This is a genomic window from Chryseobacterium candidae (assembly GCF_004916905.1).
Lineage (GTDB): Bacteria > Bacteroidota > Bacteroidia > Flavobacteriales > Weeksellaceae > Chryseobacterium > Chryseobacterium candidae.
Map to the genome: position 1 here is coordinate 57,672 of NZ_SDLV01000030.1, position 51,472 is coordinate 109,143.

The 51,472-nt window shown below is 36.0% G+C and carries 31 protein-coding genes (1 of these 31 running past the window's edge); 23 read left to right on the plus strand and 8 right to left on the minus strand.

Annotation, left to right across the window (positions count from 1 at the left end):
* From EK417_RS14865 to EK417_RS14875, 3 genes are all read left to right on the plus strand, one after another.
* Positions 1 to 1,139: the 3' portion of an aldehyde dehydrogenase family protein gene (locus EK417_RS14865; RefSeq protein WP_136522586.1), read on the plus strand. It extends 391 nt beyond the left edge of the window; 1,139 of the gene's 1,530 nt are visible here — the last part of the coding sequence; the start codon falls outside the window, past its left edge; its stop codon occupies positions 1,137 to 1,139.
* A gap of 209 nt (positions 1,140 to 1,348) precedes the next feature.
* Positions 1,349 to 2,383, plus strand: coding sequence for an alcohol dehydrogenase AdhP (adhP, locus tag EK417_RS14870; protein WP_136522587.1), 1,035 nt, complete (start codon positions 1,349 to 1,351; stop codon positions 2,381 to 2,383).
* A gap of 89 nt (positions 2,384 to 2,472) precedes the next feature.
* On the plus strand, positions 2,473 to 2,856 hold the full coding sequence (locus EK417_RS14875) for a DUF779 domain-containing protein (RefSeq protein WP_136522588.1): 384 nt from the start codon (positions 2,473 to 2,475) through the stop codon (positions 2,854 to 2,856).
* Between the two features lie 21 nt (positions 2,857 to 2,877).
* Here EK417_RS14875 and EK417_RS14880 read toward each other — a convergent pair whose 3' ends face one another.
* Entirely contained in the window at positions 2,878 to 4,077 is a 1,200-nt protein-coding gene (locus tag EK417_RS14880) for a dicarboxylate/amino acid:cation symporter (RefSeq protein ID WP_136522589.1), read from the minus strand.
* 93 nt (positions 4,078 to 4,170) lie between these two features.
* Here EK417_RS14880 and EK417_RS14885 point away from each other — a divergent pair, with 93 nt between their 5' ends.
* The 3 genes from EK417_RS14885 to EK417_RS14895 are packed head-to-tail and all read left to right on the plus strand — an operon-like array spanning position 4,171 to position 5,962.
* Complete coding sequence (locus tag EK417_RS14885; protein WP_136522590.1) at positions 4,171 to 5,085, plus strand: DnaJ C-terminal domain-containing protein; 915 nt, start codon at positions 4,171 to 4,173, stop codon at positions 5,083 to 5,085.
* 3 nt (positions 5,086 to 5,088) lie between these two features.
* Positions 5,089 to 5,391, plus strand: a complete 303-nt coding sequence (locus tag EK417_RS14890; protein WP_076596096.1) for a chaperone modulator CbpM — start codon at positions 5,089 to 5,091, stop codon at positions 5,389 to 5,391.
* Positions 5,392 to 5,428: 37 nt separating this feature from the next.
* On the plus strand, positions 5,429 to 5,962 hold the full coding sequence (locus tag EK417_RS14895; RefSeq protein WP_076596095.1) for a hypothetical protein: 534 nt from the start codon (positions 5,429 to 5,431) through the stop codon (positions 5,960 to 5,962).
* 56 nt (positions 5,963 to 6,018) lie between these two features.
* Here the strand turns inward: EK417_RS14895 and EK417_RS14900 are convergent, their stop codons facing one another.
* Both EK417_RS14900 and EK417_RS14905 read right to left on the minus strand, forming a co-directional pair.
* Positions 6,019 to 7,011 (minus strand): PLP-dependent cysteine synthase family protein, encoded by a 993-nt coding sequence (locus EK417_RS14900; RefSeq protein WP_136522591.1) that lies wholly within the window; start codon positions 7,009 to 7,011, stop codon positions 6,019 to 6,021.
* A 146-nt stretch (positions 7,012 to 7,157) separates the two neighbouring features.
* A complete protein-coding gene (locus EK417_RS14905) occupies positions 7,158 to 8,387 on the minus strand; it encodes an ABC transporter permease (protein WP_136522593.1) in 1,230 nt (409 codons plus the stop codon).
* A gap of 4 nt (positions 8,388 to 8,391) precedes the next feature.
* On the opposite strand from EK417_RS14905, the gene EK417_RS14910 reads away from it, so the two are divergent.
* Entirely contained in the window at positions 8,392 to 9,603 is a 1,212-nt protein-coding gene (locus tag EK417_RS14910) for an exo-beta-N-acetylmuramidase NamZ family protein (protein ID WP_076596160.1), read from the plus strand.
* Here the strand turns inward: EK417_RS14910 and EK417_RS14915 are convergent, their stop codons facing one another.
* Genes EK417_RS14915 through EK417_RS14925 form a run of 3 tightly spaced genes read right to left on the minus strand, consistent with a single transcriptional unit; the run spans position 9,604 to position 11,636 of the window.
* A complete protein-coding gene (locus EK417_RS14915; protein WP_076596092.1) occupies positions 9,604 to 9,810 on the minus strand; it encodes a hypothetical protein in 207 nt (68 codons plus the stop codon). It abuts the gene before it with no gap.
* Positions 9,811 to 9,814: 4 nt separating this feature from the next.
* Complete coding sequence (locus EK417_RS14920) at positions 9,815 to 10,447, minus strand: DUF3575 domain-containing protein (RefSeq protein WP_076596091.1); 633 nt, start codon at positions 10,445 to 10,447, stop codon at positions 9,815 to 9,817.
* 13 nt (positions 10,448 to 10,460) lie between these two features.
* The gene (locus EK417_RS14925) at positions 10,461 to 11,636 is read right to left on the minus strand and encodes a thioredoxin family protein (protein ID WP_136522594.1); all 1,176 of its coding nucleotides are present in this window, start codon (positions 11,634 to 11,636) and stop codon (positions 10,461 to 10,463) included.
* 295 nt (positions 11,637 to 11,931) lie between these two features.
* Here EK417_RS14925 and EK417_RS14930 point away from each other — a divergent pair, with 295 nt between their 5' ends.
* From EK417_RS14930 to EK417_RS14950, 5 genes are all read left to right on the plus strand, one after another.
* Positions 11,932 to 13,515, plus strand: a complete 1,584-nt coding sequence (locus tag EK417_RS14930; protein ID WP_110366760.1) for a sensor histidine kinase — start codon at positions 11,932 to 11,934, stop codon at positions 13,513 to 13,515.
* Between the two features lie 130 nt (positions 13,516 to 13,645).
* Entirely contained in the window at positions 13,646 to 16,219 is a 2,574-nt protein-coding gene (locus EK417_RS14935) for a zinc-dependent metalloprotease (protein ID WP_228402527.1), read from the plus strand.
* A 6-nt stretch (positions 16,220 to 16,225) separates the two neighbouring features.
* On the plus strand, positions 16,226 to 19,555 hold the full coding sequence (locus EK417_RS14940) for a SusC/RagA family TonB-linked outer membrane protein (RefSeq protein ID WP_136522595.1): 3,330 nt from the start codon (positions 16,226 to 16,228) through the stop codon (positions 19,553 to 19,555).
* A gap of 12 nt (positions 19,556 to 19,567) precedes the next feature.
* The gene (locus tag EK417_RS14945) at positions 19,568 to 20,887 is read left to right on the plus strand and encodes a RagB/SusD family nutrient uptake outer membrane protein (protein ID WP_136522596.1); all 1,320 of its coding nucleotides are present in this window, start codon (positions 19,568 to 19,570) and stop codon (positions 20,885 to 20,887) included.
* A gap of 79 nt (positions 20,888 to 20,966) precedes the next feature.
* Entirely contained in the window at positions 20,967 to 21,728 is a 762-nt protein-coding gene (locus EK417_RS14950; RefSeq protein WP_076596085.1) for a LytR/AlgR family response regulator transcription factor, read from the plus strand.
* Positions 21,729 to 21,924: 196 nt separating this feature from the next.
* On the opposite strand, the gene EK417_RS14955 is transcribed toward EK417_RS14950, so the two are convergent.
* Complete coding sequence (locus EK417_RS14955; RefSeq protein ID WP_136522597.1) at positions 21,925 to 25,044, minus strand: M60 family metallopeptidase; 3,120 nt, start codon at positions 25,042 to 25,044, stop codon at positions 21,925 to 21,927.
* Positions 25,045 to 26,096: 1,052 nt separating this feature from the next.
* On the opposite strand from EK417_RS14955, the gene EK417_RS14960 reads away from it, so the two are divergent.
* The 6 genes from EK417_RS14960 (at position 26,097) to EK417_RS14985 (ending at position 42,151) form a co-directional block, all read left to right on the plus strand.
* Positions 26,097 to 27,011 carry a nucleotidyltransferase family protein gene (locus EK417_RS14960; protein WP_136522598.1) on the plus strand — a complete coding sequence of 305 codons (915 nt, stop codon included), beginning with the start codon at positions 26,097 to 26,099 and terminating at the stop codon, positions 27,009 to 27,011.
* A 93-nt stretch (positions 27,012 to 27,104) separates the two neighbouring features.
* Positions 27,105 to 29,033 (plus strand): glucosamine-6-phosphate deaminase, encoded by a 1,929-nt coding sequence (nagB, locus tag EK417_RS14965; RefSeq protein ID WP_136522600.1) that lies wholly within the window; start codon positions 27,105 to 27,107, stop codon positions 29,031 to 29,033.
* Positions 29,034 to 30,042: 1,009 nt separating this feature from the next.
* Positions 30,043 to 32,934, plus strand: coding sequence for a SusC/RagA family TonB-linked outer membrane protein (locus EK417_RS14970; protein WP_083688848.1), 2,892 nt, complete (start codon positions 30,043 to 30,045; stop codon positions 32,932 to 32,934).
* 19 nt (positions 32,935 to 32,953) lie between these two features.
* Positions 32,954 to 34,606, plus strand: a complete 1,653-nt coding sequence (locus EK417_RS14975) for a RagB/SusD family nutrient uptake outer membrane protein (RefSeq protein ID WP_076596081.1) — start codon at positions 32,954 to 32,956, stop codon at positions 34,604 to 34,606.
* 428 nt (positions 34,607 to 35,034) lie between these two features.
* Positions 35,035 to 38,091: a M60 family metallopeptidase gene (locus EK417_RS14980; RefSeq protein ID WP_168802002.1), complete on the plus strand. Its 3,057-nt coding sequence runs from the start codon at positions 35,035 to 35,037 to the stop codon at positions 38,089 to 38,091.
* 250 nt (positions 38,092 to 38,341) lie between these two features.
* A complete protein-coding gene (locus EK417_RS14985; RefSeq protein ID WP_136522602.1) occupies positions 38,342 to 42,151 on the plus strand; it encodes a TIM-barrel domain-containing protein in 3,810 nt (1,269 codons plus the stop codon).
* 210 nt (positions 42,152 to 42,361) lie between these two features.
* Here the strand turns inward: EK417_RS14985 and EK417_RS14990 are convergent, their stop codons facing one another.
* Positions 42,362 to 43,360, minus strand: coding sequence for a GntR family transcriptional regulator (locus tag EK417_RS14990; RefSeq protein ID WP_076596078.1), 999 nt, complete (start codon positions 43,358 to 43,360; stop codon positions 42,362 to 42,364).
* A gap of 243 nt (positions 43,361 to 43,603) precedes the next feature.
* Between EK417_RS14990 and EK417_RS14995 the strand changes: the two genes are divergently transcribed.
* The 5 genes from EK417_RS14995 (at position 43,604) to EK417_RS15015 (ending at position 51,459) form a co-directional block, all read left to right on the plus strand.
* Entirely contained in the window at positions 43,604 to 45,331 is a 1,728-nt protein-coding gene (locus EK417_RS14995) for a sodium:solute symporter family transporter (RefSeq protein WP_136522603.1), read from the plus strand.
* A gap of 226 nt (positions 45,332 to 45,557) precedes the next feature.
* Positions 45,558 to 47,441 (plus strand): beta-galactosidase, encoded by a 1,884-nt coding sequence (locus EK417_RS15000; RefSeq protein ID WP_136522604.1) that lies wholly within the window; start codon positions 45,558 to 45,560, stop codon positions 47,439 to 47,441.
* Positions 47,442 to 47,459: 18 nt separating this feature from the next.
* Entirely contained in the window at positions 47,460 to 48,509 is a 1,050-nt protein-coding gene (locus EK417_RS15005; protein WP_136522605.1) for a UDP-glucose--hexose-1-phosphate uridylyltransferase, read from the plus strand.
* 564 nt (positions 48,510 to 49,073) lie between these two features.
* A complete protein-coding gene (locus tag EK417_RS15010; protein ID WP_136522606.1) occupies positions 49,074 to 50,357 on the plus strand; it encodes a galactokinase in 1,284 nt (427 codons plus the stop codon).
* A gap of 4 nt (positions 50,358 to 50,361) precedes the next feature.
* Positions 50,362 to 51,459 carry an aldose epimerase family protein gene (locus EK417_RS15015; protein ID WP_136522607.1) on the plus strand — a complete coding sequence of 366 codons (1,098 nt, stop codon included), beginning with the start codon at positions 50,362 to 50,364 and terminating at the stop codon, positions 51,457 to 51,459.
* Positions 51,460 to 51,472 lie beyond the last annotated feature (13 nt).

Here is a 51,472-nt window from a genome sequence, read left to right on the forward strand (position 1 = left end):
TCGCCTCAGTGATCCGTGCTGATGAAGGATCGCATAACGAATTAGATAAAGATACTGTTTCCTTAATCGTTCACGAACCTCTTGGAGTCATTGCACAGATCATTCCATGGAACTTCCCGATCCTGATGGCAGTATGGAAACTGGCTCCCGCGTTGGCAGCAGGAAACTGCGTCGTTTTGAAACCGGCAGAAAGCACTCCTGTTTCCATTATGGTTTTAATGGAATTGATTGGTGACCTTTTACCGGCAGGAGTTATTAATATTGTCAACGGATTCGGGGCAGAGCTGGGAAGAGCTTTGGTAACCAATCCGAAAGTAGCAAAAGCAGCATTTACCGGTTCTACCGCTACAGGAAGACTGGTTATGCAGTATGCCACAGAAAATATTATTCCGGTAACATTGGAACTGGGAGGAAAATCCCCGAACGTTTTCTTCAATTCTGTAATGGACGCAGATGATGAATTCTTAGACAAAGCAATTGAAGGTGCGGTTCTTTTTGCCCTGAATCAGGGAGAGATATGTACATGTCCTTCAAGGCTCCTTGTTCAGGAAGATATTGCAGATGCCTTTATCGAAAGAGTCATCGAAAGAGTAAAAGCCATCAAAGTAGGAAATCCACTGGATAAAACCGTGATGATGGGAGCGCAGGCTTCACAGATTCAGAAAGATAAAATCCTCTCTTACATTCAGTTGGGAATAGAAGAAGGAGCAGAAGTGCTTGTAGGAGGAGCTGTAAACAACCTGGGTGAAGATCTTGAAGGCGGATACTACATCCAGCCTACGATTTTCAAAGGAAACAACAAAATGAGAATCTTCCAGGAAGAGATTTTCGGCCCGGTGCTGGCATTTACCACTTTCAAAGATGAAGAAGAAGCTGTAAAAATTGCCAATGATACCATCTACGGTCTTGGAGCCGGAGTCTGGACCAGAGATGCTCACCAGTTGTACAATATTCCACGCCAGATTGAAGCAGGAAGAGTATGGGTAAACCAATATCACTCTTATCCGGCCGGAGCACCTTTCGGGGGTTATAAACAATCAGGAATTGGAAGAGAAAACCATAAAATGATGCTCGATCACTACCGTCAAACCAAAAACATGCTGATTTCTTATAACAAGAATAAGCTAGGTTTCTTTTAATATTATTTAGGACGTGCCCGATTGCCTTGGCTTTACCCAGGGCAACACGGTCGGGCTATCCAGGGCTGCACTTCGTTTCGGTGCTTCATTGCATTCCGCACCGGCTCGTTCCTCGCCGCCCTTCCTATCCCTCACGCAAAGAACTTATCTGTTCAGAAATGAAGATAAAAAACTAATCAATCAAAATAACTCAATTCCAAAAATAAAATATGATTCCAAAAACAATGAAAGCGGCAGTAGTTCAGGGCTACGGTCAACCTTTGAAAATAGAAGAAGTACCTGTAAGAAAACCCGGAAGATATGAAGTGCTTGTCAAGGTTATCGCCTGCGGAGTTTGCCACACAGATTTACACGCGGTAGATGGTGACTGGCCTGCAAAGCCCAAAATGCCTCTTATTCCGGGACATGAAGGAGTAGGTATTGTAGTAGCCTGCGGACCGGAAGCTTTTGTAAAAGAAGGAGATGCAGTAGGAGTTCCATGGCTGTACAGTGCATGTGGATGCTGCGATTATTGTATCACAGGATGGGAAACCCTTTGTGAAGCACAGAAAAACGGAGGATACAGTGTAGATGGAGGATTTGCAGAATACGTTATTGCAGATTCAAGATATGTGGGGCATTTGAAATCTGATGTCAATTTTCTGGAGATTGCCCCAATTTTATGTGCCGGAGTAACTGTTTACAAAGGATTGAAAGAAACAGAAACAAAACCCGGAGAATGGGTGGCCATTTCAGGAATCGGAGGACTGGGACATGTAGCCGTTCAGTATGCTAAAGCAATGGGAATGCATGTAGCCGCTATTGATGTAGCCGACGATAAGCTTGAGCTGGCGAAAAAATTAGGAGCAGACCTTGTGGTCAATGCAAAAAATACAGATCCCGGAGAATATTTACATAAAGAAGTCGGCGGAATGCATGGTGCGTTGATTACAGCAGTTTCACCAATTGCTTTCAAGCAGGGAATAGATGTGTTGAGAAGAAAAGGAACGATTGCTCTCAATGGACTCCCTCCCGGATCTTTCGAACTTCCTATTTTTGAAACGGTTTTAAAAAGAATCACAGTAAGAGGTTCCATTGTAGGAACCAGAAAAGATTTGCAGGAAGCATTGGATTTTGCCAATGAAGGATTGGTAAAAGCTACAGTTACTGCGGCAAAGCTGGAAGACATCAATGATGTTTTTGATAAAATGAAAAAAGGACAAATTGACGGCAGAATCGTTTTGGATATTGCCGGCTCAAATTAATTTGATGATGTGTTGCTGATCCCGGTTAGAATGTATTTTACCGGGATCTTTTATCAATATAAGGTTTGGATTAAACCAAAATAAAAACAATGGAAACAAAAATATCAAGACTTTCCGCAACGGAACAGGCACTTGAAGTAATTGACAAGCTGGAAGAGCAATATGGCCCTTTGATGTTTTATCAGGCAGGAGGATGCTGTGAAGGAACCCAGCCGCAATGCTTTGAAAAAGGAGGCTTTTTTCCCAGAATGAACGATGCCATGATCGGTACTATTAATGGACATGAGTTCTGGATAGACCGCGACCTTTTTGAATACTGGAAATATTCACATTTTACACTCGACGTTACGGATGGTTTCGGACCTGGAGGTTTCTCGCTGGAAACTCCTTTGGGAAAGACATTTAAGGTTCACTACAGACTTTTCACTCCGGAAGAATATGAAAACCTGGAATCGGTAAAACGCAGTGAATAGTGGGGTGTAACAAAAAACAATTCAGACTTTTACAAACCGGTTGACAAACATAGCAGCAACGATATCTCCTACAGCATTCAGAACAGTAGCTAACGGATCTACTAAAGTTCCGATGATAATCACCGCAGGAATCGCTTCCTGAGGGAGTTTATAAACAGAGATCATCAGCATCTCACCAATATATCCACCGTTAGGAATTCCACCCGCTACAATACTCACAAAAACAGTAATTCCTAATGCCAAAAGAAGGTTGGCAGGATCAAAGAAATCTCTTCCAATAATTAAAAATGCCACATAGATCTTAATAATAGAGGACATAGAAGATCCGTTTTTATGCAGCGTAGTCCCGATAGGAATCACCAGATTGGCAATAGAATTCGGTATCCCGATTTTGGAAGCAGCTTGTAAATTAGCAGGCATTGTTGCAAAACTGCTGCATGTACTTATGGCTGTTAAAGTTGGGTAAATGGCATTCGTCCAGAAACTTTTGACTCCTTTTTGCCCATTCGCCATAAAAGCATAGATAGAAAAGAAGACAAGAAAATAAATAACTCCTGCAACATAATAAAGACCCAGTGGTTTTGCATAAAATCCAAAAAGCTGAGGTCCTAAAGTGGAGACCTGATAAGCAAAGTAAGCGCCTAAACCTATAGGAGCAAGTTTCATCACCAATAGAAGAAGTTCTTTCATCACTTCATATCCCGAAGCAATAAAAACCCTGAAAGGCTGCCCTTTTTCCCCCGTTTTTCTGGCTGCAAATCCTGTAAGAAAAGCAAATACCAGAAGAGCCAGCATATTTCTTCTTGAGAAAAGCTCCGTGAATTCTCCCACGGTAAAGAAACTTACAATTCTGTTACCCCATGTATCCTCATTGGCTGCTTCTGTAATCATCTCAGAACTTCCTGAAACCCCGGAAACCGGGAAAAGATATACTGCACAGATGGTAAAAATAGCAGCAATAAGAATAAAGAATAAAAAAGTAAAGGCCATTACAAGAATGATTCTTCCGAATTTAGACTGTTGCTCCAAAGAAGCAATAGAATTGGAAACAGCAAAAAATACCAATGGTACTACACTCACAAAAAGAAGATTAAGGAAAATATCTCCCAAAGGTTTAATGTATTCCACAATACCGGGAGCAACAATTCCAATGATGCTTCCAATAGTGATTCCCAAAAGTAAAAATATGATTCCGGAGTAGTTTTTCAATACATCTTTCATGTATGGCTTTTTATCAAAGATAGGTTTATTTTTAACATTCTGTTATACAATTTTCAGACCTAAAATTCATAAATTTGAGTAAACTACATTTCTATGGCTTATATAGATTACTATAAAATTTTAGGCGTAGATAAAAACGCAACACAGGATGATATCAAAAAAGCCTACCGGAAACAGGCCCGAAAACATCATCCCGATCTCAATCCCGGAGACAAAGAAGCAGAAAAGAAATTCAAAGAACTGAATGAAGCTAATGAAGTGCTGAGTAATCCGGAAAACAGGTCAAAATATGACAAATACGGCGAACACTGGAAACACGGCGAAGAATACGAAAAAGCCCAGCAACAGCAGCAAAGACAGTATCAACAGCAGAGTTACAACGGAGGATATTCCGGAGCAGACTTTGGTGAAGGGGAAGATTTTTCAGATTTCTTCCAGAATATGTTTGGCGGAGCAGGCGGCGGATTTGGTAAAAGTTCGAGAGGAAGGGCTTCCGGTAAATTCAAAGGACAGGATATAACCGCCGAATTGAATCTCAATTTAAGAGATGCTGCAACCACTCATCCGCAAACTTTTGAAATCAATGGTAAAAAAGTAAGAATCACTATTCCTGCAGGGGTGTATGACGGGCAGCAGATCAAGTTAAAAGGGCATGGAAATCCCGGTATAAATGGCGGTCCAAACGGAGATTTGTACATCACCTTCAATATTCCGGCAGATCCGGATTTTGAAAGAATCGGTGATGATCTGAAAACCAAAGTCAATATTGATCTGTATACAGCGGTTCTGGGCGGAGAAGTAAAAGTACATACTCTCAATGGAAGTGTGAACCTTAAAGTGAAACCGGAAACCCAAACCGGAATGACGGTGAGACTCAAAGGAAAAGGTTTTCCTGTCTATAAAAAAGAAGGAGAACATGGCGATCTTTTTGTAACCTATGAAGTAAAACTGCCAACCAACCTTACCGAGAAGCAGAAAGAACTTTTTGAACAACTAAAAAATTCATAAGCTATGAGTGAAAGAATATCACGGGAAGAACTCGTAAAAATCTATAATATAGAAATCACTTTTTTTGATGAGCTTGTAGATTATGGTTTGCTGAATATTCAGATTGAAAACAATATTCACTATCTGATGTATGAAGACTTACCCAATCTGGAAAAATTTGCCAACTGGCATTATGATCTTGAAATAAATCTGCCTGGTCTTGAAGTGATTCATAATATGCTGAAAAAACTGGATGCTCTGAACCGAAGAAACAGAGAACTGATGAATAAACTTTCTGCCATAAGTGATCAATATGAAGATATTTAGTTTAGTTTTGTAGCTTTTTAAAGCCAACTCTATAATTATGAATGAAGAAAAGGTTATTACACTAAAACCGGACAGAAAAATTTTTGAAGATATTTATTTTAGCGGTAATCAGGGAAGTCTGCTTTTTTCACCCACTACAAAAGGTAAAACTATTGCCACCATTGCAGCAGCGGTAATTGTTTTCGTTGTTTTTCTTTTCAAAGATCTTTTAAGTAAAGAAAGTGTGGGAATTTTATACTTTTTAAGCTTTATATTTTTGCTTTGTGCTGTTTTTTTGTCTGTAAGCGTTAATAAAGTGTCAAGATGGAAAAAGCAGGTGAATCATTATCTGAGTACGCTTGAAAGATGTAAACTATACGAAATAAGATTTGATAATAACTTTTTCACAGTGAATATTGATGGCGAAAAAGAAACCAGCGAATGGAAAGATTTTGAATATACTGAAAGCAATAACGAGTTTATTTCTCTTGAAGGAAAATACAGCTATATGTTTCCCAGAAAGGCGATGAGTGAAAAAGAGTACAGTTTTCTCAAGAATACACTAAAAGATAAAGTGAAAATCGATCAATAAAAACCAAAAACGGAGCAAAATTATTTTGCTCCGTTTTTGGTTATTGATAAGTTAGCTTATTTGCTTTCTTCCAGCCATCCCATTTCCTTCATCCACTCATCATTGTAGATTTTTCCTACATATCTTGAACCGTGGTCATGAAGTAAAACAACAATGACATCATCTTTGGTGAACTGATCTTTCATCTGAACCAGTGAAGCAATAGCACTTCCCGCAGAATATCCGCATAAAATACCTTCTTCTTTAGCCAGTTTTCTGGCATAGACAGCTCCGTCTTTATCGGTTACTTTTTCAAAATGATCAATCACAGACATGTCATAGTTTTCAGGAATGATGTCTTCCCCGATTCCTTCTGTAATGTATGTATAAGCGTGGTCGTAATGCAGTTCACCTGTTTCGTGGAATTCTTTCAGAATAGAACCGTAAGTATCCACTCCGATTACTTTGATGGCTGAATTTTTTTCTTTGAAAAATGTTCCACATCCCGTAATTGTACCTCCTGTTCCGGCTCCTGCCACAAAATGAGTCAGCTTTCCTTCTGTCTGTTCCCAGATTTCCGGAGCGGTAGACTCATAATGAGCTGCTCTGTTGGATAAGTTGTCGTATTGGTTCACATACCATCCGTTTTCTGTTTCTTTTGCCAGTCTTTTGGAAACTGAATAATAAGAACGTGGATCAGTAGGTTTTACGTCAGTAGGACAAACAATTACTTCAGCCCCTACAGCACGAAGAATATCACATTTTTCTTTAGACTGTTTTGAATTGGTTACAAAGATACATTTGTACCCTTTGATGATGGCAGCCAGTGCCAGTCCCATTCCTGTATTTCCGGAAGTTCCTTCGATAATAGTTCCTCCAGGTTTTAGTCTGCCGTCTTTTTCAGCATCTTCTATCATTTTAAGAGCCATTCTGTCCTTTACTGAGTTTCCGGGATTGAAGGTCTCTACTTTTGCTAATACTAATGCCGGAAAATCTTCACCTAATACTTTGTTAAGCTTTACCAGCGGTGTGTTACCTATCGTTTCAAGGATATTTTTTGCGTATTTCATAAATGTTTTATAAGCGGCGTAAAGATAAGGCTTTTAAAATTATCTGCGCTGTGGATAACATGTGGATAAGTTGTGGATAACACTGAAATCAATTGAAATACAACCAATAACTTTCAATTATCAATTATCAATTATCAATTATAATGTTAGTTGTACTTAATTGCTTTCACCGGAGAAATCTTACTGATCAGGTAGCTCGGAATAATCAAAGCCAATCCAGAGATGATAAGAATTCCTACTGAGATGGAGATAATGGCAATCGGATTAAGATCTACCGGAACTGTACTTACATAGTAATTTTCAGGATTAAGTTTAATGATTCCAAAGAATTTCTGGATTAAAATCAATCCCAATCCTATGGCATTTCCATACAAAAGTCCCGGAATCATAATAATCAGGGTATAATTGATGAAAGTTGCCCTTATCTGTGAATTGCTTGCTCCCAATGTTTTAAGAAGACCAATAGAATTGGTTCTTTCAATAATAAGGATCAGAAGAACCATAATGATATTGATAACCACTACAATCAGCATGATGATGATGATTAAAGCAATATTGGTATCAAAAATACTGATCCAGTCTGTAATCTGCGGGAATTTTTCAGTCGCTTTTTCTGCATAGTTTTTATAACCGATCAGTTTTTCAATATCAGGAAAATCTTTGTCAATATCATTCACGTTTTTCAGGAAAATATCAATTCCGCCAATTTCATCAGGTTTCATATCCTGAATTTTTCTGGCATGGTTAATTCCTCCTATGACAAATTGTTCGTCAATGAGCTTGATATCAGTTCTGTAAATACCGATCACTCTGAATTTACGGTAAAGCGGTTTCTGATCAGCTTTTAAAAATACGGTTACAATGCTGTCATTCAATTTAAGATGCAGGTCGTTGGCTACTTTCTGCGAAATGGCTACATCACTATTGAATCCTTTTTCCGTTACCTTTGGAGTAGTTCCGGCTATAAGGAATTTTTTAAATCTTAAACTGTCAAAATCTTTTCCTATTCCTTTAAATATAATTCCGGCAAAATTATGCTCATTACGCATAATTCCGGTAACTGTAACATATTTTTGAGTGCTTTCCACATCGGGAAGCTCTTTTATTTTGGCAATATTCAGTCCCTGATTATCCAGTACAGAAGTATTGTATGAAGAATTCGAACGGGTGGATCTTACGGTAATATGTCCGCTGAAATCAGCCAGTCTCTCTTTGATCGCTTTTTTGGAACCAAAACCGGTGGCTACGGTAATTAAGGAAACAATTATTCCTAACGCTACGGAAAGCCTGCCAATGAAGATGATAACCCTTGAAAGGTTATTTTTGTTATCTTTGGAAAATGCTATTTTTCTGGAGAAATATAAAGGAAACTTCAAGCTTATGAATTTAGATTTCAAAATTAAAAATTTACTTCTGATTTGCCTAATTTTTTTAGGAGTATTCAATCAATATTATTCTCAGACTCAAGTTCAACCGGATTTTAAAACGGGTGCCGACCAGCCTGAAATCTACCTGCCACTTTTAAAAAATAAAACAATCGGAGTGGTGACCAATCAGACAGGTTTAATGAGTGATAAAACCCACCTGGTTGATTTTCTGGTAAAAAACGGGATTAAAATCAAGTCTATTTTTGCTCCGGAACATGGTTTCAGAGGAGATGCTGATGCAGGTGCAAAGGTAAAAAACGGAGTAGATGTGAAAACAGGAATTCCTATTGTTTCTCTATATGGAAATAATAAAAAGCCAAAACCGGAACAACTATCCGGAATTGACATTGTTGTTTTTGATATTCAGGATGTCGGCGTGAGGTTCTACACTTATATTTCCACTTTGTCTTACCTGATGGAAGCAGGTGCTGAAAATAATGTGGAGATCATGGTTTTGGATCGTCCCAATCCCCATGACGGATATACTGACGGACCTGTATTGAGAAAAAAATGGACCAGTTTTGTTGGACTACACGAAGTTCCTGTAGTCTATGGGCTGACAATAGGAGAGTACGGAAAGATGGTTAATGGTGAAAAATGGCTGAAAAATGGAGTTCAGGCTCAATATACGCTTGTTCCGATGAAAAATTATCATAAAAAGCAGCGTTATCCTATGCTTGATAAACCTTCACCTAATTTACCCAATGATAAAGCCATCAATTTATATCCAAGCCTTTGTTTTTTTGAAGGCACTCAGGTTTCTGTAGGAAGAGGAACAGATTTTCCTTTTCAGATTTATGGGTCTCCATGGACGGAAAATTTGCCTTATCAGTTTACTCCAAAACCGAGTTATGGGGCTAAAGATCCCTTTCTGAACGGCAAGCTGTGTTATGGTGAAAACCTTTCCAGTTATCCTAAAGATCTACGAGAATTGAATCTTGAGTGGGTCATCAAAGCGTATCAGAATTATAAAAATTCTGAACTAGACTTTTTCCTAAAGCCTGCTTCCGGGAAAAATTTTTGGTTTGATACTTTATCCGGAACTGATGAATTGAGAAAACAGATCATCGCAGGAAAATCAATTCAGGAAATTAAAGTTTCATGGAAAAAAGATCTGGAAAGTTTCGAAAAGATCAGAACCCGATATGTGATATATGAAAATTAATTAATCAAAATTCTGGGGCGGATTTTTATCATTTCTGCCCTTATTTAATATAAAAAGTCCCACAGTAAGCCCGACAACTCCGGCAAAGGCAGTCATTAATGCTCTTTGTAATTTATCAGGAAGATCATTCCCGATATAATTCATTAAAAAAAGAATCACAAAAGTGATCACTGAAATGATAATATGATTTTTTCCGAATAGCTTCATTGTATTATTTTAATTTATAGGAAATCATGACACCTCCTCTGTACGGAATAATTTCACCACTTTTATTAAATTTCTCAGCAGAATCATAGCGTCTTCCCGTAGACTTGTCATACCCTTTATAAAATCCTTGCGAGGTTCCTACAGTGGCATACAGATCAAGATTCCATCGTTCAGACAATTGGAACTGATATCCTGCTGTAACACCCAACATTACAGAGAATCCTTTTTGGTAAAGATTGGAATTAACAAGAATTTCGCCGTTCCAGTTTTCACTTGTATCGTCATTCCAATAGTTCCATTTTGAGGCATTGTAAGCTGCAAAAGCTACGTTTGCACCTATATACCAATGTTTGAAAGCTTCAGTAAAGTAGTATCTTCCTTCTGCAGATACTGAGTAAAACTGTAGTTTATGTCCTGCGAAAGACTTCCATGGTGAAATAAAAACATCTCCCTGAAGGGTATATTTTGGACTGATCTGTTTTTCTATTCCCAGATTTAAAATACCTATCGGAGCAAATAAAGCATTCCCTTTTATGTATAAACCGTTCTCCTGTCCTCCTTGTTCCTGTTCCTGAGCACTCAATGTACCCAACGACAGGAAAGCTAAAATGCCTGCTGCTAATAATTTATATTTCATCTATATGTAATGTTTATTTTATTTGCTTTAATAATTCATCTGCCAGTTGAGAATCCTTATTGCTCTGAACAGCCATGTTTTTAGACATTTCAGCATAGTTTTTTGCCATTTCTTTGTTTCCTGTAAGGTGATAGAGCCTGGCAAGAATATAAGTGTTTTCTGAAGTTTCACTTCTCATAACCGATTTTTCTGCCCACTCGGTAGCTTTCTTTAAGGAAGATGGGGTTTTCACATGATCGGCGAAGATCCAGGCTGCTCTCAGGAGCTCATTCGGATCAAAGGCATCAGAATTTTTATAATATTCTAAAGCTGCTTTTTCGTATTCAGGAAAATTACTGTTCTGTTCATAATAGCTGAGCTTCGTCTGATTCAGTTTTTTAACAGCAGCTTCTTTTCCTACCAATGGTTCGGCAGCTTTCATGAAATAGTCATCGTTGATTTTTTTATTTTTATCATCAATAGACTGTTCTACTATTTTCCCCAATTTCAGCTGGGCGTCAAATTCGTTGTATGTTTCTTCAGGAAGGAACTTAATAATCTCTGCCTTTCTGGATGAAAAAACAGGGTAATTGGCATCTTCCGATGATTTTACGAAGTAAAGAAGAAATCCAATTTCATCTTTTGTCAGTTCTTCGGTTTTCTTTTTGTTCTGGAAGTATCTTTCTGAAGCTTTTTTTGCAAATTCATAATCTGAGTTGGCATTAAGCTTCATGATGTTGATCAGAAATTCCGGATCTTTTTCACCACCGGCAAAACGATCTTTCAGCGATCCTTTTTTATTTCCGGGTGAGTTGATGTCCTGGGCCATAGCGACAAACAGGCTTTCTTCCATGTAACCTGTATTTCTGGAAACAAGCTCTCCTTCCCCATTCAGGAAAAGATAAGTAGGATAGGAGCGTACACCGAATTTCGAAGCGATGTCTCTGCCTTCTCCTTTTTCCATGTCAAATCTTGCATTAATGAAGTTGGTGTTGTAATAATCACTCACTGCTTTCTGAGTGAAAACATTTTTTTCCATCATTTTACATGGGCCACACCAGGAAGCATAGGCATCAATAAAAACCAATTTCTTTTCTTTCTTGGCTTTTGCAATAATATCTTTGTATGGAAGCTCCTGAAACTGGATGGCTTCCTGAGCAGAGGCCGCGATAGCACAAAAAATAGATATCCCGGAGATGATCTTCTTCATTTTCAAATAAGATTTGTAGGCGAAGATAATTAATTTTCAAAATATAGCATGCTGAATCTGTGGTCTGAATGACGATATTAACGAACTTTAAGACTTCAGCTTATCTGGGTTTTTGTTTTTTAGTTTAAAAATATAAAAGTACTCAGACGCTTTTATTATTGATTTATTTCCCATGTAAAGCATCTGGTTTTAAAAAATTGAAATCTAAATTTAATTCACTTTCCAGTCCTGAGATCTTTGTTATATCTTTGCAAACGAATAATTTATATGTTGAGGAACCTATAATTTTGAAAATTTGATTATTAACTTTAAGCACGCTTTATCCAAAAAGTCCATTTATATTACTGCTTTGTCTGCCTGCCTGATTGCCGTGGCAGCATTTGCTGTTCTGAGTCTTCTGATTACAGAAGACAGCCGTAAAAATACCGATGATTTTGCAAAGAAGACATTTTTCCGAAAGTATGAATCAATAGAACATGAATTCAGAAATATTGAGGATTATCAGTATCTGCTTCGTGCCCTGATTCAGAAAGACGGTCTGAAGAATTACAAGGATTATTCTTTGGTTTTAAATGACTTAAATAAGAAAAGAAACCTGCTGCCTTACAGCTGGTATTATTATGAAAACACCAGTTCAGGGAAATCTGAGAGCAATAATCCTTTATCCGGTATTTTCACGAAGACAGATCGTAAAGAGAATTCTATTGTGATAAAAAACAACGGTCCGGGGCATTTCAAAGATGTTTTGATTGCTAAAAAAGACAGTATGTACTGGATGAGCTATGATTCTCTGGTACTGCCTGATAAAAACAAATTATACTACGGCTCTACGGTAAGTCTGGATGATCTTCATCAATATTTTATCAATGTTGACAAAAGCTCCAATACCTATGCTTATGTCTTTACCAAAGAAGGAATTTGCATCACCCATCCTGAAAAAAAATATATCGGAAAAAATATCTTCGGTTTTACAGATATTAAACCGAATGACACGTTAACCAGCAAAACCGAAACGGGATATACCAAAGGGACAGCGGTTTCAGAATATCTTGGAGTTGAAGTAACCCGCTTCATAAAACCGTTGAAGACCGATAATTTTGATGGCTATACAGTGGTGAATCATGTGAATTTTATTATTGATGAGAATATCAGTAAAATAAAAACTTATACTGTTTATATTTTTCTGGCAGCATTGTTTCTTATTGTAACGGTATTTATATTGTTTCAGAGAGCCACCAGCCTGGCTTATCAGGAAAAAGAGAAAATACAGTCTGAGAAGAATTTACTGTTGATAGAGAATGAAAAGATGCACAAAGCAGAAGTGATCAACCAGCTTCAGCAGCTTAAAAATAATATCAATCCACATTTTCTTTTCAATTCATTGAACTCCCTTTATATGCTGATCGGGATTAACAAAGAAAATGCACAGAAGTTTACCATGAATCTTTCCAGGATTTACAGATATCTGATAGTGCCTCCAAAAGATAATATTGTTCCGGTTTCGCAGGAAATTAAATTTATACAGCAATATATGGAACTTCTGAAAAGCAGGTTTGATGAAGAATTGAAATTTGAACTGATTATAAATGCTCCTGAAAGTCTGAAAAAAAGAATTCCCTATTTATCCCTTCAGATTGTCACTGAAAATGCAACCAAACACAATATTGCAACGATAGATCAGCCTCTGGAAATCATCATTACCGTTGATAAGGATGGGATCACGGTAAAGAACACCTGGCAGCCTAAAACTGAACCGGTGCAGGGAGAGAAATTCGGGATTGAATATTTGAATCAGGTTTATGGGTATTTTAAGAATAATCTTCTTCATATTTCTGTAGATGGTGAATATTTCATATGTTTTTTGCCATTATTGAAGTAAAAATAAAAATCCATTCACTCCCAAAATATCACCATTCACTCCCTAATATTATATATATGATTCACGATACCTATAGCTTTGCTTACTGAAACTAAGATATTTACTATTTGGAATGAATCGGACTATTTTAATGAAGAATTACAGGCTGGCACTGTATCTCGGTCTTGCTATGGCTTCACCAATGGCAATAGCACAGAAAAAAGATAAAGATACGGTAAAGGTCAACAAAGAAAAAACGGATAAGACAGAGACATCCTCGTCAAAAAAAACAAAAAAAATTGAAGACCTGATCAAAAAAGGAACTTATAAAAAGGGACTTTTTAATACCATTCAGGTAAAAACGGATATTTATTTTGAGATTCCTGACAGCTTAATGGGACGTCAGTTTTTGGTGGTGAACAAACTTTCTCAGGTACCCATGCAGGTTAATGAGGCAGGTTTGAACAAAGGAATGAACTATGAAAATAAGGTCATCTCTTTTCACCGCGATCCTGTAGCTAAAAAAGTATGGGTAAAAACGGTGGTTCCTAAAGTGTCATCCCCAAAGAATGATGCCATTACAAAATCTGTGAAAGATAACTTCTCAGAATCTGTAATTGAGGTCTTTGATATTGAGGCACAAAACAGTGATTCTACAGCTGTGGCAATTAAAGTCAACAAAGTTTTTGACGGAAACCAAAAGAGCTTTAATGACGTGTTGGCCAATGTAGGATTGGGAGGATCTGTGAAATCAAGTCTTTCTTATATAGAAGGAGTGAAGACATTTCCTAAGAACCTTGTGGTGAAGTCTCAATTGTCTACTTCTGTCAATGAAGGTGGAGTAGATCTGCCGGTAACATTAGGCGTTACTACCAATCTGGTTTTACTTTCCAAAATACCGATGAAACCAAGAGTAGCGGATTCAAGAGTAGGATTTTTCTCCGAAAAACACTGGTCGTTTAATGACAATCAGCAGAAAATGGATGAAAAATTCTTCATTACCAAATGGAATCTTGAACCTAAAGATGAAGATAAAGAAAAATATTTAAGAGGAGAGCTGGTAGAGCCTAAGAAACCGATTGTTTATTATATCGATCCGGCAACTCCAAAACAATGGCGTGAGAAAATCATTGCCGGAGTACATGACTGGCAGGCGGCGTTTGAGCAGGCAGGATTCAAAAATGCAGTGATTGCGAAAATGCCGGATGAAAAAGATGAAGATTTTGATATTGATGATGTAAGATATTCTGTGATTACTTACGCCGCTTCGCCAAAGTCAAATGCAATGGGACCATCCGTAGTAGATCCGAGAAGTGGTGAAATTATCGAAGCAGATATCATCTGGTGGCATAATGTAATGACTTCTCTTCATGACTGGATGAGAATTCAGACGGGACCTATTGATCCTAAAGCAAGAGGAAATAGATTCAGTGATGAACATATGGGTGAAGCCATCCGTTTTGTTTCATCTCATGAAGTAGGACACACTTTCGGACTGAAGCACAATATGGGAGCATCCTTTGCATTCCCTGTAGAGTCGCTTCGTTCCAAAGAATTTACGGATAAAATGGGCGGTACAGCACCTTCCATTATGGATTATGCACGTTACAATTACGTAGCTCAGCCGGAAGATGGCGTTACAGCAATTACTCCGAAAATTGGTCTTTACGATAAATATGCCATAGAGTGGGGTTACCGTTGGTATCCGGATGAATTCGTAGAGAAAAAAGCGCTGAAAAATTTAATTGAAAAGCACGAAGATGACCCGATGTATTTCTATGGTGAGCAGCAAAGCTATCTGGAAACCATTGATCCGCGTTCGCAGTCTGAAGATTTAGGTGATGATGCGATGAAAGCCAGCGAGTACGGAATGAAAAACCTGAAAGTTGTGATCAATAATCTCCTGAAATGGACGTATGAAGACGGTAAAGAATACACCGATGCCGGAAAACTTTATCTGGGAGTGATCGGGCAATGGGATCTGTATACAGGTCACGTAATGGCAAATGTTGGAGGAATCTACCTGAACAATACTGTTTTTGGAAATAAGAAAAAAGCTTACGAGGCTGTTCCGGCAGAAATTCAGAGGAGAGCAGTTGATTATCTTGTTAAAAATGCGATCAACCTTCCGGAATGGTTATTCTTTAATCCGATTACAGAAAAAACCTATCCTGTTAAAAACTCGCCGATGGGACCATTCGAGCAGACACCATACACTATGGCAAGAGGAATGCAGTACGCAAATATCTATTCTCTGTTGATGGACGACCGTTTGTTGAGGTTACTTGAAAATGAGTTAAAACATCAGGTTTCAGGATCAAAAGAAGAAATCTACACTGTAGAGAACTTATTTGAGCAGTTAAGAACCGCTATTTTCAGTAAGAAAGGAAGCCTTACGATGCTTGAGAAAATGACTCAGAAAAATTATGTGGATGCTTTGATTGTCTCTGTGAACAAATTGTTTGAAAAAACAGCAGTAAAAGGATTGAAAGCAGATAACACGCTGAATATCCCAACCATCTGTAATTTTCATGAAGATGATCACGGCTTGAGAAACATTAATTATTCTTCCATGAAAAGAGTATCTGAAGTCACTACCTACAAGAGAGCAGAACTTCAGAAGGTTCTGGACTTACTGAACAGAACAAGATACAGAGGTGATGATGCTTCCAGAGCACATTACACAGATTTAATTATTCGTATTCAAGAGGCTTTAAACAAATAAACGGCAATGAAAAAAACTCTAATACTTTTACCTCTTTTGGCTGCTAATATAGCAATGGCCCAGCAAAAGAAAACCATCACCGGAAAAATAGAAGACGGAAATACTTCTCACGTTATTACGGGGGCATCTATAAAAATCGAGACACAGTCTGTCTCTACAAAAACGGAATTAGAAGGAATTATCGAAAGTGTGTCAGTAGGTACGGTAACTGATAAGGACGGAAAATTCATCCTGGAAATCCCTGCCGATACAAAAACAGTCTTGGTAAGTTATCCTGGTTATGAATCCAGAGTGATTCAGTTGAATGAAGGACAGACCAACTATACCATCCGACTGACTTCTGAGGTTTCAGACAAAAATAAAATCCAGGAAGTTATCATCACCGGATATCAGAAAATTGAAAAACGTAAACAGACCTCAGCGGTTTCTACCGTAAAAATGGACAACATCAGCCAGGCTGGTGTGGCCAGTGTAGACCAGATGCTGGCAGGACAGATTGCCGGTGTGGCAGTAACTCCTGAAACGGGTGCTCCGGGAAGCCCGGCGAAGATCAGAATCAGAGGGACAGCTTCTCTTTCCGGTCCTCAGGATCCGCTATGGGTAATTGACGGATTGCCGTTAGAAGGAAATGATGTTCCGAATTTTACGGATAAAGATAATATTGATCAGCTTCAGAACTTCTCTATTGCAGGATTGAATCCTAATGATATTGAAGATATCACCATCCTTAAAGATGCCGCTGCAACCGCTATTTACGGAGCAAGAGCAGCAAACGGAGTGATCTCCATTACCACCAAAAAAGGAAAAAAAGGAAGTCTGAAACTGAACTTTTCAGCAGATACTTTTGTAACATCACGTCCTGATTTTGATAAACTGAACCTTTTAAATGCTTCTGAAAAAGTAGACCTGGAACTCATGCTTGCCAAGCGTGCAGATCTTACTTACCGTGCAGATAAAGGAGAAGTGATGAGAATTCTGACTCAGAACAACCAGCTTGATGCTTTCAGAAACGGAGGTTTTGATGCGTTGAACTCATTCACACGCCAACAGATTAACGGTTTAAGAAATAACAACACAGACTGGGGTAAACTGTTATACAGAAATGCTATCAACAAACAATACGGATTAAGTGTTTCCGGAGGAAGTGACCGTGCAGACTACTATTTCTCCCTGGGATACTATGATGAAGAAGGAACAACTATCGGGACAGGTTTTAAACGTTATAACCTGACTTTAAAAAACAATTATAAATTAAGCGATAAGTTAAATGCAGGAATCTCTATTTTCGGAACGCAAAGTGAACGCGAATCTTTTGTAACGGATGCTGATGCCTCAATCAACCCTGTGAATTATTCAAGAAATGCCAATCCTTACATGAAGCCTTTCAATGCAGATGGAAGCTATAATTATGATAGAGATATGGATGGTTTTGAAGACCGTTATATTCCTTTCAACTTCCTTGAAGAAAGAGAAAATACCAACTATTCACTGAAAAATAACTCTTTGAAAGCGATTTTAGATTTAGAATATAAAGCTTCAAAAAGTTTAAGATTTACTTCTCAGTTGGGACTTCAGTATGATGCTAATAAAACAGAAAAATTTGCAGCAGAGAATACCTACTTCACCAGAAAAATGAGAGAAAATACCCGTTACTACAAAGACGGTAAATACAATTACTTTCTACCGGCTGGTGCGGTAAAGCAAAACTGGGATAATGATTTCTTCCAGTACAACTGGAAATTGCAGGCAGCGTACAGCACAAAGATCAATAAGCATGAGATTGATTTGATGGCCGGTACGGAAATCCGTAAAACAGAAGATAATACTACTATCACAAGAGCTTTCGGGTATGATCCAAAAACAAGAAGAGCTACGGCTATTGTTTTCCCGAATTCGAGTTTTGCAGCTGATAAAAGATATGAAACATATCGTGAAGCAGCTCCTATAGAGAATGCTTATGCTTCCATGTTTGCAACAGCATCATATACCTATGATCAGAAATATACATTCTTCGGAAGTGTGAGATATGACGGAACCAACCTGTTTGGGGTCAATAAAAAATATAAATACCTTCCCATCTGGGCAGTTTCAGGATCATGGCTGGTAACAAAGGAAGACTTTATGAAAAATATTTCTGCCATATCCAACCTTAGACTGAGAGCATCTTACGGTCTTCAGGGAAATATAGACAGAAATACATCGCCTTTCTTTATCGGTGAATATAACGATGCAACGATTCTTCCGGGAGGAAAAGAACCCATCATCAATGTTATCAGCCCTCCGAACGATAAACTGAGATGGGAAAAAACAACCAATACTAATTTCGGTCTTGATTTAGGATTGTTCAATAACCGTGTAAGCCTTACCGCTGATGTTTACAGCAGAAAAGGGACTGACATGATCAGTATGAAAGAAACTCCTCTTGAAACAGGATTCGAATATACAATGATGAACTGGGGAAGCCTTACCAACAAAGGTTTTGAATTGGCAATATCCACCAGAAACATCAATCATGATAATTTCAAATGGACCACTACCATCAACTTTGCTCATAACAAGAGTAGAGTATTGAGCGAGCAGCCACGTGATAATGCATTGCTTCCATCAAGAGAAGGACTTCCGGTAAATGCTGTATTTGCTTTGAAAACTGCAGGAATGGATGAACAGGGAAACCCATTATTCTGGAAAGGCGATCAGAAGATTTCAGCAGCAGAATTCTTTAAGTTATATGATGTATATGCAGATTTCTTACCAGGACAGCTTGTAGATACCAAGCTTTCGAATGCTGAGCTGAGAAGCCTGTTTACCTATGTGGGAGACAGAGACCCTAAGTTTACAGGAGGTATTATCAACACCTTTAAAGTAAGTAATTTTGACCTTACCATCTCTGCAACATTCAACCTGAAGCAGACGGTAATGAGAACACCTTCTTACCGAGGTATGGAGCTGGACAGAGGAAGAAACTATACAAGAGACATCTACGAAGCAGGAGGTTCGCTTCCGGGAATTACAAGTCCTGATATGGAAGCTAACCCGGACGGATGGATGGCGAATAAATGGTTTACCGGAAACCGTTCAAATGCATACAGTTTACTGGATGTATGGGCAAAAGAAATCAGCTATATCAGAATCAGCAGTATCCGTTTGGGGTATACACTTCCTAAAGAATTTACAAATCCGATGGGGATTTCGAGTCTGAGACTAAGTGTTGAAGGGCGTAACCTGTTTGTATTCAGTAACGGATATAAAGGATATTTTGATCCGGAAACGTATGGTAATATTTATGCACAGCCTATCACTAAATCAGTGACCGTAGGATTTAATGTTTCTTTTTAAAACTTGAGAAAAATGAGAAAAATTACAGCAATCATAGCACTTGCAGCAATCAGCTTTAGCAGTATCGGATGCGACAGATTTTTAGATATTCAGCCTGAAGGAAAAGTTATTCCTACTACTACTGAAGATTACAGGAAAGTACTTACATCCGCCTATTCAAAATATCCTGTTCACAAATCACTGGTGGCTCTTCGTACAGATGAGGTGAATATTGATGATAATTCTACAGATTTCATTTCCTACCGTGAAATGGCAATGTGGAAAGATGCTAACAATGATCCGGCATCTACAGAATTTCCATGGGTAAGTTTTTATTCTGTGAACTTCTACCTGAATCAGATCATTAATGAAGGAAGCAAAACCATGCAGGATTCTCCGGAGAAAAATCAGATTTTAGCAGAAGCCTATGCGCTTCGTGCGTATTTGTATTTTGACATGGTAAATCTGTACGGAAAACCCTACAACAGTGCTACCGCTTCTGGTGACAGAGGAGTTCCAATCAATCTTGAAATTGATCTTGAACAGGTACTGAAACCATCTTCTGTACAGGAAGTGTACAATCAGGTTCATGCAGATCTTAAAAAAGCAGAAGATCTTATGGTTGAGCCAAAACAGGCGTTAGGAGTTAACTACAGGTTCTCAAAAACAGCATTGCTGGCTTTTGAAGCAAGAACAGCCCTATATGAAGGAGACTGGACCAAAGCATTAAGCTATGCAGATCAGGTACTGGCGGTAAAAGGTGATTTAAGTAATCTGAATACTGTAAATACGCCACCCAACCATTACGCATCCCCGGAATCTATCATGGCCCTGGACAATACATGGGATAATTCTATAAAGAACTTATCTTTTGCATCTCCGGAACTTATTTCTTCCTATAATAATACTGCAGATAAAAGGTTTGGCATGTATTTTGAGAAAAATGGTAGTAAGTATAAAATCACCAAAGGAGGAAGTTTAGAATTCAAAGTGTCTTTCAGAACAGCAGAACAGTACTTTATAAAATCTGAAGCATTGTTAAAGTTGAATAAACTTACTGAAGCCAAAGAAACACTTCTGAAAGTCTTAAAAAACAGATATACTCCGGACGGATATACTTCAGTACAAAATGCGGTGAACTCAATGGATTCTACAGCATTTATGAACTTTATTCTGGATGAGAGATTCAGAGAATTTGCTTTAGAAGGACAAAGATGGTTCGACTTAAGAAGAGCAAATCAGAAAAAAATAAGCCACACCATCAGTGGCAAAGAGTATATTCTTCAGCAGAATGATCCGCGATATACCATTGAATATCCAATGAGTGCGAAGAAGAATAACCCTAATCTATAGAACTTCATATCAAATTCAATACAGAGGAAACCGCTTGAACTTAATTGTTTCAGCGGTTTTTTTGTACTTTTGCATCGTTATGAAAATTGCCATTATAGAAGATGAGCTGCTGGCTGTGAATTATCTGAAAAATCTTTTGGATACACAGAGCATAGTCCCTGTTACAGAGACTGTTATTCTTCGTTCCAAAAAACAGGCAATTGACTTCTTTGAAAAAGATTCAGCAGATCTTATTTTTATGGATATTCATCTTGGCGATGGAATGAGCCTGGAAATTTTCGAGCAGGTAGAACTTTTTACCCCCATTATTTTCATTACTGCATTTGATGAATATGCCATGAGGGTTTTCAGGCATTTTACCATTGATTATCTTCTGAAGCCCTTTGAAGAAGAAGATCTGCATAAAGCGTTACAGAAATTTATCTCCATAAGAAACAATTTTGATCCTGAACCGGTTCTTAAATCCATTTCATCACTGCGCCAGGCAGAGGAAGAGATCATGAAACGATTTATGGTAAGAGAAGGAAATAAACTTAAATCAATAGATGAACATAACACGGCTTATTTTTTTGCCTCAGGAAAATATCTTTTCCTTACTACAAAAGATCATCAGACCTATATTTATGATGATACCATTAAAGATATTATTCAGAAGCTTAACCCTGAGATCTTCTTTAAAATAAACCGTAAGTTTATCATTAATAAAGAAGCTGTTTCTGAGATTATCAAACACTCCAGTCAGAAAGTAGAACTTAGGCTCTCGCCCGAACCCGAAGTGAATGCAGAAATTTTTATCAGTAAAATGCAGATTGCCGAATGCCTGAACTGGCTGAACAGCTGATTACGTCTTAAAAATATTCATTTAAATTTTTTCTAATTATATCAAGCAAAGATTATTTTTAATCATTGTATTGAAAAATAGCGTGAAATTAAAAATAAACAAAAAATCAGAATAGGAATTTTCCTATTCTGATATAAATATATTTGAATGATTAAACTAGTCAGCCTTTTTCGGGACTGTAACACTTATACAGGTATTATTCTTTAATAATCTTAGATTGATAGGTATTGGTTCCTTTATTTATTGAAATAACATAAATTCCGGTTTTCAAATCTTGGATTTTATTATTAATTTCTTTATTAATATCATTTAAAGAGCCTTTTGCTGAAATAAATAACTTTCCTGTCATATCATATAATTCCGCTTTTAAATTTTCTCTTGAATTTTTAATATCAATAACTAATTTTTGTCCATTTTTTAAAGGATTCGGATATATACTAAATTCATTGTTATTTATTTTAATATGATCAGTGGCTAACGTAAATGCTGGATAAACCAGTATTTTTTGTCCATTATATCCCACAGCATACACGTTTAGAGCACTGGCAGGATAATCTACATAAGTATTTGCCAGTGTAGTATCTCCTGTTCCTACAATAGAAACACTGATTAGCTGATTACTTGCATTATAGGTTTCAAAGGCAACAGCATTATTCCATTTAGAATTATCAACCAATAAAAACTGTCCTTGCGCATTGGTTGTAATCTGTGCACCCACACCCGTAACCCCGGAAACCTGCTGCATATTCCTGAATGCATTTACACTATTCGCTGAAAGATAATTGATCACCGGAGATACAGGTTTGGCATATCCTTTTGCAAGGACGTAGCTTTTCACATCATCAATCATGCTTTGCGTAATTGTCATTTGATTATTGGTATAATCTGATATTGTTGCATTGATTGGCTTTAAAAAACCGGTGCTTGTGAAGAAATCTGTAAGGTCTTCCTGCACGGCATCACAGGTGTTTTTTACAAAATTCATCAGCAATTGTCCTTGTGTGAGCTGCGTTTCATTTGTATTTCTTACTTTCTCAGCTACTGTAGCAAACCAATGTGCATAATCTACTCCTGGAACTGCAGGGGTAACCACAGGGGTGTCTTCATCAGACATATCTGAATCAAATGCAAGGGGTGAAGCATTTTTTGAAGCTCCCGCCAACTGATAATATAATTCTAATTGCCAAAACGGAATAAGGCTTCTGAAATTCGCGTCAGCAGGATTCACATAATCAGTTCTGAACTGATCCATAATACTCTTCCCGTTAATTTGTGTCTGAATAATAATTTCTCCAAATCTGTTTCCTGCCACTTTAGGAAATACCGTTTTATCGGCAATTTCACCTTCCAGCCTCGTAAACCTGTTGCTGCCTGTTGGTGAGTACATATTATAATAGGCCCATAATGAGTATAAATTGTTAGTGATTTCTGTTGTTTCAACCCAATTTAATCCTGGTCTTACCTGATTGATATGACCTAATTCATGTGCCACACCCCAGATATCCAGCCCTGGTGCTGAGGTTGAATTGGACAGTCCCCAGGTAAGGTCTAAATGAACTCCCAAACCTCCTGCAAACCATCCTCCTGTAGATTCCATATAAACAAGCTGCCTGTTTTTAAAGTTTTTATTGAATTTAAAGAAGCCCATCATTTCTCTCTCAGACTTGGCAATTGCATCGTACTTATCTATCAGAGGCTGAGCGGTGGTGAAATGGAAATTGCTTACCGCAGACTTATTGGTAACCAGTTTTGTATAATAACCCTCTATATCAATTTTCGGATAGACATCATTCGTAAGCATTTCTGCCCATTCTGCAGACGTTGTACCTTTTTTATAAATACCATTTACAATACCTGCTGTAATATTTACAGTTACAGGTGCAGCGTTTACATCATCAGTGTAATATGAAATATACCCTAACCCTGCATTGTTAACAGCAATGATATTTATTCCATTTTTTAGTTCATATGTTTTTTCAGGAGATGACCCTTCAGTAGCAAAATCTCTTATTTTTAAGTAAACTTTGTTTGCTGCCGTAATATCTTTAGCAAAAACAATAGCAGTGGTATTAGGCTGAAATGCTATTCCTGTTGGGTTTTCATATCCGTTATAATTCCCTGTTTTATATTGGGTGTTTATAGATTCAGTTGTTTTATATGGCGTGAAAGTCTGAACTCTGTATTTTCTGTTGTAGGTATTATTAAATAAACACTGAGCTAATCCTTTCATGAAAGGTGAGGAAATGGCATCAATATCCTGCTGGGTTACAGTTGGTTTTAAGGTGCTGAGAATAGGATCATTAAAAATGTTTGAATAAGCTGATGGATTAAAAATATTGGAACTGGTCTGAAAAAATTCCATTTCGGCACAGCTCGCAAAGTTATTTTTACCATCAAGAATTTCAATTTTTATATTTAAAGGTGTAATTGCGGAGGGGAAGTTTACGGTTTTTATGGCAGAGGTCTGCCCGAAATTCTGAGTAGAAATAGTAACGTAAGCAGGATTAGAAATGGTATTATAACTTATTTTTATGTTTCCGAAAAGTCCGTTTGGCCCACCATCCTGTCTTGGTATATACCTTAAATAATTCATAGCTGTCTGCCCATCAAACTTATAAATCAGAGAAATAGGAAAAGTGGCTGCGGTAGCATTCCAATCACAATGATATAACGTACTTACGTCGCCATCAAAGGAATTTTCAATATTTTCTCCCGGTTGAAAACTTGAAGCCGAAGATCCTGCCACCTGAGGCAATACCGGGATATCTGCATAAGCTGAAAACTCATTGGTTGGCAGTGTACATTCTGTCTGTACAGGATCCACCTGCTCTGTAGAATAAAACTCCATCTCGGCACAACTTGAAAAATTATTTTGAGCACTCAGAACATCAACCCTGATAACACCCGGATGAACAATTGCTGTGGGCAAGTCTATTGTTTTAGCGGTATTATCCGCTGCCCAGGAAATAACTCCGGTTGCTGTTGTAAAGACTGTAGGATTGGATTGTGTAGAATAAGAAATTTTCACACTCGTCCAGATTCCGTTAGGACCTGTTGTTCTAGGCTTGTATACTAACCTTTTTACACTTTTTACCCGGTTGGAAAATCTGAAATTTAACTGGTCCGGAAGTGCTGTGCTCAAATTATACTGAGAATGATAAAGTGTATTCACATTATTATCAATACTCTGTCCGGCTTCCTGTCCGGCTTGTGCAGGCTGTAAAGAATTTGCATAAGCTACAGGCATCTTATATTGCTGTGCATAAACTGTCTGTAAGAAGAACAGAAATAAAAGAATAAAATAATTGTTTTTCATTTGGTGTAAATTTTTGATTAAAAAAATAATAAAATGACAAGGTATGAATAGGTTACAGGAGTATAGCTGCCATTTAAATCTCCACTGGATGCATCCAGCTTTGACTTGTTTTTGGATAATAGTTGTATTCAATCATCTTCCCGAACATTACTTGTATACTATTTACGGTAATGGTAAAAAATACTTTAATAGCTCAAAACTTTATCCTCAAAAAGGCTTTTTTACAGGCAATACTCTCATTGCATTCCTGTTTTTAGTTTGTGGTACATTTATATTGAAAGCCTTCTTTCAAAATTAAGAATTTAAGTAATTTAACAAACTAATCCCTACCTGTTTTTAAATATTCACTACCAGTTGACTTGTCTGGAAATAGCTTTGTTAATAAAATAGAAATGACAAAAAAATTAAAAGAAATTTAAAAATAAACCCTGTAAGAAAGGCGATTTCAATAGGAACACATTATATTTTTGGATTGCCAAACAATCCCGGATTCAAAATCGAATAATTCTCCGGAATCAGAAGCCAAAGGACCTTTACAGTCTTCTCAGGAAAGCTAAAAAAAATTGAAGAAATACTTCTAGCGTCTGATCCGGAGAAGTTATTTTCGTCCCGATTGGATAAGATTTTTTATCCGTAATTTTTTTAAAAGCATTACCCAGATCATTAATGATCTTTTGTCCGGTAGCGGAACTAAGCGAAACATTGATTTTTTAGTCGTTTAATAAATCTATTTCAGGACAAAACAAATCAACTGGTAGTGAACATTCAGAAACAGGTAGGTACAGGTTTGTACAGTTGTTTTAATTCTTAATTTTGACAAAAGAAGGGTTTCCGGTAAAGATGTCTAAATACTTGAGAAAGCTGTAATAGAAAGTGGAAGAGTACACAATCTTCCAACCCCAAAATGAGAATTTCTGCTTTCGTTCTATATTCAATCGTTTTGATATAAAAATATCGGGCTTGTAAAGGTTTCAATTACACTGTTTTTAAGGTAATACCTGCGAAGGAATTTTATAAAAACTAAGAAATTTTAAATAACATCATTAAAAAAAATGAATACAAATCACCAACCTACACTAATAGTTTTAGCAGCCGGAATGGGCAGTAGATACGGAAGTCTCAAACAGATAGACACATTTACTCCACAGGGAGATACTATTATAGATTTTTCTTTATATGATGCATTGCAAGCAGGTTTTAAGAAATTTGTTTTCATTATTCGTAAGAATTTTGAACAGGAATTTAAAGAGATGTTTGAGAAAAAAATGAAAAGTAAAGCCGAAATAGAATATGTATTTCAGGAAATAGATACTGTTCCAGAAAAATACCTTAATAAAGAACGTACCAAACCATGGGGTACTGGGCAGGCATTATTACTTACTAAAGATGTGGTGCACGAAAATTTTGCCATTATTAATGCCGATGATTTTTATGGAAGAGATGCCTTTATGACGATGTATGATTTTCTAAAAGAAACAGATATCAATTCTTATAATTTTAGTATGATAGGTTATTTATTGAAAAATACGGTTTCAGACCATGGCTATGTCTCCCGAGGAATATGTGATGTAGATTTTAATGGAAACTTATTAAACGTCACAGAAAGAACACATATCGAGAAAAATGAAAACGGATTAAGGTATAAAGAAGAAGATGAGAGCTTTACAGCAATTGAAGAGGATGTAACCGTATCAATGAATTTTTGGGGATTTACACCAAAATGTTTTGAATTTGGCAGTGATTCTTTTAAGCGTTTTTTGGAAGAAAACAAGCAGAGTTTAAAAGCAGAATATTATTTACCAACTTTGGTTGCCGACAGTATAGCATCTGGAAAAGTTAACGTAAGATTACTGAAATCTAACAACAAGTGGTTTGGAGTTACCTATCCTGAAGATAAAAAAATTATACAAAAAAATATTTCAGAATTAAGAATGAAGAAGCTTTATCCAGAGAATTTATGGGAATAATCTAATTTTTTAACTGAAAAAGTTAATTAACAATTTAGAAATATAAATTCTATATATAAATTTAATTTTAGCACTATCCAAAACCAAACTAATATGTTAAAAAGCACAATAGATTCCTCTACAGGATTTGAGAAAAGATTTGAAAAAATAGAAACAGTTATTTTCACGGATTCGCTTTCAGCTTCAAAATCTGTGGCAAAAGAGATCTCAGATCTTATACGGGTAAAGCAGTCTCAAAAACAACCTTGTATTATAGGGCTGGCAACAGGTTCCTCTCCCAAGAGTTTATATGCCGAATTGGTACGTATGCACAGAGAGGAAGGCTTGAGCTTCAAAAATGTAGTTACTTTCAACCTTGATGAATATTATCCTATGGAACCGGATTCTATACATAGTTATGTCCGCTTTATGAAAGAATTATTGTTTGATAAAGTAGATATTCTGCCTGAAAACTGTCACATTCCTGACGGAACATTATCCAAAGAAGAAATAGCAGGCTATTGTACTGAATATGAACTTAAAATAGAAGCTTTAGGCGGGATAGATCTGCAGATTTTAGGCATTGGCGGTAATGGTCATATCGGGTTTAATGAATCAGGCTCCTTACAAAACTCCAAAACCCGTCTTGTAGCATTAGATCATATCACAAGAGTAGCTGCAAGCAATGAGTTTTTAGGACTGTCAAATACTCCCAGAACAGCTATTACATTGGGAGTAAAGAAAATAATGGAAGCGAAAAGAGTCATACTATTAGCATGGGGTGAATCTAAATCAAATATTATAAAAGAGTCTGTAGAAGGGCCTGTTACCAACCTGGTGCCGGCTTCCTATCTGCAGGAACATAAAAACGCTGCTTTTGTACTGGATCAGGGAGCAGCTCATAAACTTACCCGGATTAATACTCCATGGCTGGTAGAAAAAATAGAATGGACGGAGGCATTGACCCGAAAAGCCGTTTTAGGACTAGCCCAGAAAATAAAAAAACCTATATTAAAGCTCACCGATTCTGATTATATAGAAAACGGAATGAGCGATTTGCTTGCAGACAAAGGACCTGCCTACGATATCAATATCCAAATTTTTAATAAATTACAACATACCATAACTGGCTGGCCTGGAGGTAAGCCAGGAGCAGATGATACTAATAGACCGGAGAGAAAAACCCCGGCTAAGAAAAGAGTTCTTATATTCAGTCCGCATCCGGATGATGATATTATCAGTATGGGCGGAACTTTCATAAGACTACATCAGCAGGGGCATGAAGTTCATGTAGCCTATCAAACCTCTGGAAATATAGCTGTAGCAGATTCTGAAGCATTGCGTTTTGCGAATTTTGTGTGTGATTACAATGAAATGTTTGGTATAGAAAATGGTGAAGCGAAAAAGATTTTTGAAAAAGCAGTCAGATTTTTACAGAATAAGAAAAATAGCGATATAGACATTCCTGAAGTAAGACATATAAAGGGCTTAATAAGAAAAGGAGAAGCAAGATCTACCTGCTATTTTGTGGGAATACCAGACAGCCGGATTCATTTTTTGGAAATGCCCTTCTATGAAACAGGCAGAATAGAAAAAAAACCATTGAGCAAAGAGGACATAGAAATTGTAACAGACATAATAGACAAAGTAAAACCCCATCAAATATATGCAGCTGGTGATTTAGCAGATCCTCATGGAACGCACAAAGTATGTTTAGATGCTATTTTCGAATCTGTTAAAAGTTTAAAACCGAAGGAATACATGAAAGATTGTTGGTTATGGTTGTATAGAGGAGCATGGAAAGAGTGGTCTATAGAAGAAATAGAAATGGCAGTACCCCTAAGCCCGGACCAAATTTTGGAAAAGCGCTATGGAATTTTCAAGCATCAATCTCAAAAAGATGGAGTCGTATTTCAGGGAACAGATATGAGAGAATTCTGGCAAAGAGCAGAAGAAAGAAACAGGGAAACAGCAGAGACTTATCATAAAATGGGACTTGCCACTTATGCTGCCATGGAAGCTTTTGTAAGGTGGGAATTCTAAAAAATAAAGCAGTTTTCTTAATCAAAAAATATATTTTCTCACAATAAAAGACAGAGTTGAAGTTTTATAAATCACACAAAAAGAATGTTTTAACTTTGCTGAGGTAGGTAATAGGGAAAATATGAAACCCAGGCAGACCTTTTGATATTCGTATACAGCAAATTCTGAATTTAGCAATAAACAGCGTAAACAAAAAGCTCAAAGTTTTTTATATGCAGTAAATTCTGTAGAAGAAAAAGGTTTGTGAAGGAAGTATTATGCCTGTATTTCAACAATACATCACAGATGTTTTGGGCTGTTTGCAAAGTTGTTCGGTAATTGTACTTTAAATTTTTTACATTCTTTTTATGCTTTGACAGGACGTAATTCTTCACAAATACAAATCTCTAAATCAAATTTAATATATATTTAATTTCTTTACTGATATAATTTTTTTGACCAGTACAGAAGGCGGTCATGGGTGGATTTTTTCCGCCCATTATTATTTTATGCTTTAAAAAATCAATAAGCTAAACGGCTTTTTTTCTCAAAAAGAAGAAAAGAATGAACTAAAGTCTGAAAACCATAACCCAATCAATAGGATTAAACCTACTCAAATACTTTTCAAACTGGTGGTAAAGTGACAAAAACTGGTGGCTACCAGTATGGAGATATGAGGTAAAACTCTACATTTGAGTAACATAGAGTTAATGTTATAGCAATAGTTAGTTCACACTCAAACAAGACTTGCAATCAAACAAAATAAGAAGAAAATAGATAGAGTATTTGTGGATCATCAGGAGGTTTCCTTTTCCATATTTTCCAATTATGCTGGAACAAACGAAAAAATAGAAACAATTGTTTAAATGTGAAAACAGTACTGAAATAGTCATTTGTTTCTATAGAATTTGAAGAGCAAAGAGTAATATAAAACCTTTAGATTTTTCTTATCATATCTTATTTATAAAAAAGATTGGTAAGAAGCCAACTACCCTTAAATAGAATAACATTTTAATAAACTTAATAAAACATGAAGAAAAAAACTATTATTTTGAGTGCACTTCTAATGTCATCTATAACATTAGTGGATGCACAGAAAACTAAAAACAAACCTTCAGACTCTATCACTAAAAAAGTAAAAGATGTGGAAGAAATTGTTTTGGTAGGATATGGAAAACAGAAAAAAGGAACTGTTTCCGGATCTATAGCTTCTGTTGATAAAAAGATACTGCAGGACCGCCCAACAACAAGCTTAACAGCGAGTATACAAGGTGCATTACCCGGAGTTACAATTAAATCTTCTTTAGGAGATGTAGGTTCTGTACCCGCATTAAATGTAAGGGGAAGAAGTGTTGCGGGTAATTCGCCACTTTATATTATAGATGGTATTCTTTCTAGTGCTGCAGACTTTTCCAGGCTGAGTCCGGCTGATGTTGAAAACATAAGCATATTAAAAGATGCAGCAGCAGCAATCTATGGTACAAGAGCTGGCTATGGTGTCATTCTTGTCGAGACCAAAAAAGGCGGCGGAGGGAAGATGAGTATAGGTTATAATATGTATAATGGCTATCAGACACCCACTTATTTACCCAAGTATGTAGATGCTGTTGAATATATGAAACTAAAAAATGAAGCATATTTCAACGCAGATAATAGTGTCGGTCATTTTTCTCAATACAAGCAAGAACAAATCGATCTTACAGCTGCTGGCACAGACCCTGATCGATACCCTAACACAGACTGGTATAAAGCCACTTATAGAAAAATGGCAAACCTCCTAAATAATGAGATTAACGTATCAGGGGGAGATAAAATTCGTTATTTCGCAAGTTTAGGATATCTGAAACAGGAGTCTCTATCCCCTACAAAAGGTATGGACAGATATTCTTTCAGGGCAAATACCTCCTCTAAATTAAGTGAAAAATTTACCGTCAATTCTAATATATCGTTTATCAAACAAATGATCAATGATCAGGGAGGTGGTATTAATACTAGAGAACTGGCAAGAATAACTCCTACTATGGCATTAAGGCAATCCAACGGATGGTGGGGATCTATAAATGCAGGTAAAGTAGATAATACATTTGCGAATACCAATCCTATAAGAAATAACATAGAAGGAGGAGATTCCAAGTCAAATGATCAAAAATTTATGGGAGCATTATCCACCAGTTATACTCCTGTAAAAGGATTAAATATAGATGCCCAAATCAGCTACTCAAACTGGAACTATCGTTTAGGTGAATTTACAAATACGCTAAGCCCTGTAAACAATTTTTTAACTAAAGTTCCTATTGCTGCAACGGCAAGAGCAGTTAATAACTATCATGAAAAATGGGAATCAGATGAATTGCTTAATACTCAGGTTTTGGTAGGTTATGAAAAAAAAATATCATCACATTATTTTAAAGTCTTGGGAGGGGCTTCTTATGAAGACTATACACGTAGAATAATAGAGGGTAGAAAATCTAATATACCAAAAGATGGATTGCATTCTTTAAGTGCTCTTTCTACCCTTGACGGAACCTTAGATGAATTGAAATCTAATACCAGCCAATATGCTTTCCAGTCTGTTTTCGCACGTATCAATTATAATTATCAGGAAAAATATTTTTTAGAAGGGATTATAAGAGCAGATGCTTCTTCGCGTTTTGCTAAGGAAAACAGGTGGGGGTATTTTCCTGCAGTTATGGCTTCCTGGAGGCTGGATAAGGAAAATTTTATTAAAAACCTGAATTTCATCAATACACTAAAATTAAGAGGCTCCTATGGTAGTGCCGGATCTATCAATACCATCGGTTATTATGACAGCCAGACCTATATGGATAGTAATTCTACAGTTCTGGGGAATGTTATTGTTGGTTCAGTATCACCAGGTAAGCTTGGTTTTTCGGGTATAGGCTGGGAAAAAATTGTTACCAAAAATATTGGTCTGGATGGATCTCTATTCAATAATACTTTCACTTTCTCGGTAGATGTATATAACCGTCTTACAAAAGGGGCTTTAATGAACAATCAATTGCCATATGAAACAGGGGTAATTATGGACAGTGATCCGGTAAAAAACCAAACACCTCCTATAAATGCGGGTGATGTGGTAAATAAAGGAATAGAAATTACTTTGGGATACAATAAGAATTTTGAAAATGGGGACTTTTATATCAATGCTAATTTTGCTAAAAACCGTAATGAAGTTCTTTCACTTATCAATAGCAAACCTCTGTATAAAGATAACTGGATAACACAAGTAGGAGGTTCAATTGGCGATTTCTACGGATACAAAACTGCTGGTCTCTTAACCCAGGAGGATATTAATAATAATTATCCTAAGTTATACAGCTCTTCTCAGGCTGGCGATATAAAGTATGTGGATATTAATGGAGATGGAGTTGTTGATGAGAATGATAGGACAGTTATAGGAAATGATGTTCCTAGTTTTACCTACGGACTAAGCATAGGAGGCAGATATAAAAATTTTGATCTTAACATAGTAGGGCAGGGGGTAAAGAATGTTCAGGTATATCTGGATAAAGAATCTTCTCAGGCATTTTTCAATGGGGCAGGTGCAAAACAATATGTCCTGGATAACCGATGGACTCCTGAGAATCCAGATCCTAATGCATTATACCATAGGGTTTTGCCGTCTGGAGGTGGAACTCAGAATATTGGTGTTGCTTCAGATTTTTGGCTTTTTGATGCCAGTTACTTTAGAATTAAGTCTGTTACTTTGGGATATTCCATTCCTCAGGAAACCATTAGCCGTATAGGATTGAAAAAATTCAGAATATATGCCAACTTAGAAAATTACTTTACGTTCAGAGGAGACAAAAGAGTAAAAGATTTTGATCCTGAAATGGCAAGTGACCGTTCCACGTATCCAAACTTAAAAACCATATCGTTTGGTATAAATGCTACTTTTTAATTTAATAAACATCTAAAAAATGAAAAAAATAAAAATTATATTACTATCAGTTTCCCTAGCTGTAGTGACTAGTTCTTGTAATTTAGATAGGTTTCCGGAAGACAAAATATCAGAAGATACATTTTGGAAAACTGAAAAAGATGCTACCATGGCATTAAACGGCATTTATGCATACCTGTCTGGAGCAGCTTATAGCAGCTTATACAACGATAGTTTTACCGATAATTCATATGCTCAATATCCGTGGGAAACAAATGCAGTAGATGCTTCTGCAGGAGATATACTGCCTTCTAAAGATTTCGGATATGACTTTACTACCATTAGAAAGGTAAATACCTTCTTAGAGAATATTGATAAAATTCCCATGGACAAAAATTTGGCAGGCAGATATAAAGCAGAAGCCAGATTTATAAGAGCTTTCAATTATTTTGATTTATCCCAGTATTTTGGAGCGCTTCCACTCGTGCAAAAATCAGGTGAATTAGATGATGCCTCCCTTACCCCTGTTTCTGAAGCTGAAATTGATAATTTTGTAACCAGTGAATTGAGTGCTATAGAAAATGATTTACCAATTACCTATACCTCTGGTCAGGATAAGGGTAGAATAACAAAAGGCGCAGTATTGGCATTTAAGGCAAGAGTATATTTATACACAGGAAAATACAAAGAAGCTTACGAGGCTGCTCAATCGGTAATGAATTCCGGAACGTACAGTCTTTTTAATATGGCTTCAATAGACACAAGTACAGACTATGACAGCTTTGTTACCTTTACTTCTGCCACAGATAAAGATAATTTTTACAAAGGCTTAAGTAATTATCAGGCGTTATTCTGGGCAAAAAATGAGGGCAGTATAGAATCAATTTTAGAAGCTCAATATGTACCTGATTCAAAAGGAACATACAGTAATTCCATGACCCTTCTCCTATTGCCCAATGAAGAGAGTGGATGGAGCTCTATAACCCCAACAATTGATTTGGTAAATGCCTATTGGAATAAAGATGGAACGGCATTTACACCCCCTTCTGATGCTGTAAGAGCTTCAAACTATAATGATGGAAATCCAAATGATGCCTATCTGGACGAGTTTAAAAACAGAGATACCCGTTTATATGCAAGTATTATGCACCCCAATGGGCCTTGGTCTTACCTGCAGGGATTTGGAACAAGCCAGCTGTTCACATGGAGCAAAGGAGGAAACAATACATCGAAAATTGGCTATAACTACAAAAAAATGGCAGATTATAACTCATTAGATGAAAACTTAAATGCGAGTAATAATTTTATGCTGATTCGCTATGCAGAGGTATTACTTACCTATGCTGAAGCAAAAAATGAATTGTATGGGCCGGATGCCTCTGTTTATGATGCACTAGACAAAATCAGAACTAGAGTAGGGATGCCAGCAATTAGCAGAACACAGACCAAGGAAACTTTGAGGGATATTATCAGAAATGAAAGAAGAATAGAGCTAGCGAATGAAGGACACAGATTTTACGATATCAGAAGATGGAAGATTGCCCCAAATGTAATGAAAACCATTTATGACATTACCAATACACAGGTTGCAAAAAGAGTATGGAATGATAAGTTTTACAGATTCCCTTACCCTCAGACTGCGGTAGATTTAAATCCAAAATTAAAAGAAGCTCAGGCGGCAAAAGGATATTAATATACATAAAAGATGAGTATGAAGTTTATGATACTTCTGATATGGGTATATCCGATTCCTTTAGCAGGTTCTTGAGGTAAATAAAATAAGTGTAAACTACGATTTACTCTAATCCTGCGAAATCATCATCAGCTACCTTAAACTAGAAGTAGGTCATTTAAGATATCTGTATATTCATTATCAGGATTTTCTATGATTGAAATCTGAAGGAGGTATTATAGTCCCTTAATGAATATCAATAAAAGTCTTGGCACATTCAATTCTGGAAGATATCTTGTTTCTGTAAAAGGTGAAAAAGATCAGATTTATAACTGTAAACTGATTAAAAATTAATCAATAAATATGTTAGCAGACATAATATCTATGTCTGCTATTTTAATCCAAAAATAAAAATGAAAGCAAAGTTTTACACATTAATTATGTTGTGTATGTTGTTTTCTTTATCGAAAGCACAATACCAAATAACTGCCTATAAAGTAACATCATTACAGCCTTCTGAACCTGGTTCAGAAGTAGAAAATTGCATTGATGATAATGACGCAACAACCTACCACTCCTTATGGAATGCCAACGGTATTCCGGATCAACTGGATTTTTACTTTGTAGATGTACAAAGTATAAACAAACTTGAATATATACCAAGAGCTACAGAAACTAATGGTATCTGGACAAAAGTAGATGTCTATTATTCCACTCAGGACAATCCTACTACTTTCATTCAAAAGAAAAGTCAGGTTGTGTGGGCGGAAAACAATAAAAAGAAGACGATAGATCTATCGTCATCACCCATACCTAAACCTTACATTATTAGGCTTTACATAACAGAAGGAGGAGGTAATTTCTCTAGTTGTGCTGAAATGAAATTTTATTCATCTCAACAACCGCCTGTTTATAGCATAGATGATTGTAAACCGCCAATTGGTGGTCTGTCTGCTGTAACCAATAACGTAAAAGTACCCGTTATAGCAGCAGGATCTTTTGCTTCCAGTAAAGAAACTAAAAAAGGAAATAATAGTTTAAAAATGAGCTTTGATGGAGATACTTCCACATTTTATCACTCTGAGTGGGAGCCAACATCCAATGTATTTCCTATTACGTTAAACTATCACTTTAATGGGACAAAGCCTATAGGCTATTTGCGCTATATCCCAAGACAGGACGGGCAGAATAATGGTTTTTTCGGAAAAGTATCAATTTTATATAATACAATAAGCAATACCACTTACATACCACTTATGAATTATGATTTTGGTATGACTGGTGCAATTACAGATGTTCATTTTCCATCTACTATTACTCCAGCCAATATTAAAATTGTTGTCCAAAATGGCTTGAATAATTTTGCGAGCTGTGCAGAAATGGCGTTTTATCCTAAGAAAGTACTTCCTTATGGAGATATTTTTGCAGATAACATTTATTCTGAACTGAAGCCGGGCGTTACCCAGGAAATTATAGACGGAATTACCAACCCTTTTTATAAAGCATTGGCTCAGTGTCTCTTTAGTAAAACCTATAATAAAAAATACAGAGTAAAATCATATGAAGTATATCCTACCTTAAAGACTACCCGGAATGCATTAAAAACAGATGCTTATGATTCATTTGAGAATATGACAGGAATTGTATTTAAGGCAAATACTAAAATTGTTTTATTTATGGACAGTGCCCCAGGTCCTGTATTTTTAAAAGTACACAATTTTGCCAACGAAGGAAAATTTACGGAAAAATCATATCCTCTTAAAGCAGGATTAAATATTATTGAGAGTGAAACAGGAGGATTAGGATATATCAGTTATTACAATGATAACAGTGCTTTGCCTCCAGTTAAAATTAATATTGTTACAGGCACCTTAAATGGCTATTTTGATTCTGCTGCAACTATTACTGCGGCGGAATGGAAAACATTATTGCTAAATAATGCTTCCCATAAATTAGATATCAGAGGCCAATATATTCACCTGGTATTTGATAAAAGTGCTTTAAGGACATATGTTCCGGATAATCCTGCTGAATTCATCAACGCTTATGATAATATCATAAGACAACAAAGAATACTAATGGGATTGTTTAAATATGGTAAATCACCAAAAAATCGCCAATTTGCATATACTGAATCCAAAGGAGGCTGGTTTCAATATAATCCTGGAGCTCACTTTGATTTAACTTGGGGACCTGCTAGCTGTACCTCTGTCAGTAATATGGATTACTGGGGCGTGGGGCACGAACTAGGACACGTAAATCAAATTAGACCGAATCTTAGCTGGATAGGGCTAAGCGAAGTAACTAATAATATTTACTCTGCTTGGAATGAATATACAATGAGTAAAGGGGTACCAAGATTAGAAAGAGAACCATTTAAAACAACTGACTCTGGAGCAGAACTAGAAGGGGGTAAAGCAAATAAAAGTGTAAATTATACTCTTATAGGTAAGAAAAACGTGCTGAGGACTATTGCTGAAAATATTGAGGATTATAACTTTCTTATTTTCCGTCCATTCTGGCAGTTAGAATTGTATTATCAGGTGGCTGGCGCAGCCAGAGGAGGGCTTGCCCTTACAGATGAAGAACATCCGTCACCTGCATCTGGGGTAGACTATGCACATTGGTATGGTAATGTAGCAGAAAAATCAAGAAACACAGACGCTGCCAATTTAACCAACGGACAGCTCTCTATGGAATTTGTTAAAAATACCTGTGATGCTGTACAAGAAGATCTCACAGACTTTTTTACCGATGCAGGTTTCCTAAGACCTGTCAATATAAACATAAACGATTATGGAGTACAAAATATTACCGTTACGCAAAATATGATTGATGCTACCATTGCAGCAGTTAAAGCAAAAAATTACCCTAAGCCCATCTCTCCGGTAATGAATTATATTAATGCACATAACGTAAAAGTATTCAGAGATAAGCTCCCTTTATCAGGAACCACCGGAAATGGAGTTACTTTATTAAACACTGCTACAGGTCCTCAGCTTAAAGTAGACCAGGCTAATGTATGGAAAAATGTTGTAGCATATGAAGTTTATGATACTCATGGTGCTTTGGCTAGAATATCATTGGCAGGTATTGGAGATACCACAAACCACACTACGATAATAGAATATCCCACAGGATCAGCTAAAGTGTATGCTGTAGGCTATAACGGGAGCAAAATATTGGTATATCCAAAAATTTCAGCAGCCTCTAAAGCAAAAACTTCAGCAGCTCCTGAAGTAAATAAAGTAAGTAAACTGATGATTTACCCTAATCCTGCGAAATCATCAGATGCCGTGAAACTGGAACTGGCTGATTCAAAAGGAAAATATACAATGTCTGTATATTCATTATCAGGATCTTTAGTATTGCAGTCTGAAGGAGATATTAAAACCCTCAATGATAATATCAATAACAGTCTTGGCACATTCAATTCTGGGATATACCTTGTTTCTGTAAAAGACGAAAAAGGTCAGGTTTATAAAACCAGGCTGATTAAAAATTAAACAGTGATTATACAAGCACACAGATTTTATTAGTCTGTTATTAAAATAAATATGGGTAGCTTTTTAAACGAAATCGTTCAATAAGTTATCCATGTTTTTAAAAAGAGAGCTACTCTTTTAACAAAAAAAACTACTTTTGAAAGTGTTTGAATAGCATTGGGTTACAATTGGTTTTTATCTTAAAAGTTGATTTTAATCTTAATTTCTTAGAGTAGTATAAAATGTAAATTAATAAATAAAATCAAGGTAAATGAATGCAGTTTTAAATTCAAAAATTCAAAAGATTTTACTCCTGAGTTCTTTTCTTTTCTTCATTGGAAAAACTCAGGCTCAAAAAATTGAAAATGTTGCTAGGAAAGGAGAAACTTCAGTAGAAGTTTTGCTTTCTGACAATAAAAAAATAGTAATAGATTTTTATGGAGAAAATATCTTTCGGTTATTTTTCGATCCCAAAGTTGGAGAAGTAAGAAGTCTTGAAGCAATACCTCCCGCTCAGATTTTGGTAGATCAGCCCAGAAAAAAAGTACAAGAAATTGCAGTCAACAATTTACCACAGACTATTTCTATCTCTACTCGTAAAATGAAAATAGAAATTGACAAAACAACTTCTTTATTTAAAGTGTTTAACCTGAACCTTAATAAAGAGGCTTTTTCTTTTATGGCTCCCATTGAATTTAATTCCAAAGAAGCAGTGCTTACTTTATCTCAGGGAAAAGATGAATATTTCTATGGAGGCGGTGTACAAAACGGCCGGTTTTCTCATAAAGGAAATACGATTTTAATTGTTAATCAAAATAACTGGACTGATGGTGGCGTAGCCTCTCCAAATCCTTATTACTGGTCTACAAATGGATATGGTTTTATGTGGCATACTTTCAAAAAAGGATATTATGATTTTGGTAAACAAAATAAAAATGAAGTGAAACTGGCTCATGAGACTGATTACCTGGATGTTTTTTTTATGGTAGATGATCATCCTAAATCTTTGTTGAATGATTTTTACCAGCTCACGGGAAACCCCATACTTTTACCTAAGTTTGGTTTTTATGAAGGTCATCTTAATGCCTACAATAGAGATTATTGGAAAGAAGATGATAAAGGAATCCTATTTGAAGACGGAAAAAGATATAAAGAAAGCCAAAAAGATAATGGAGGAGTTAAAGAATCTTTAAATGGAGAAAAAAACAACTATCAGTTTTCTGCCAGAGCCGTTATAGACCGTTATAAAAATGCAGATATGCCTTTAGGATGGATATTGCCAAATGATGGTTACAGTGCAGGATACGGACAGACAGAAACCTTGGATGGCAATATAGCTAATTTAAAATCTCTCGGAAATTATGCCAGAAAAAACGGTGTAGAAATAGGATTGTGGACACAGTCTGATTTGCATCCAAAAGAAGGAATAAGTGCTCTTTTGCAGAGAGATATCATAAAAGAAGTGGGTGACGCAGGCGTAAGAGTCCTAAAAACGGATGTTGCCTGGGTAGGCCCTGGCTACTCATTCGGGCTTAACGGCATTTCAGATGTGGCTCAGATAATACCACGCTATGGTAACGGGAGCCGTCCTTTTATCATTTCGCTGGACGGTTGGGCTGGTTCACAACGATATGCCGGTATCTGGACAGGAGACCAAACGGGTGGCGAATGGGAATATATCAGATTCCATATTCCTACCTATATAGGTTCTGGTTTGTCTGGCCAGCCTAACATTACTTCGGATATGGATGGTATTTTTGGCGGGAAAAACCCGATTATCAATACAAGGGATTTCCAATGGAAAACCTTTACCCCTATGCAGCTCAACATGGATGGCTGGGGAGCAAACGAAAAGTATCCCCATGCTTTGGGTGAATCCGCTGCTTCTATTAACAGGAACTATTTAAAATTGAAATCCACCCTGCTGCCTTATACGTATAGTATAGCTAAGGAAGCCGTAGATGGATTGCCAATCATCAGAGCAATGTTTTTAGATGAGGTTAATGAATATACTTTAGGGAAATCTACTCAGTATCAGTACCAGTATGGACCTTATTTTCTGGTAGCTCCAGTATATCAGGCCACAAAAATAGATAAAGAAGGAAATGATATCAGAAATAATATTTACCTTCCTAAAGGCAATTGGATTGATTACTTTACAGGACAAACTTATGAGGGAGGGATTATTTTAAATCATTTCGATGCCCCAATTTGGAAACTTCCTCTATTTGTGAAGCCAGGCGCTATTATTCCGATGGTAAATCCCAACAACAACGTTCATCAAATCAATAAAAAATTAAGAATTTATGAAGTGTATCCTTCAGACAAATCAAGCTTTACAGAATATGATGACGATGGCATAACCGAAAATTATAAGAAAAATGAATCTGTAAGCACCCTTATAGAAAGTAGGGTAGTTAAAAATACAGCAACAGTAAGTATTTCTCCTACTCAAGGTAACTTTAATGGTTTTGAAAAAGAAAAAATGACAGAATTTAGAATTAATGTTACTAAAAAACCATCCGGTGTAAAACTTTCTGTTGGAGGTAAAAATATAAATCTGAATACAGTAAATACCTTAGATGAATTTAATAATGCCACCAACGTCTATTTTTACAACAGCAAACCGGAATTCAATAATTTTTCCACCAAAGGTTCTGAGTTTTCAAAAGTTTCGATTACCCGAAATCCACAACTTTGGGTGAAAACAGAAATTACCGATATAAGCAAAAACAAAGTAGAGCTTATCATTAAAGATTACCAGTTTACCAATTCTAACCAATTAAAAAATAACTCCGGAGCATTTGCAGAAGCTTTAAAGCCAATCACTTCAGAAAATACAAACACTGCATATTCTATATTGCCATCATGGAATAAAATCCCTAATGCTGATTACTATGAAATATTATGTAACAATATGGTATACAGTAATATAAAAGATACCTCTTTCTTGTTTGAAGGATTGGCTCCTGAAACGAAATATGATTTCAAATTAAGAGCCGTAAATAAAACCAATACTTCTGATTGGGTTTCTTTCTCGTCCCGAACCAGTAAAAACCCTTACGAATTTGCCATTAAAGGCATAAAAGCTACCGTTACAATTCCAAGTCAGGAAGGAGAAGGCATAGAAAATCTTTTTGATCAGGATCTGAGCACGGGCTGGCATTCGGATTATGAAAAAAGCAAAGTTCCTTTTGAAATAATTTTAGACTTAGGCTCCATCAACACCATCAGTAAATTAGAATATATGCCTAGAAACAGCGGTTATAACGGAGTATGGATGAATGGTAAAATTTCGTATAGTGATAATAAAAAAGACTGGACAGAACTTGGCTCTTTTACATGGGATAGAAATAACATAAATAAATCTTTAGACTTCGCCACCCATCCTACCACACGATTTATGAAGATTGAAGTCAGCAGTGCTTTCAAAAATTTTGGTAGTGGAAACGAATTATATATATTCAAAGTTCCCGGATCTTCAAGTTTGCTTCCCGGCGATATCAATAATGATCAGAAAATTGATAGGAATGACTTTACTTCATATATGAATTATACAGGTCTGAGAAAAGGAGATTCTGATTTTGAAGGATATATTAGCCATGGGGATATAAATAAGAACGGCTTCATTGATGCATTTGATATTTCTAACGTCGCTACAAAAATAGATGGAGGAGTAAGCGATGAAGAATTGAAACCACTGCAAGGCAGCATTACAGCCTCTGCTTCAAAACAGCAATATGCTAAGAATGATATTGTTGAAGTAGTAGTAAAAGGTAGTAATCTGCAATCTGTAAATGCATTGAGTTTTGCTATTCCATATAACCAGCAGGAATTGGAATACATAGGAATAACACCATTAAATATCGGCCAGATGGAAAACCTGACTTATGACAGACTGCATACCAACAAAGAGAAGATATTATATCCTACGCTGGTTAATGTAGGACAAAAAAGTCCCTTAGAAGGAACAGCAGATTTATTCATTATTAAATTTAAAGCAAAACGAAACGGATCATTTAATATAAAAGCTACTAACGGATTGCTGGTTGATAAAACACTGAATTCTATTGACTTTTAATAACAAAATTGATTAAAAGCAGGAGAAAGAATTTACATTTTCTTGACAAGATTTCAAGAAATGAGTAAGCTAAAAAATCAAGGCTTGGATTTTATAATCTGAGCCTTTTTCAAAAACAGGCATACATTGGGTTCAGAATGTTTCCTCATTTTTAGCTTTGGCTTGTATTTTTATGAAACAACTTCAGATAATAAATTTATTTCAAATCAATTATAGGGAATTCCTGATAATTAAATCAGAAGCATTTTCAATTCTACCTTGCTTGGTATTGAGAACCATTTCTGCCAAAATCTTTCCCATTTGCCAGAAATCTGTAGAAATTGTAGTAATACCATTTTCTACAATACCTTTAAGAGGTGTTTCGTTGTAGGAGATAATGCCGAAATCCTTTCTAATCTTTAGCTTCTGTTTTTTAGATTGCTTAATGACATTTACTAAATGCCTGTCATCCGGAATTATGAATACGTCTCCGTTCATTATTTCCTCATCAGTGAAATTACAGATAATCTCATATTTCATTTTATACTGTTTACAAAAACCTGTAAATCCTTCTACCATACCTATAGGCTCTTTTTTTCCGGGGAAAATAAGAATCAGTCTTCGGTAGGCTTCAAGCAATTTTTTCGCTTTTGATAGACCATTATACATGTCTTTTGAGAAATTCTGGTGTACAGATGAATATTCTCTTAAATGTAAATTGGTTTGATCTAATAGGTAAACGTCCTTCTTGGGAAGCATCTTGATAATGGGTGCCGTATCATTCATATTGCCTGGCATTATTATGTATTTTGTGTAGTTTCCGTTATTTTCTTCAATTAACTTCTTGAAGACATCTATATTGAAATAGTGGAAAAAAACGTGGATATTAGATCTTTGTTGCAGCTCTTCCAAAAATGAATTATAAAGGGTTTCCTTGAAAGCATTCAGCTCATCAAATAATAGAAAAATTCGCTCTTCAAAATCCCAATCGGTACTTTTTATATAGTATCCCTTACCTAAAATGGCGTTTACTATACCTCTCTTTTTCAGTGTTTCATAAGCATACAGGACGGTGTCTCGGGAAATGCCAAATTCCATGCACACTTTATTTATGGAAGGTAGTTTGTCATTTTTTTTCAGCAGTTGCTGGGCAAGAGCTTGTTCAATGGAATTTATAATCTGTTGGTATTTAGGGACAACCGAATCGGGAATTATTTTAATAAGCTTCATAATATTTCCATTTTTTTAACTAGTAGTAAATATACAAAAACTGGTAGGAACAAGTATGGAAGTGTTTTCCAAATTTATACATTTGATAATATAAGGTTTCCTTTTGTATAGTTTTGGCGCAAAAGATTCAGTTTTGTTTTAAATGATCTATTGGAAGTGCTGAATTATTAAATACTTTAGAGTACATAAAAGTGCTGAAAAACTAGAGAAATCTATGATAAACTTACTATAAAAATTTTAAGCGTGGGAAAACTATCAACATTTGATTTTGTTATATTTCTAATTTATTTTTTGGTTGTAACACTATACGGCTTATGGATATACAAGCGGAAAAAATCAAAAACTGCAGGAAGTAAAGATTATTTCCTCGCAGAAGGCTCATTGACATGGTGGGCAATTGGAGCGAGTTTGATTGCCTCTAATATTTCGGCAGAACAATTTATTGGGATGAGTGGAGAAGGATTTTTCATAGGAGTAGCTGTTGCCGCCTATGAATGGCTGGCTGCCATTGCACTTATAATTATAGCGGTATGGTTTATTCCTATTTATCTCAAAAATAAAATTTATACGATGCCCCAGTTTTTGGAAACACGATATAATAAGTCTGTTTCTCTTATTATGGCTGTTTTTTGGCTGTTTTTGTATGTAATTGTTAATCTTACTTCCATTCTTTATTTAGGAGCTGTGGCTATTGATTCATTGCTGGGTGCAGGTCATCTGCATATCATTATGATTGCACTTTTACTGATGGCGTTGTTTATTGGATTGGGAGGAATGAAAGTCATTGGCTACACGGATGTTATTCAGGTAGCAGTTCTTATTATTGGTGGCTTTGCTACAGTTTATATGGCATTGCAGGTTGTGGATCAAAGAATTAATGGGGCTGCTATAGGAAATGCCCTAACAGGTTTTGATACCCTTTTGAAAGAAGCTCCGGAACATTTCAAACTCATTCTGAATAAACCACTAATAACAACAACTACTTTATCAATGCCGGAAAATTTAGCAGCACAGAAATATATAGCTTTGCCAGGTTTAGCAATGTATTTTGCCGGACAATGGATTGTACAGCTTAATTATTGGGGGTGTAACCAGTACATTACCCAAAGAGCATTAGGAGCAGATTTAAAAACAGCAAGAACAGGAATTTTATTTGCCGGATTTTTAAAACTTTTTATGCCTGTAATTGTTGTGCTTCCCGGGATTGCAGCTTACGTACTCTATACAAAAGGTCATTTGTCAAATTTTAATGGGGTAAAAGATAGTGCTTATTCTGCAATGCTGGGATTGCTTCCATCTGGGCTTAAAGGTCTTGCAGTTGCTGCCTTAACAGCTGCAATAGTAGCATCACTTGCTGGAAAAGTAAATAGTATATCCACAATTTTTACTTTGGATATTTATAAAAAATATTTAAGAACCAACGCTTCTGAAATGCAGATGGTAAGAACAGGACGTTGGGCAATCATAATGGCGATGCTTATTGCTTTGGTATTTACATGGACAGATGTTTTGGGAATTGGTGGAGAAGGCGGTTTCACATTTATACAAAAATATACTGGTTTTATTAGTCCGGGTGTATTTGCTATGTTTATTTTAGGGATGTTTTGGAAAAGAACTACTGGAACCGCTGCTATAGTTGGAGTTATTCTTGGTTTTTTATTATCTATTTTCTTTAACAGCTTTGCAGTTGAACTATTTGGAAAAGAAACATGGATTTATACAGCATTCACCTATGAAAAATTGGAAAATGGTGTGGTGAAAACCATTACAGAGATTCCTTTCCTTATCAATATGGGGTGGTCATTTTTCATTACTGCAGCTGTAATGGTTCTATTAAGTGTTTTTGAGCCAAAAGTAAATCCAAAAGCTTTTGTCACAGACAAAAATATGTTCAAAGTGGATAATAGAACATTATTCCTGATTGTCATTATTCTATTACTTCTAACTGCTATTTATATTCGTTTTTGGTAATAGAAATAATTTTGAGTTTTGTATTTGAGAAAAATTATTCAATACACTTTACTTATGAAAGGTGGTTTGTCTTTTTTTTAGCAGTTGTTGGGTAAGAGCTTATTAAAATATTTCCAAATTTTTAAACTGGTGGTAAATTCACAAAAACCGGTAGGAACTAGTGTGATTGCATTGGGTAATTTTATAAATTTATTTTACTAACTAAACTAGATCTATAATACATACTATGAAACTTATTAAAAATATAATTTTAGCCTTGTCCTTAATAGGTGCAAATTCGATAAATGCACAGCAAAAACCTATTAAATACGAATCTTTCAAAATCGAAGGCGGAGAATTTAAATTGAACGGACAGGCTGTTAAATTGCATTCAGGTGAGATTCATTATGCTAGAATTCCTCATGATTATTGGAGGCATCGCTTAAAAATGGTTAAAGCGATGGGATTAAATACAATAGCTACTTATGTATTTTGGAATTATCATGAAATAGCTCCTGGAAAATGGGATTTTCAAACTGGAAACCGAAATTTAGCTGAGTTTTTGAAAATAGCAAAAGAAGAAGGCTTAATGGTCATTCTTCGTCCGGGACCTTATGTGTGTGCAGAATGGGAATTCGGTGGTTATCCTTGGTTTTTGCAAAATGACAAGGATATGAAAATCAGAGAATACAATACTCCTTTTTTAAATTCTACAAAAGCATATTTCACAGAGCTTTACAAAGTGGTAAAACCTTATCTGATTGTTAATGGAGGCCCTATTGTTATGGTGCAGGGGGAAAATGAATTTGGGTCTTTTGTCAGTCAACGAGAAGACATTAAACTGGAAGATCATAAAAAATACAGTTCATCCGTATTCGATCAATTAAAAGAAGTTGGCTTCAAAGGAATGGAGTTTTTTACTTCAGATGGAGACTGGTTATTTGAAGGAGGTGCTTTGCCTGGAGCGTTGCCAACTGCAAATGGAGACGAAAATCCGGACAATATTAAGAAAGAAGTCAAGAAATTTCATAATGGAGAAGGTCCTTTTATGGTGGCAGAATACTATCCCGGGTGGTTAGATCATTGGGCAGAACCTTTCCCTCGTAAAGCTACGGAAAGAGTAAAAAATCATATTGAAAAATTCATGAATAATGATATTTCTTTTAATATTTATATGGTACATGGAGGAACTAATTTTGGGTTTACTTCGGGAGCTAACTATGATGAAGAACATGATATACAGCCAAGTATGACCAGTTATGATTATGATGCTCCTATTACTGAGGCAGGATGGGAAACCGAAAAATACCTGAAATTAAGAGAATTATTAAAAGATGCCTCTACACCTCCTATTCCCTCAAAAATTCCGGTTATTCAGATTCCGGGTATAAAATTGTCTCAGGCAATTGATTTAGAAAATTTTAAAAAACATATAAAACCAGTCATTAATGATAGTCCTTTAGCTTTTGAGGAATTAAATCAGGGGCATGGGTATGTTTGGTATAGCAAAAATTTTAATCAGCCAATTAAAGGAACCTTAAAACTTGATGGATTAAGAGATTATGCAATTGTGTATGTGAATGGGAAAAAAGTAGGAGAGCTTAACCGTTACTATAAAAAATATGAATGTGAAGTGAATATACCCTTCAATGGAAAACTAGACATTCTGGTAGAAAACATTGGAAGAATTAACTATGGAGCTGCTATTAATAAAAATACAAAAGGAATTATTTCTCCTGTATTTATTAATGACCGAAAAATAACAGGAGATTGGGAAATGTATGGGCTTCCTTTTGAAAAGGCTCCCTTAATTGACGCAAAACAAAAATCAGATCTAAAAGAGAACAGACCAGCCATCTACAAAGGAAATTTTAATGTATCAAACGTTGGAGATACTTTCTTAGATATGCGGCCTTTTGGAAAAGGAATTGTATTTGTTAATGGAATTAATTTAGGAAGGTATTGGTCTGTAGGGCCGCAGCAGACACTATATTTACCAGGATGTTATTTAAAGAAGGGTAATAATGAGATTATTATTATTGAACAGAAAAATAATAAAATAATTAAAGAATTAAACACATTAGCCGAACCTATTTTGGATAAGTTAAACCCTGAAAATGGGTTAAACTGATATAAAAATAAACTCAATATGAGTAATTCATTTAACAGTAAAAATCATCCCCATAGAAGATATAATCCTTTATTGGATGAATGGGTTTTAGTATCACCACAAAGAGCCAATAGGCCATGGCAGGGACAACAGGAAGAGCCGTTACCAAGCGTTCAAAATCAATATGACGTCGAATGCTATTTATGCCCGGGAAATTCAAGAGCTAACGGAGTCCAGAACCCCAGGTATGAAGGTGTATATGTATTTGATAATGATTTTGGAGCTTTATTGAGCGTAGGAGTAACCTTCGATGAAACCGGGGATGAATTATTTAAAATTAAACCCGAAAGAGGAATTAACCGGGTAATTTGCTTTTCACAAGATCACTCATTGACTCTTCCTGAAATGTCTGTAAAAGCAATTACAAAGGTAGTGTCTGTCTGGAAGGAAGAATATCAGAATCTGGGAAAACTGGATTACATTAATCATGTTCAAATTTTTGAAAATAAAGGAGCAATAATGGGTTGTAGTAATCCTCATCCTCATGGGCAGATTTGGGCACAGTCATCCATTCCTTCTCAGGTGGCCAGAACACAGCAAAACTTGAAGAGCTATTATGATAAAAACGGAACAACGCTTCTGTCTGATTACGTTCAAAGAGAAATAGAAATTAATGAGCGGATTATATTAGAAAATAAAGCTTTTGTAGCTTTGGTTCCATTTTGGGCAACCTGGCCATTTGAAACAATGATTATCAGTAAAAATCCCTTAAATAGCCTATCGGATTTTTCATATGAGGATCAAGCCTTATTTGCTCAGATGTTGAAAGATTTAACTACAAAATACGATAATATTTTCTCCATTTCTTTCCCTTATTCTGCCGGAATACATCAGGCTCCTACAGATTTAGAATCGCATGAAGAATGGCATTTTCATATGCATTTTTATCCTCCGTTGCTTCGCTCAGCCAGCGTGAAGAAATTTATGGTGGGATACGAAATGTTAGCGGAAGCCCAAAGAGATATTACTCCTGAACAAAGTGCAGAAATTCTTAAAAAAAGTTCAACAATTCATTATAAAAATAAATAAAATTATTGGCTTATCCTTTTAATTAATACTTGGGATTAATGATTAACAAAGATTTTCTTATTGAGATCCCTTCGGCAGGCTCAGGGTGACAAGTCGAATGCCAACCGAAATTTTTGAGCATTGTCAGTCTGAACCTGTCGAAGCTATTATTAAAGTTGTTTTTATTTTACAAAACCACAGAAGTTACAAAAGGTTTCATTTTAAAACACTTGAGTTCACTTAAATAAGTTGAATGTAATACCGCAGAAAAGTTCGCATAAGACAAACATTTCGACTTCGCTCAATAGGTAAAGATTTTCACAAAACTTAGGTGTACTTATTACGAATAAGGCTTGGTTCTGAAAAACTTAAGTGTTTAAAACTTTTGTGCCTTTTGTGGTTAAAATAATGAATATAAAAGTTTAAACAACCTCATTACTAAAAAGGGTAAGTCAAAAAATTATTAAGGCTTTATAGGATAATGATATGGAATTTCTGCCTCATATAGGGAAAGGAATTAATTTTTTAAAAATTTGAATAGCTCTTAATAAAGATAGACTGTTTTATAAATTTAGATACAAGTAAATGTCAAATATTAAATATATTGATTTTTTAGTTAATGAGGGAAATATCCCTCTTTTTAGAGAATTATATGGAAGAAATTCAGAATTATTACGTCAGCAGGCAATCCGATATACCAAAACATTAAATCGTTTCAAAGAAGTTTTTGGGGATAAAGAGGTTTCTGTTTTCAGTTCACCGGGACGGACCGAAATTGGAGGTAATCATACAGACCATAATCATGGCCGCGTATTGGCGGGTGCAGTAAACCTGGATAATATTGCCATTGCTGCTAAAAATAATTCAGATATAATCCGGATTGAATCTTCAGGCTACGAGACATTCGAAGTAGATCTAAGTCATCTTATTCCCTACGAAAATGAATTTTCAACTCCAAACGCCCTTGTTCGTGGGATTAATGCCCGATTAAATGAATTGGGATATAAAATAGGAGGATTCGACGCTGTAATTGACGGATGCGTTCCTAAAGGTTCTGGGTTAAGTTCGTCAGCATCATTCGAAGTATTAATTGGAGTAATTGTTAGCCATTTATTTAATGAAGGTACATTAGATCCCATCCTAAATGCTTGTATAGGACAATATGCAGAAAATGTTTTCTTTGGAAAGCCTTGTGGATTGATGGATCAGGTAGCTTGTTCGGTAGGAGGATTGGTGACCATTGATTTTGCTGATGTAGCGAATCCTATTGTTAAAAAAGTAGATTTTGATTTTGAATCTACTGGTTTTTCTCTTGTAATTACAGATACCCGAGGGGATCATACCAACTTGAATAATGAATATGCTGTTTTACCTAAAGAGATGAAAGAGGTTGCAGCCCATTTAGGATGCAGTGTGCTGAGAGAAACTACTTTGGAAAAAGTAATGGATATTGCGCCATCTATCCGTCAGAAAGTGGGAGATCGGGCTATTTTAAGAGCAATTCACTTTGAGTGCGAAAATGAGCGGGTAGTAGATGAAGTAATGGCATTAGAGAAGAATGATTTTAAAGGATTTTTACAATTGGTCATAGATTCAGGACATAGTTCGTATATGTACAATCAAAATGTTTATGTATCAGGTAACATAAAAGAACAAGCCGTTTCATTGGGATTAGCTTATAGCGAAGCAGTATTAAAAGGAGCTGGAGCCTGGCGTGTGCATGGAGGAGGATTCGCAGGAACGATACAAGCCTTTGTACCTGAAGATTTGCTTGAAAGATACACTACAACTTTAAATCATTTATTTGGTGCCGGTTCTTGTCATCCTTTATTTATTCGAGAAAAAGGAGCTGTTAAATTAGACTTTTAAAATAATGGGTATCATCAATGAAGTGGCTTTTAATACAGTTCACAACAATCAAAAAGTTCAATTATTCACTTTGAAAAATAAGAATGGGATGATTGTACAAATAACTAATTATGGTGCAACCATAGTTAGTATTAATGTTAAAGATAAAGAGGGAAAATTGGCAGATGTGGTGCAGGGATATGATACAGCACAAGAATATATTGATAATAATGAATCCTATCAAGGAGCTATTTGTGGTAGATATGCTAATCGTATTAAAAAAGGAAAATTTACATTAAACAGAAAAGAATACTCATTAACAATTAACGATGGAGGCAATCATTTGCATGGTGGTTTGATTGGTTTTGATAAAAAAATATGGGATGTTAAAGAGTCCTCTGCCTCAAAAGTGACTTTTCAATACACTTCTCCTGACGGGGAAGAGGGGTATCCGGGTACAGTAACTGTAATAGTAACCTATTCTATTAGTGAAAATAATGAATTACAATTAGATTGTTCAGGGACAACGGATCAGGAAACTATACTCAACTTGGTGAATCATTCTTATTTTAATTTGGCGGGAGAAGGCAGTGGAACAATAAATAATCATCAATTGCAGATTGAAGCTGATTTTTACACTCCTCTTACAAAAAGCCATGAACCTACAGGTGAGATCTTAACTGTAAAAAATACCCCGTTTGATTTTACCTCCTTAACATGTATTGGAGACAGAATTGATACAGATCACGAGCAGTTAGCTATAGGGAAAGGATATGATCATAATTTTGTTTTAAAACACCGTATACATAATTTGGAGTTAGCAGCTACCGCTATAGAGCCGCAGTCGGGAAGAAAAATGGAAGTATTTACCACTATGCCGGGCTTACAATTATATACCGCCAATTGGATTAAGAATGAAAAAGGAAAAGAGAATCACATATATCAAGAAAGAGAGGCATTTTGTTTAGAAACGCAAAATTTCCCCGATGCAATCAACCAATCTCATTTTCCTTCACCAATACTAGCTCCTAAAAATATATATAAACATTCAACTATTTACAGATTCTCAATTATTAAAAGCAACATTAGATGGATCAGTCTCAAAAGTTGGGGGGAATGTTAAGTAGCTTTATCTT

What these genes read in the sequence shown, in the direction of transcription:
- EK417_RS14925 (WP_136522594.1), bottom strand. Translation starts at nt 11,636, where the DNA reads ATGAAGAAGATCATCTCCGGGATATCTATTTTTTGTGCTATCGCGGCC.
- EK417_RS14985 (WP_136522602.1), top strand. Translation starts at nt 38,342, where the DNA reads ATGAATGCAGTTTTAAATTCAAAAATTCAAAAGATTTTACTCCTGAGT.
- EK417_RS14880 (WP_136522589.1), bottom strand. Translation starts at nt 4,077, where the DNA reads ATGAAAGATGTATTGAAAAACTACTCCGGAATCATATTTTTACTTTTG.
- EK417_RS14975 (WP_076596081.1), top strand. Translation starts at nt 32,954, where the DNA reads ATGAAAAAAATAAAAATTATATTACTATCAGTTTCCCTAGCTGTAGTG.
- EK417_RS14885 (WP_136522590.1), top strand. Translation starts at nt 4,171, where the DNA reads ATGGCTTATATAGATTACTATAAAATTTTAGGCGTAGATAAAAACGCA.
- EK417_RS14890 (WP_076596096.1), top strand. Translation starts at nt 5,089, where the DNA reads ATGAGTGAAAGAATATCACGGGAAGAACTCGTAAAAATCTATAATATA.
- EK417_RS15000 (WP_136522604.1), top strand. Translation starts at nt 45,558, where the DNA reads ATGAAACTTATTAAAAATATAATTTTAGCCTTGTCCTTAATAGGTGCA.
- adhP (WP_136522587.1), top strand. Translation starts at nt 1,349, where the DNA reads ATGATTCCAAAAACAATGAAAGCGGCAGTAGTTCAGGGCTACGGTCAA.
- EK417_RS14955 (WP_136522597.1), bottom strand. Translation starts at nt 25,044, where the DNA reads ATGAAAAACAATTATTTTATTCTTTTATTTCTGTTCTTCTTACAGACA.
- EK417_RS15005 (WP_136522605.1), top strand. Translation starts at nt 47,460, where the DNA reads ATGAGTAATTCATTTAACAGTAAAAATCATCCCCATAGAAGATATAAT.
- EK417_RS15015 (WP_136522607.1), top strand. Translation starts at nt 50,362, where the DNA reads ATGGGTATCATCAATGAAGTGGCTTTTAATACAGTTCACAACAATCAA.
- EK417_RS14935 (WP_228402527.1), top strand. Translation starts at nt 13,646, where the DNA reads ATGAAGAATTACAGGCTGGCACTGTATCTCGGTCTTGCTATGGCTTCA.
- EK417_RS14980 (WP_168802002.1), top strand. Translation starts at nt 35,035, where the DNA reads ATGTTGTTTTCTTTATCGAAAGCACAATACCAAATAACTGCCTATAAA.
- EK417_RS14915 (WP_076596092.1), bottom strand. Translation starts at nt 9,810, where the DNA reads ATGAAGCTATTCGGAAAAAATCATATTATCATTTCAGTGATCACTTTT.
- EK417_RS14900 (WP_136522591.1), bottom strand. Translation starts at nt 7,011, where the DNA reads ATGAAATACGCAAAAAATATCCTTGAAACGATAGGTAACACACCGCTG.
- EK417_RS14875 (WP_136522588.1), top strand. Translation starts at nt 2,473, where the DNA reads ATGGAAACAAAAATATCAAGACTTTCCGCAACGGAACAGGCACTTGAA.
- nagB (WP_136522600.1), top strand. Translation starts at nt 27,105, where the DNA reads ATGTTAAAAAGCACAATAGATTCCTCTACAGGATTTGAGAAAAGATTT.
- EK417_RS14945 (WP_136522596.1), top strand. Translation starts at nt 19,568, where the DNA reads ATGAGAAAAATTACAGCAATCATAGCACTTGCAGCAATCAGCTTTAGC.
- EK417_RS14910 (WP_076596160.1), top strand. Translation starts at nt 8,392, where the DNA reads ATGAATTTAGATTTCAAAATTAAAAATTTACTTCTGATTTGCCTAATT.
- EK417_RS14895 (WP_076596095.1), top strand. Translation starts at nt 5,429, where the DNA reads ATGAATGAAGAAAAGGTTATTACACTAAAACCGGACAGAAAAATTTTT.
- EK417_RS14920 (WP_076596091.1), bottom strand. Translation starts at nt 10,447, where the DNA reads ATGAAATATAAATTATTAGCAGCAGGCATTTTAGCTTTCCTGTCGTTG.
- EK417_RS15010 (WP_136522606.1), top strand. Translation starts at nt 49,074, where the DNA reads ATGTCAAATATTAAATATATTGATTTTTTAGTTAATGAGGGAAATATC.
- EK417_RS14990 (WP_076596078.1), bottom strand. Translation starts at nt 43,360, where the DNA reads ATGAAGCTTATTAAAATAATTCCCGATTCGGTTGTCCCTAAATACCAA.
- EK417_RS14950 (WP_076596085.1), top strand. Translation starts at nt 20,967, where the DNA reads ATGAAAATTGCCATTATAGAAGATGAGCTGCTGGCTGTGAATTATCTG.
- EK417_RS14970 (WP_083688848.1), top strand. Translation starts at nt 30,043, where the DNA reads ATGAAGAAAAAAACTATTATTTTGAGTGCACTTCTAATGTCATCTATA.
- EK417_RS14940 (WP_136522595.1), top strand. Translation starts at nt 16,226, where the DNA reads ATGAAAAAAACTCTAATACTTTTACCTCTTTTGGCTGCTAATATAGCA.
- EK417_RS14960 (WP_136522598.1), top strand. Translation starts at nt 26,097, where the DNA reads ATGAATACAAATCACCAACCTACACTAATAGTTTTAGCAGCCGGAATG.